Origin of the sequence: Kitasatospora sp. NPDC059577, assembly GCF_042735475.1 — a bacterium.
Classification (GTDB): Bacteria; Actinomycetota; Actinomycetes; order Streptomycetales; family Streptomycetaceae; genus Kitasatospora.
The window spans coordinates 47955-95486 of record NZ_JBHWBZ010000019.1 but is presented as its reverse complement, the minus strand read 5'-3'; the positions used below and the strand labels follow the sequence as shown (position 1 = coordinate 95486).

Annotated in this window: 34 protein-coding genes, 1 pseudogene and 2 riboswitches; of the genes and pseudogenes, 21 read left to right on the top strand and 14 right to left on the bottom strand. The window is 74.5% G+C overall.

Translation table 11 applies throughout. From position 1 onward, the window contains the following. Positions 1 to 201: 201 nt before the first annotated feature. On the bottom strand, positions 202 to 1203 hold the full coding sequence (locus ACFV0O_RS17650; RefSeq protein ID WP_380342333.1) for a class I SAM-dependent methyltransferase: 1002 nt from the start codon (positions 1201 to 1203) through the stop codon (positions 202 to 204). A 598-nt stretch (positions 1204 to 1801) separates the two neighbouring features. Between ACFV0O_RS17650 and ACFV0O_RS17645 the strand changes: the two genes are divergently transcribed. Beyond that, complete coding sequence (locus ACFV0O_RS17645) at positions 1802 to 3244, top strand: aldehyde dehydrogenase family protein (protein WP_380342330.1); 1443 nt, start codon at positions 1802 to 1804, stop codon at positions 3242 to 3244. Positions 3245 to 3336: 92 nt separating this feature from the next. Here the strand turns inward: ACFV0O_RS17645 and ACFV0O_RS17640 are convergent, their stop codons facing one another. Then, entirely contained in the window at positions 3337 to 4794 is a 1458-nt protein-coding gene (locus ACFV0O_RS17640) for a glycine hydroxymethyltransferase (RefSeq protein ID WP_380342328.1), read from the bottom strand. Positions 4795 to 4814: 20 nt separating this feature from the next. Further along, positions 4815 to 4911: riboswitch (ZMP/ZTP riboswitch) on the bottom strand. 303 nt (positions 4912 to 5214) lie between these two features. Here ACFV0O_RS17640 and ACFV0O_RS17635 point away from each other — a divergent pair. From ACFV0O_RS17635 to ACFV0O_RS17610, 6 genes are all read left to right on the top strand, one after another. After that, the gene (locus ACFV0O_RS17635; protein ID WP_380342325.1) at positions 5215 to 6192 is read left to right on the top strand and encodes an ABC transporter permease; all 978 of its coding nucleotides are present in this window, start codon (positions 5215 to 5217) and stop codon (positions 6190 to 6192) included. A gap of 200 nt (positions 6193 to 6392) precedes the next feature. Then, the gene (locus ACFV0O_RS17630; RefSeq protein ID WP_380342322.1) at positions 6393 to 8147 is read left to right on the top strand and encodes an ABC transporter substrate-binding protein; all 1755 of its coding nucleotides are present in this window, start codon (positions 6393 to 6395) and stop codon (positions 8145 to 8147) included. 159 nt (positions 8148 to 8306) lie between these two features. Beyond that, entirely contained in the window at positions 8307 to 9299 is a 993-nt protein-coding gene (locus tag ACFV0O_RS17625) for an ABC transporter permease (protein ID WP_380342320.1), read from the top strand. A 13-nt stretch (positions 9300 to 9312) separates the two neighbouring features. Next, the gene (locus tag ACFV0O_RS17620) at positions 9313 to 11019 is read left to right on the top strand and encodes a dipeptide ABC transporter ATP-binding protein (protein ID WP_380342317.1); all 1707 of its coding nucleotides are present in this window, start codon (positions 9313 to 9315) and stop codon (positions 11017 to 11019) included. Positions 11020 to 11177: 158 nt separating this feature from the next. Beyond that, positions 11178 to 11588, top strand: a complete 411-nt coding sequence (locus ACFV0O_RS17615) for a cytidine deaminase family protein (protein ID WP_380342314.1) — start codon at positions 11178 to 11180, stop codon at positions 11586 to 11588. A 131-nt stretch (positions 11589 to 11719) separates the two neighbouring features. Then, positions 11720 to 12283 (top strand): EF-hand domain-containing protein, encoded by a 564-nt coding sequence (locus ACFV0O_RS17610; protein WP_360249922.1) that lies wholly within the window; start codon positions 11720 to 11722, stop codon positions 12281 to 12283. Between the two features lie 118 nt (positions 12284 to 12401). Here the strand turns inward: ACFV0O_RS17610 and ACFV0O_RS17605 are convergent, their stop codons facing one another. Next, positions 12402 to 12977 (bottom strand): TetR/AcrR family transcriptional regulator, encoded by a 576-nt coding sequence (locus ACFV0O_RS17605; protein ID WP_380342311.1) that lies wholly within the window; start codon positions 12975 to 12977, stop codon positions 12402 to 12404. 234 nt (positions 12978 to 13211) lie between these two features. On the opposite strand from ACFV0O_RS17605, the gene ACFV0O_RS17600 reads away from it, so the two are divergent. Next, positions 13212 to 13853 (top strand): dihydrofolate reductase family protein, encoded by a 642-nt coding sequence (locus ACFV0O_RS17600; RefSeq protein ID WP_380342308.1) that lies wholly within the window; start codon positions 13212 to 13214, stop codon positions 13851 to 13853. Here ACFV0O_RS17600 and ACFV0O_RS17595 read toward each other — a convergent pair. Further along, complete coding sequence (locus ACFV0O_RS17595; RefSeq protein WP_380342305.1) at positions 13780 to 14910, bottom strand: EamA family transporter; 1131 nt, start codon at positions 14908 to 14910, stop codon at positions 13780 to 13782. The two genes, ACFV0O_RS17600 and ACFV0O_RS17595, sit on opposite strands and share 74 nt — an antisense overlap. Before the next feature lie 132 nt (positions 14911 to 15042). Here ACFV0O_RS17595 and ACFV0O_RS17590 point away from each other — a divergent pair, with 132 nt between their 5' ends. From ACFV0O_RS17590 to ACFV0O_RS17565, 6 genes are all read left to right on the top strand, one after another. Continuing rightward, positions 15043 to 15471, top strand: coding sequence for a gamma-glutamylcyclotransferase family protein (locus ACFV0O_RS17590; RefSeq protein WP_380342304.1), 429 nt, complete (start codon positions 15043 to 15045; stop codon positions 15469 to 15471). A gap of 383 nt (positions 15472 to 15854) precedes the next feature. Next, entirely contained in the window at positions 15855 to 17093 is a 1239-nt protein-coding gene (gene cbiE, locus ACFV0O_RS17585) for a precorrin-6y C5,15-methyltransferase (decarboxylating) subunit CbiE (RefSeq protein WP_380342301.1), read from the top strand. Beyond that, entirely contained in the window at positions 17090 to 17851 is a 762-nt protein-coding gene (cobM, locus tag ACFV0O_RS17580) for a precorrin-4 C(11)-methyltransferase (protein WP_380342299.1), read from the top strand. Before cbiE ends, cobM begins: the two co-directional genes overlap by 4 nt. Continuing rightward, positions 17851 to 18591, top strand: a complete 741-nt coding sequence (locus ACFV0O_RS17575) for a cobalt-precorrin-6A reductase (RefSeq protein WP_380342415.1) — start codon at positions 17851 to 17853, stop codon at positions 18589 to 18591. Before cobM ends, ACFV0O_RS17575 begins: the two co-directional genes overlap by 1 nt. Positions 18592 to 18669: 78 nt before the next feature. Next, on the top strand, positions 18670 to 19173 hold the full coding sequence (locus ACFV0O_RS17570) for a DinB family protein (RefSeq protein WP_380342412.1): 504 nt from the start codon (positions 18670 to 18672) through the stop codon (positions 19171 to 19173). A gap of 45 nt (positions 19174 to 19218) precedes the next feature. Then, the gene (locus ACFV0O_RS17565; protein ID WP_380342297.1) at positions 19219 to 19725 is read left to right on the top strand and encodes a protein phosphatase; all 507 of its coding nucleotides are present in this window, start codon (positions 19219 to 19221) and stop codon (positions 19723 to 19725) included. A 39-nt stretch (positions 19726 to 19764) separates the two neighbouring features. Here ACFV0O_RS17565 and ACFV0O_RS17560 read toward each other — a convergent pair whose 3' ends face one another. Both ACFV0O_RS17560 and ACFV0O_RS17555 read right to left on the bottom strand, forming a co-directional pair. Beyond that, on the bottom strand, positions 19765 to 21294 hold the full coding sequence (locus tag ACFV0O_RS17560; protein ID WP_360249946.1) for a UDP-N-acetylglucosamine 1-carboxyvinyltransferase: 1530 nt from the start codon (positions 21292 to 21294) through the stop codon (positions 19765 to 19767). A gap of 146 nt (positions 21295 to 21440) precedes the next feature. Further along, positions 21441 to 22604 carry a cobalt-precorrin-5B (C(1))-methyltransferase gene (locus ACFV0O_RS17555; RefSeq protein WP_380342295.1) on the bottom strand — a complete coding sequence of 388 codons (1164 nt, stop codon included), beginning with the start codon at positions 22602 to 22604 and terminating at the stop codon, positions 21441 to 21443. A 452-nt stretch (positions 22605 to 23056) separates the two neighbouring features. On the opposite strand from ACFV0O_RS17555, the gene ACFV0O_RS17550 reads away from it, so the two are divergent. After that, positions 23057 to 24796, top strand: a complete 1740-nt coding sequence (locus ACFV0O_RS17550; RefSeq protein WP_380342292.1) for a TIGR03767 family metallophosphoesterase — start codon at positions 23057 to 23059, stop codon at positions 24794 to 24796. Between the two features lie 98 nt (positions 24797 to 24894). On the opposite strand, the gene ACFV0O_RS17545 is transcribed toward ACFV0O_RS17550, so the two are convergent. Genes ACFV0O_RS17545 through ACFV0O_RS17535 form a run of 3 tightly spaced genes read right to left on the bottom strand, consistent with a single transcriptional unit; the run spans position 24895 to position 28318 of the window. Next, the gene (locus tag ACFV0O_RS17545) at positions 24895 to 26424 is read right to left on the bottom strand and encodes a precorrin-2 C(20)-methyltransferase (protein WP_380342289.1); all 1530 of its coding nucleotides are present in this window, start codon (positions 26422 to 26424) and stop codon (positions 24895 to 24897) included. After that, the gene (locus ACFV0O_RS17540) at positions 26421 to 27047 is read right to left on the bottom strand and encodes a precorrin-8X methylmutase (protein WP_359901678.1); all 627 of its coding nucleotides are present in this window, start codon (positions 27045 to 27047) and stop codon (positions 26421 to 26423) included. The genes ACFV0O_RS17545 and ACFV0O_RS17540 overlap by 4 nt, the downstream gene beginning before the upstream one ends. Continuing rightward, entirely contained in the window at positions 27044 to 28318 is a 1275-nt protein-coding gene (locus ACFV0O_RS17535; protein WP_380342286.1) for a hypothetical protein, read from the bottom strand. Before ACFV0O_RS17535 ends, ACFV0O_RS17540 begins: the two co-directional genes overlap by 4 nt. 314 nt (positions 28319 to 28632) lie before the next feature. Then, a riboswitch (cobalamin riboswitch) is annotated at positions 28633 to 28718 on the top strand. A gap of 47 nt (positions 28719 to 28765) precedes the next feature. Here ACFV0O_RS17535 and ACFV0O_RS17530 point away from each other — a divergent pair. The 3 genes from ACFV0O_RS17530 to lnt all read left to right on the top strand — a co-directional run bounded on the left by ACFV0O_RS17530 (position 28766) and on the right by lnt (position 34351). Next, positions 28766 to 28942 (top strand): hypothetical protein, encoded by a 177-nt coding sequence (locus ACFV0O_RS17530; RefSeq protein ID WP_360249964.1) that lies wholly within the window; start codon positions 28766 to 28768, stop codon positions 28940 to 28942. Then, the gene (gene cobN, locus ACFV0O_RS17525) at positions 28939 to 32568 is read left to right on the top strand and encodes a cobaltochelatase subunit CobN (protein ID WP_380342283.1); all 3630 of its coding nucleotides are present in this window, start codon (positions 28939 to 28941) and stop codon (positions 32566 to 32568) included. The genes ACFV0O_RS17530 and cobN overlap by 4 nt, the downstream gene beginning before the upstream one ends. Before the next feature lie 157 nt (positions 32569 to 32725). Continuing rightward, positions 32726 to 34351, top strand: a complete 1626-nt coding sequence (gene lnt, locus ACFV0O_RS17520) for an apolipoprotein N-acyltransferase (RefSeq protein ID WP_380342280.1) — start codon at positions 32726 to 32728, stop codon at positions 34349 to 34351. On the opposite strand, the gene ACFV0O_RS17515 is transcribed toward lnt, so the two are convergent. From ACFV0O_RS17515 to gdhA, 3 genes are all read right to left on the bottom strand, one after another. Then, the gene (locus ACFV0O_RS17515) at positions 34327 to 35091 is read right to left on the bottom strand and encodes a VOC family protein (protein WP_380342277.1); all 765 of its coding nucleotides are present in this window, start codon (positions 35089 to 35091) and stop codon (positions 34327 to 34329) included. The two genes, lnt and ACFV0O_RS17515, sit on opposite strands and share 25 nt — an antisense overlap. Positions 35092 to 35191: 100 nt before the next feature. Next, positions 35192 to 36067: a GyrI-like domain-containing protein gene (locus ACFV0O_RS17510; RefSeq protein WP_380342409.1), complete on the bottom strand. Its 876-nt coding sequence runs from the start codon at positions 36065 to 36067 to the stop codon at positions 35192 to 35194. A gap of 155 nt (positions 36068 to 36222) precedes the next feature. Further along, a complete protein-coding gene (gene gdhA / locus ACFV0O_RS17505) occupies positions 36223 to 37617 on the bottom strand; it encodes an NADP-specific glutamate dehydrogenase (protein WP_380342406.1) in 1395 nt (464 codons plus the stop codon). A 290-nt stretch (positions 37618 to 37907) separates the two neighbouring features. Here gdhA and ribA point away from each other — a divergent pair, with 290 nt between their 5' ends. After that, positions 37908 to 38537 carry a GTP cyclohydrolase II gene (gene ribA / locus ACFV0O_RS17500; RefSeq protein ID WP_380342275.1) on the top strand — a complete coding sequence of 210 codons (630 nt, stop codon included), beginning with the start codon at positions 37908 to 37910 and terminating at the stop codon, positions 38535 to 38537. Between the two features lie 102 nt (positions 38538 to 38639). On the opposite strand, the gene ACFV0O_RS17495 is transcribed toward ribA, so the two are convergent. Then, positions 38640 to 39704, bottom strand: coding sequence for a GNAT family N-acetyltransferase (locus tag ACFV0O_RS17495; protein WP_380342273.1), 1065 nt, complete (start codon positions 39702 to 39704; stop codon positions 38640 to 38642). Between the two features lie 206 nt (positions 39705 to 39910). Between ACFV0O_RS17495 and ACFV0O_RS17490 the strand changes: the two genes are divergently transcribed. Beyond that, complete coding sequence (locus ACFV0O_RS17490; protein ID WP_380342270.1) at positions 39911 to 41233, top strand: lipopolysaccharide biosynthesis protein; 1323 nt, start codon at positions 39911 to 39913, stop codon at positions 41231 to 41233. Between the two features lie 73 nt (positions 41234 to 41306). On the opposite strand, the gene ACFV0O_RS17485 is transcribed toward ACFV0O_RS17490, so the two are convergent. Then, complete coding sequence (locus ACFV0O_RS17485; protein WP_380342269.1) at positions 41307 to 44537, bottom strand: hypothetical protein; 3231 nt, start codon at positions 44535 to 44537, stop codon at positions 41307 to 41309. Between the two features lie 595 nt (positions 44538 to 45132). On the opposite strand from ACFV0O_RS17485, the pseudogene ACFV0O_RS17480 reads away from it, so the two are divergent. Then, positions 45133 to 47532: pseudogene (locus ACFV0O_RS17480) on the top strand (hypothetical protein); the annotation flags it as partial.

Sequence of the window (47532 nt, the reverse complement as noted above, 5' to 3'; positions counted from 1 at the left end):
TTTTTAAACTCACCTGGTGGGACCCGGCCCCCCGGGCCCCGGCCCGGGGGGGGGGGGCCCCGGGCGGAGGGGCGGTGGCTTTGTCCCCCCCGCCCCTGCGGCGTTCCCGCGGCGCGCGGCGTCGGCGGCAGTCCGCGACAGTCCGTGGCGGCCGCGGTGCGGTGCTCCCCGCGGTGCGGTGCTCCCGCGGACGGGGACCCGTCAGCCGCGGCGGGCCCGGCGGATGGCGGTGGTGACGACGGGCGGGAGGAGGTCCCGGGCCGCGCGCTTGGCGACGTTGACGGGGCGGCGCGCCTCCGCAGCCCGGGCCCGGCGGGCGGCCAGGTCGCCGGCGGCCTCGTCGCGGGCCGACCGGAGCGCCCGGTCGGCCTCCACCGCGGACTGCTCGGCCTCCCGGCGGGCCGACTCGGCGACCAGCCGGCCGTGGTGGCGCGAGCCGCGGAACCGCTCGATGCCCTCCGAGTCCCCGGTCATCCGCAGCACCGGGCGACCGTTGAGGGTCTCGGAACTCAGCTGACAGCCCGCCGCGAGGTCGATCCGGTCCAGCAGCTCGCGCTGGAACGGCTCCGGGTCGCCCCAGGTGCCGTAGAACTTGCACTCGGTGAGCAGGATCGGCTTCAACCCGTGGTTGAACACGGCCTCCCAGGTCGCGGCCGCCACTCCGGGGGTGTGCTGCGAGCGGTAGTCGTCCAGCACCACGACGCCCTGCTCCTGCAAGGCGACCCGGGCCACCTGGAGGTCCCCCACGACGTGCTCGTACAGGTGGGAGGCGTCGATGTGGATGAACCGGAACGCACCGACGGGGACCTTCCCGCCGGCCAGGACCGAGGTCGGCGCCTGGATGATCTCCGGCAGCTCGTCGTGGAAGGACAGGTAGTTGCTCTCGAAGGCCGAGCGGGTCAGCGTCTTCCGGTAGGAGAGGTCCATCTCGGCGGCGTTCTCGTCGTCGGGCGCGTCCGAATCGAAGAGGTCACAGACGGTGAACGTCTCGCCGGGCTGGAGGTGCTCGCCGATCACGATCGCGCTACGGCCGAGGTAGGCCCCCATCTCCATCAGGTCACCGGTGACGCCGGTCTTCTCCTGCCGCCCCAGGAACCATTCGAAGGAATGCCGGTCGTGGTCCCAGAACCACCCGGGGACGTCGTCCAGGCTCGCCGGCTCGGCAGTGTGCTGCGACTCGCCCGACAACGCGGCGTCGGTCATGGAAGCTCCTTCGGGGCACGGGTGGACCGGTGGATCTCTCACCGGACCTCAGCGGGAGGGGAGTTCCGGGGCGGTCGCGGTACGCGCCGGCCCCGACCGTGCGCAGCACGTCGAGACATCGTCAGCAGTATTCCCCCGCCGCTGAGTTCACAGCAATGTACCTGCGTACCGACCACTGTGTGGAGGTCTTCGCGCGGGGAGTTTCCGGAACCGTCACCGAACCACCGGAAGGTGAACACGGTGGTCGTCGGACGGGGATTCCTCATGTCCCGTTCAACGCCTCCGCATGACCGGTTCCGGGGACGACCCGGGTGTCGGCTCCGCACCCGGCGCCGACGTGCCGGCACCCCGGCGTGCCGGTCGCCACGCGCCACGGGGACAGGTTGCCGCGCGACACGGGGACCGGCAACTCGGAGGGCGCCGGGGGTGGCACCGGCCCGGGTGCCGATCCGTTCGACGCGTGCGCCGCGCGGTTCGGCCCGCGGTGACCGGCAAGTCTGCCGGGCCGGACCGGCTCTTGCGCGCGCCCGCCCGGGCCGTTTTGACTGGCCTCCGACGAGCGCCGTCGGTCAAACGGCTGAGCAGACGAGCTGAGCAGATGAGGGGACAATCGGTGCAGCAGTACGCGGAGTACAGCGACCAGTACATCGACGGGGCCTGGCGGCCCTCCGGAGACCCCGGCTCGACAGCAGTACTGAACCCTGCCACCGAGCAGGTGCTCGCCACGGTACCGGCCGGCGGGACGGCCGACGTCGACGCGGCGGTGACGGCAGCCCGCCGGGCCGCCCGGAGCTGGGCCGCGACCACCCGCGAGGAGCGGCTGGACCTGCTGACCAGGCTGCGGGACGGGCTCGACGCCGCACAGAACGAGATCACCGAGACGGTGGTCGCCGAACTCGGCGCCCCGGTCGGCTTCACCGCCGCCGTCCACGCCGGGCTGCCGCTGACCGTGGCGACCTCCTACCTGACCCTGCTCGCCGAGCACCCCTTCGAGGAGCGCATCGGCAACTCGGTGGTGCACGCCGAGCCGGCCGGCGTCGTCGCCGCGATCACCCCGTGGAACTACCCGCTGCACCAGATCGTCGCCAAGGTCGTCCCCGCGCTCGCGGCCGGCTGCCCGGTGGTCCTCAAGCCCGCCGAGGACACCCCGCTGGTGGCCCGGCTGTTCGCCCGGCTGGTGCACGAAGCCGGTTTCCCGGCCGGGGTGTTCAACCTGGTCACCGGCACCGGGGAGCTGGCGGGCGCGGCGCTCGTCGCCCACCCGCAGGTGGACGTGGTGTCCTTCACCGGCTCCACCGCCGTCGGCCGCCAGGTAGCCGAGACCGCCGGCCGGGGCCTCAAGCGGGTCGCGCTGGAACTCGGCGGCAAGTCGGCCAACGTGGTGCTGCCCGGCGCCAACATCACCCGCGCCGTCAAGAACAACGTCGCCGGCGTCTTCGCCAACTCCGGCCAGACCTGCAGCGCCCTGACCCGCCTCCTGGTGCACGAGGACCAGTACGAGGAGGCCGTCACGCGGGCCGCCAAGGCCGCCGCCCAGTACGTGCCCGGCGACCCGACCGACCCGCAGACCCGGATCGGGCCGGTGGTCAACGCCAAGCAGCTGGCCCGGGTGCGCGGCTACATCGACGGCGCGCTCGCCGAGGGCGCCCGGCTCGTCGTCGGCGGCTCGGAACCCGTCGCCGAACTGCCCACCGGCTTCTACGTCCGCCCGACCGTGCTCGCCGACGTGACGCCGGAGATGGCGGTCGCCCAGGAGGAGGTCTTCGGCCCGGTCCTGGTCATCCTCGCCTACCGCGACGAGGACCACGCCGTCGAGCTGGCCAACGGCACCCCGTACGGCCTGGCCGGCGGCGTCTGGGCCCGCGACACCGACACCGCCGCCGCCTTCGCCCGCCGCCTCGACACCGGCCAGGTCGACCTCAACGGCGGCCGCTTCAACCCCCTCGCCCCCTTCGGCGGCTACAAGAACTCCGGTCTCGGCCGCGAACTGGGCCGCCACGGGCTGGAAGAGTTCCTGCAGTACAAGTCACTGCAGTACTGACCGGACCGGCGCGGGATCGGGATCGTCACCCGGGGCGCCGGGACGGGCCCTGAGCCCGGGCTGCCGGGGATGCGGCAGCCCGGGGGTGTCGGTCAGGCGAGATCGATGCCCGGGTAGAGCGGGTAGGGGGCGAGGAGGTCGGCGGCGCGCTTGGCCGTGGCGTCGCGGAGGGCGGGGTCGAGGGCGTAACCGGCCTTGGACGGGGTGCCGTTGGCGGCGGTGGTGGGGGTGGTGGCGCGCAGGACGGTGTCGATCAGCTCGGCGATCTCGTCCATCTCGGCGGTGCCGAGGCCGCGGGTGGTGAGGGCCGGGGTGCCGAGGCGGACGCCGGAGGTGTACCAGGCGCCGTTCGGGTCCTGCGGGACGGAGTTGCGGTTGGTGACGATGCCCGAGTCGAGGAGTGCCGCCTCGGCCTGGCGGCCGGTCAGGCCGTAGCCGGAGACGTCGGCGAGGACGAGGTGGTTGTCGGTGCCGCCGGTGACCAGCGTGCCGCCGCGGCGCAGCAGGCCCTCGGCGAGGGCCCGGGCGTTGGCGACGACGGCGTGGGCGTAGGCCTGGAACTCGGGGCGGCGGGCCTCCGCGAGGGCGACGGCCTTGGCGGCCATGACGTGCGAGAGCGGGCCGCCGAGCACCAGCGGGCAGCCGCGGTCGACGTGTTCGGCCAGCTCCGCGGTGCAGAGCACCATGCCGCCGCGCGGGCCGCGCAGGGACTTGTGGGTGGTCGTGGTGACGATGTGGGCGTGCTGGACCGGGTCGTGGTCGCCGGTGAGCACCTTGCCCGCGACCAGGCCGGCGAAGTGCGCCATGTCGACCATGAGGGTGGCGCCGACCTCGTCGGCGATCTCGCGCATCGTGCGGAAGTTCACCAGGCGCGGGTAGGCGGAGTAGCCGGCCACGATGATCAGCGGGCGGAACTCGCGGGCGGTCTCGCGCAGCGCGTCGTAGTCGATCAGGCCGGTGGCCGGGTCGGTGCCGTAGCTGCGCTGCTCGAACATCTTGCCCGAGATGTTGGGGCGGAAGCCGTGGGTGAGGTGGCCGCCGGTGTCCAGGGACATGCCGAGCATGCGCTGGTTGCCGAGGTCCCGGCGCAGCTGCGCCCAGTCCTCCTCGGTGAGGTCGTTGACGTTGCGGACCCGGGCGCGTTCCAGGGCCGGGCTCTCGACCCGCTGGGAGAGGACGGCCCAGAAGGCGGTGAGGTTGGCGTCGATGCCGGAGTGCGGCTGGACGTAGGCGTGGTCGGCGCCGAAGAGTTCGCGGGCGTGCTCGGCGGCGATGGACTCGACGGTGTCGACGTTGCGGCAGCCGGCGTAGAAGCGGCGGCCGACGGTGCCCTCGGCGTACTTGTCGCTGAGCCAGTTGCCCATGGTGAGGAGGACGGCCGGGGAGGCGTAGTTCTCGCTGGCGATCAGCTTGAGCGAGGCGCGCTGGTCGGTGAGTTCCCGGCCGATGGCGGCGGCGATCCGCGGTTCGACGCCGGCGACCACGTCGAGGGCGCTGCGGAAGGCGGTGTCGGCGGCGGGGGTCGCGGCGGTGTGGGGCTGCTGGGCCAAGGCGGTCTCCTGGTGGGGATACGGATGGCCCAGGCGCTCGGCAACTTCACGTGAGGTTTCACGAGGCCGCTTCCCGATGGTTGATTCCATCCCTGCGCGCCAGTCGCAGCCCACCGGGAGCCTACCAACACCGGACGGACTGTGGCGGAGGTCTCAGAATGCGGGACGGCCGAACCGGTTTGCAGGCTTATGTCCGTTCTCCTGCAACGCCGGTGTTGCACCGAAATGAAGTCGCCACATTTCCCGAAACAGTTCTGCAGGAATTCCCGGAATGGGCCTCGACGGGATTTGCGGAACCTCGGACGCATCCGATCTGATGTCACTCGAACGGCCCACGGGAAACCCCTGCGGGCCGGACCGGAAATGCACACCAGCGCACCCCCACCCACGGGGCGGCGGAGAATTCGGGGGTTACTCCTCATGACAGTGGCCGACACGGTCCGAGCGCCCGCGGCCGGGCCCGCGCCCGCTGCGGCCCCGCACCTGCTCCGCCGGATCCTGCGGGACCGGGTCGGCGCCGCCGCCCTGGCCGTCGTGGTGCTGTTCCTGCTCCTCGCCGCCGCGGCCCCGCTGGTCGCCGCGCTGTACGGGAAGAACCCGGCCGAACACTACGGCCAGAACACCCCGGGCCTGCTCAGCGAGGGCGGCCTGCCGATGCTGCCGAACGGCGGGATCTCCGGCGACTTCTGGTTCGGCCTGGAGCCCGGCCTCGGCCGGGACGTGTTCACCCAGCTGCTGTACGGCATCCGCACCTCGCTGCTGGTCGCCTTCGCCGCCGCCACCGTGACCACCGCGCTGGGCGTGCCGGCGGGCGTCGCGGTCGGCTACCTCGGCGGAACCGCGGACCGGCTGTTCGGATTCCTCGCCAATGTGCTGCTGGCCTTTCCGGCTCTGCTCCTGCTGCTCGCGCTCAGTCCGGTCATCCAGTCCCGGCTGGTCGATCCGGGCACCGCGGAACCGGAGTGGATGCAATTCCTGGTCCTGGTCCTGGTCTTCTCCGCGTTCGGCTGGATTCCGCTCGCCCTTTCCCTGCGGGCCGGCGTGCGCTCGCTCCGGGAAAGGGATTTCGTGCAGTCCGCCCGGGCCCAGGGCGCGAGCCGATTCCACGTCGTCGTCCACGAACTCCTGCCGAACGTGCGCTCGCAACTGCTGGTGCACGCCACGATGGCCGTGCCGGCCTACGTCGCCTCCGAGGCCGCGCTGTCCTTCCTCGGCGTCGGCATCACCGAGCCGGTGCCGGACTGGGGGCGGATGATCTCGCGCGGCTCGGAGGTCTTCCGGGCCGATCCCACCTACATGGTCTTCCCCGGCGTCGCGCTGCTGCTGTTCGTGATCGCCTTCAACCTGCTCGGCGACGCCGTCCGGGACGCGCTGGACCCGTACTCCGGCGCCCGCTGAGCCCACCGAGCCCGCCCGCCGCACCCGGCGGTCCCGGTACACCCGCCGTTCCGGTCCGGCCGCCGTTCCGGTTCACGCACCGTTCCGGTTCACGCACCGTTCCCCGGCAACCCCGGCACGACGGCACACCCGCCACACCGTTCCCGTTCGTCAACCCGAGCCTCCCCGGCGCGATCCGCCGGGGCGAGGAGAGATTCCCCATGCGCTGGACCAGACCGTCCCTCGCCGTCGTCGCCACCGCCCTGCTGGCGACCTCCTGCTCGGCCGGCGCGGGCGGCCCCGGCCCCGCCGGTGCCGGGGCCTCCGCCGAGGAGACCGCCCCGCTGACCGCCGCACTCGGCACCGAGCAGGAGAGCGCCGGCCCCGCCCCGGCCGTCCCGGGTGCCCGTGCCGGCGGCACGCTGAACGTGTACAACAGTGTGGAGTTCCGCCACCTCGACCCGCAGAAGGTCTACGCGGGCGCCGCCTACAACGCCTCGCTGCTCTGGGGGCGGCAGCTGACGCAGTATCAGATCGTCGACGGCAAGGCCAAGTTGGTCGGCGACCTCGCCACCGACACCGGCACCCCGGCCGACGGCGGCCGCACCTGGACGTACCGGCTCAAGCAGGGCGTGGCCTGGGAGGACGGCCGGCCGATCACCGCCCAGGACGTCAAGTACGGCATCGAGCGGACCTTCGGCAAGGGCTACGAGGTCGGCCCGCCCTACTGGCCGCAGTGGCTCACCGGCGAGGCGAACTACGAAGCGGCGCGCGCCAAGTACGCGGGCCCGCAGGACGGCGACCTCGCCGCGATCGAGACACCGGACGAGCGAACCGTCGTCTTCCACTTCCCGCAGCCGCAGGCCGACGTCCCGTACATGGCCGCACAGTCCTCCTCCTCGCCGGTGCGCCGGGACAAGGACACCGGGACGGACTACGACCGGCTGCCGTTCGCCACCGGCCCCTACCGGATCGTCGAGCACGTCCAGAACACCCGGATGGTGCTGGAGCGCAACCCGGCGTGGAAGCCGGAGACGGACCCGATCCGCACCCAGTACCCGGACAAGTTCGTCTTCACGTACGGCAAGGAGGCACTCAACCTCAACCAGGAGATCCTCTCCGGGCGGGACGGCGGCGCCAACGCCACCACCGCCGCCGACCCCCTCTCCCCCGAGCTCTACCAGACGACCGACACCGACCCCGGGGCCGGCGAACTGGTCGTCACCGGCCGGCAGGGCGCCTTCGTCACCCAGCTGGTGATCAACAACGAGCGGGTGCCGGACCTGGCGGTCCGCAAGGCGCTGGACCTCGCGTACCCGCGCCGGCAGGCCCGCCAGGTCCAGGGCGGCGCCCGGACCGGCGAGCTCGCCACCACCCTCAGCTCCCCCGCCCTGATCGACTGGCAGAAGTACGACCTCCACCCGGCCGGGCCCGAGGGCGACCCGGCGGCCGCCAAGGCCGAACTCGCCAAGGCCGGGCAGGCGCCGGGCAGCCTGACCTACGCGTACAAGAACACGCCGAACGGGCAGCGCGTCGCCCAGGTGCTGGTGGACGGCTTCGCCAGGGCCGGGATCACCGTCGTGCCCAAGCCCGTCGACCCCAAGGCCTTCCTGGACGAGGTGCACCGCAGCGACTCCCCGTACGACCTGTTCGAGGAGACCTCCTCGGTCGACTGGCCGACCCCGTCCACGCTGATCCCGTTCTCCTTCGACGGGCGGGCCGGCAGCGACGTCAACTCCGCGCGCTACCGCAACCCCGAGGTGGACAAGGAGATCGACCGGATCAACCGGATCGGCGAGCCGCGCGCCAAGGCCAAGGAGTTGTACGCGCTGGAGCAGACCGTGATGAAGGACCTTCCGGTGCTGCCGTTCGCCTACCCGACCACCAGCCAACTGCGCGGCAGCAACGTCGGCGGGGCGTTCATCCACCCCATCTACGGGACGGTCTCGCTGTCCTGGCTGTACCTGAAGTCCTGACGCACCGAGGCCCGGGAGCGGTCGGGCCCACCTCCGCCCCCCCCGAACGGGGGTGGAGTGTGTCCGACGCTCCCGGCCTCGTCCCCTCGCTCCTTCCCCCCTCTCCCTCGCCCCCCTCGCGCCCCTCGTCTCCCCGCCACGTAGACCCCCGGATCGGCCATGCTCTCCTTCGTCCTGCGACGGACCGTCCAGGCCCTCGCCGTCCTGGTCGCGGTATCCGCCGCCGCCTTCGCCCTCTTCTACGCCGCGCCCGCCGACCCGGCCCGCGCCGCCTGCGGCCCGCGCTGCGACAGCGGACAGGTCGCGGCCGTGCGCCGGAGCATGGGCCTGGACCAGCCGCTCGTCGCCCAGTACACCGACTACCTCGTCGGGGTCGTCGCCGGGCGGGACATCAACGACGTGGACGGCTCGGCCCTCCACTGCGCCGCGCCCTGCCTCGGCTACTCCTACCGGCTGCACCAGCCCGTCAGTGAGGCACTGGCCGACCACCTGCCGGTCACCTTCTCCCTGACCGCCGGGGCACTGGCCGTCCTGCTGGTGCTCGGCCTCGGCAGCGGGTTCGTCTCCGCCCTGTTCCACGGACGGCGCACGGACCGGCTGCTGTCCGGCTTCACCCTGGTCGGCGCCAGCGTGCAGATCTACTTCCTCGGATACGTCGCCCAGTGGCTCCTGGTCTACTCCACCGGTCTGCTGCCGCTTCCCTCCTACACCCCGCCGGCCGAGGACGCGGCGGCCTGGGCGGGCGGGATGCTGCTCCCCTGGCTCGTCCTCGGATTCGTCAACTCGGCCGTTTTCGCCAGGCTTTCGCGCTCGCAGCTACTGGAGACGATGAACGAGGAGTACGTCCGCACGGCCCGCGCCAAGGGCCTCGGACGGCTGCGCACCCACCTCAAGTACACCTCGCGCGGCGCCGCCGGACCGCTGGTGCAGCTGCTCGGGCTGGAGGCCGGTGCGCTGCTCGGCGGAGCGGTGATCACCGAGACGGTGTTCGGGCTGAACGGGGTCGGGCGGTTCGCCGCGCAGGCCGTCGCCGGGCAGGACCTGCCCGCCGTGGTGGGCGCGGTGCTGTTCGCCGCCTGCTTCGTGGTGCTGTTCGTCGCGCTGGCCGACCTCGCGGTGGCCTGGCTCGACCCGCGTGTCCGACTGAGCTGACGGGAGTGTTCCGATGAAGTCCACTGATACGGGTGCGGGTTACGCCGCCGCGGGTGCCGGTGGGGACGGCGCCGAGCCGGTGCTGAGTGTCCGCGACCTGACCGTCACGTTCGCCGGCCCACGGGGCGGCGCGCCGGTGACCGTCGTGCGGGGGCTCTCGTTCGACCTCGCACCGGGTGAAGTCCTGGGCCTGGTCGGCGAGTCCGGCTCCGGAAAGTCGACGGTCGGCCTCGCCGTCCTCGGCCTGCACGACCCGCGCACCACCACCGTCACCGGCTCGATCCGTCTGGACGGGCAGGAGTTGGTGGGTGCCGGGGAGTCCGCGTTGCGCGGGGTGCGGGGCGGCCGGGCCGCGCTGGTCCTCCAGGACGCGCTCGCCTCGCTCAGCCCTTTCCACGGGGTCGGCGCCCAACTCGCCGAGACGTACCGGCTGCACCACCCCGGGACGGGCCGCGCCGAGGCCCGCCGGCGGGCGGCCGCGATGCTCGACCGGGTCGGCATCCCGACGGCCCGGGTGCGCGACTACCCGCACCAGTTCTCGGGCGGGATGCGGCAGCGCGTGATGATCGCGATGGCGCTGATGAACGACCCCCGGCTGCTGATCGCCGACGAGCCGACCACCGCCCTGGACGCCCGCGTCCAACGGCAGGTCCTCGACCTGCTGGGCGAGTTGCAGCGCGAGCACGGCACCGCGGTGCTGCTGGTCAGCCACGACCTGGGCGTGGTCGCCGGGACCACGGACCGCACCCTGGTGCTGCGCGACGGCGTCCCCGTCGAGTCCGCGCCGACGGCCGAGCTGCTGGCCACACCGCGCGAACCGTACACCCGTTCGCTCGTAGGGGCGGCGCTGCGCCTCGACTCCGTACCGGGCAGCCCACTGCCCACTGTCGACGAACCGTCACCGTCGTGGGCGTTCCGCCCGAGGGTCGTCGAGCGGCCCGAGCGGTGGCTGGCCGAGGTGGAGGACCTCACCGTGTACTTCCCCGGCCGGCGGCGCTTTCCCGGCCGGCGGGCCGAGCCGGTCCGGGCGGTCGAGGGCGTGGGCCTGCGGATCGCGCCCGGCGAGACGGTCGGCCTGGTCGGCGAGTCCGGCTCCGGCAAGTCCACCACCTCGCGCGTCCTGGCCGGCCTGCAACGGCCCACCGGCGGTCGGGTGTCGTACGACGGCCAGGACGTCACCCGCCCGGACCGGGAGTTGCGACGCCGGCTCAGCCGGGAGATCCAGCTGGTCTTCCAGGACCCGTACGCCTCGCTGAACCCGCGCCGCACCATCGCCCGGACCCTCGACACCCCGTTGCGCCTGCACACCGCGCTGACGGCGGCCGAACGGCGGGAGCGCTCGGCCGAGTTGCTGGAGCAGGTCGGGCTGAGCGCCGGGCACCTGGACCGCTACCCGCACGAGTTCTCCGGCGGGCAGCGCCAGCGGATCGGCATCGCCCGGGCACTGGCGCCGCAGCCGCGCCTGATCATCGCGGACGAACCGGTCTCGGCACTCGACGTCTCGGTGCAGGCACAGGTGCTCAACCTGCTGATGGAGCTGCGCGAACGCCTCGGCGTGGCCTTCCTGTTCGTCTCGCACGACCTCGCCGTGGTCCGGCACTTCTGCGACCGGGTCGCGGTGATGCACCGGGGCCGGCTCGTCGAGTCCACCGACCGGGACCGGCTGTTCGAGGCGCCGCACACCGAGTACACCAGGGAGCTGCTGGCGGCGGCGCGCTGAGGACGCCCGTCGGGTCGGGGCATCCGGGCGAGCGGCGCGGCAGGACCGGCGGCACGGGGTCATCGGCGGCGCCGTGACCCAGGAAAGCACTGGAACGTCCAGGGGCCGGTGGATCATGATCGGATCCCGTCGGATCCGATCGAGGAGGGGCAACCACCATGTCCACCCATGACCACCCGCTCGTGGACACGGAGCTCGTCGCGGCCGCCCGGGAGGTGGCCCGGCGGTACGCGCGGGGCGACAACCACACCGTGGCGGCCGCCGGGCGCAACGCCGACGGGCGGATCGTCACCGCCCTGAACGCCTACCACTTCACCGGCGGGCCGTGCGCCGAGCTGGTGCTCATCGGGGCGGCGGCCGGGCAGGGCGCGTACGAGCTCACCACCGTCGTGGCGGTCGGCGACCGGGAGCGCGGGGTGATCCCGCCGTGCGGTCGCTGCCGCCAGGCGCTGCTGGACTACTTTCCGGATCTGCGGATCATCGTCGGGCGGGGGTCCGCGCTGCGCACCGTCCCGGTGCGGGACCTGCTGCCGGAGACGTACGTCTGGGCCGACCACCAGGAGGACTGACGGGCGGGCGGCGCCGGGACGGACCGGCACGGCCGTTCGCCGTTCGTTCAGCTGCGCGAGCACGGCTCAAGGGGTTAGCGTGCAGGCGATGTGACGTAGGAGAGCCAGGAATCGCCAGCCGAGGGGGCACATTGTCGGACGACCTGCTCATCGCAAAGATCAACCACGGTTTCGATCACCTCGACGCCGACGGCGACGGACTCATCACCGAACGGGACCACGTCCTGATGGGCCACTCGGTGGCCCGCTCGCTCGGCCACCAGGAAGGCTCGGAGGCGGAGGCCGTCATCGTCCGCGCCTACCTGACGATCTGGCACGACCTGCACCTCGCCCGGCTGCCCGCCGGCACCGAGGCGATCACCCGCGACCAGTTCGTCGCCTCGACCGGGTCGCTCGCCGACGACCCCGAAGCCGCCCGGGACAGCCTCGGCGCACTCGCCGAGGCCTTCCTCGCCGTCGCCGACGCCGACCGCAGCGGAACCATCGACGCCGGCGAGTTCTTCGTCTTCCAACGCGGCCACTTCGCGGGCCTCTGCCGCGACGACGCCGACGAGGCCTTCCGCCACCTCGACACCGACGGCGACGGCGTCCTGTCCGCGGCCGAGTTCACCACCGCGATCATCGAGTACTGGACCAGCCGCGACCCCGACGCACCCGGCAACTGGTGGACGGGCAAGCCGCCGCACGCCCTCTGACCCGAAGGCTCCGCCCACCCCGAGGCGCCGACCCGGCGACCTGGTGACCCGGCGACCCGCCCCCGCGAACCGGACGCGCGAACCCGACGCGCGGGGGCGACCGCGGCCCCCGGAGCGGTCAGACCGCCGGGACGATCCGCTCGACGATGGTGTCGATCAGCGCCGCCAAGCCGTCGACGCCCAACACCTCGGGCAGGGTGAGGTGTTCGAGGATCAGGCCGGTCATGGCGAGGTAGAGCACGAGGACGGTCTCGCGGTCGCCGGGGAAGCCCTCGTCCAGGTGGTAGGCGACGTTGGCCTCCAGGTCGTCCCGGATGGTGCCGGTGAGCTGGGTCCTCAGGTCCGGGCGGCGGGTCGCCTCCAGTCGTAGTTCCAGCATCGCCAGGTAGCCGGCCCGGTCGGCGGTGATGCGGCGGATCAGCTCGTGCATCAGGGCGGTGACCAGGGCGCGGTCCCGGGGGGCGCGCATCAGTTCGTCGAGGATCGCCGGGTCCGGGATGAGCCGGTGGTGGATGTGCCGGGCGGTCTGGTGGAGCAGGTGGTCCCGGCTGGCGAAGTAGTTGGAGGCCGTGCCCTTGGGGACGCCGGCCTCGACGTCGACCGCGCGGAAGGTGAGGCCGCGGGCGCCGTCGCGGGCGAGGACCTCGATGGCGGCGTCGGCGAGGGCGGTGCGGCGGGCTGGGTTCTGGACCATGGGCCGATTCTCCCCCCTGTGACGTCGAGGCCTCGGGCCGGTACCGGATCGGGGCGGTACCGGATCGGGGCGGTACGGCATCGGGACCGCGTGAAATCGGACCGCGTGGGATTCGAGCGGCACACCCCTGGCAACCACTACATGTGGAGTACTATAGTTGTCGTGGTTCGCCGAGCAGGCCGGTCCCGGCCCGCACCGCGCCCCGAATCCCGTTCCTCGACCCCAAGGACCTGCATGCGCAAGCTCACCTACTTCATCGGCGCCAGCATCGACGGCTTCATCGCGGCCCCGGACGGCGACTTCGGCGTCTTCATGCCGTACGTGACCGAGGACTACGCCCCGACGCTCTACAGCGAGTACCCCGAGACCATCCCCACCTTCGGCCGGGCGGCGGTCGGCATCGCCGACGCCCCCAACGAGCGCTTCGACACCGTGCTCATGGGCCGCGGCACCTACGAGCCGGGGATCCGGCTCGGAATCGCCAACCCCTACGCCCACCTGCGGCAGATCGTCTTCTCCCGCACCCTCGACACCAGCCCGGACCCTGCGGTCGAGCTCACCGCCGAGGACCCGCTGAGCGTCGTCCGCCGCCTGAAGGCGGAGGACGGGCTCGGCATCTGGCTCTGCGGCGGTGCCGACCTGGCCGGTCAGCTGCTGCCCGAGATCGACGAGCTGATCGTCAAGCAGTACCCGGTGGTGATCGGCTCGGGCATCCCGCTGTTCGCCCCGGGCGCCGCCGGCTTCACGCCCCGCGCCTTCACCCTCACCGACAGCCGGGTCTTCGAGCGCGGCAACGTCGTGCTCACCTACGAGCGGACGGCTCCGACCCGAGACGCCCAGAACGACGCCCGGGACGACGCCCGGGACGCCGGCTGACGCTCACCACCAGGCAGACGCCCGCGACCACGATCCCCCCGCCCGCCAGGGTGGGGCCGGTCAGCGGCTCGGCCAGGACCAGCCAGCCCAGCAGCACCGCCACCACCGGATTCACGTACGCGTAGGTGGCGACCAGCGTCAGCGGTGCGGAGCGCAGCAGCCAGGCGTACGCGGTGAAGGCGAGCAGCGAGCCGAACAGCACCAGGTAGGCGAGGGCCAGCCAGGACCGGCCGGAGACGGCCGCCAGGTCCAGCCCCCGCTGCTCGCCGCGGACCAGTCCGATCAGCAGGTTGCAGAACCCGCCGGCCAGCATCTGGTAGGCGCTCGCGGCGAGCACGTTGCCCGGCATCGGGACCTTCTTGCTCGCGAACGAGCCGGCCGCCCACAACAGCGTGGCGCAGATGATCAGGACCACGCCGAGCGGCGCGACGGACCCGCCGATCGCCGGGGCCGACAGCACACCGAGGCCGACCAGGCCGAGCAGCACCCCGGCGAGCTCGGCGGCCTTCGGGCGCTCGCCGCCGAAGGCCGTCAGCACCACCATCCACAGCGGGACGGCCGCCACCAGCAGGGCGGCCAGGCCGGAGGGGACGGAGGTCTCGCCCAGGACCACCAGTCCGTTGCCGCCGGTCAGCAGCAGCAGGCCGACCAGAGCGGCGGAGGCCAGCTGCCGCCCGCTCACCTTCAGCCCGGCCGGGCCCTGACGCACCAGCAGGTAGCCGACCAACAGGAAGCCCGCGACGAGGAAGCGGGCGGCGGCGGAGAGGAAGGAGGGCATCGTCTCCACCGCGATCCGGATCGCGAGGTAGGTCGAGCCCCAGACGACGTAGACCACGGCGAGGGCCAGCCAGACCGCACCGCCGAGGCGGCCGGCCGGGCGGGCGTCGGCGGGCGGGGGCGGGCCGACGGTGGCGGTCTTCGTGAGGGCCACGGGGGGTGCGTCGGCAGGGGGTGCGTCGGCGGGACTCCCCGGGGTGGCGGGGGTGACGGGGGTGGCGGGGGTCGTGGGGGCGGCACCGGCGGTGGTGGCCGGCTGGGAGGAGGCGGGCGATGTCATGTGTGTCCCCCTTGGACGGTGCTGGCCGAACATCCGATATGACAGCGCATGACCGGCCCGGCGCGCCAGTCGGTATCACGAACCGGACCGGAGGACGTACCGTGGGCGCTCCCCAGCGAGGAGGTCGAACCCGTGTCCGCGTCCGAGGAGGAGCTGCCGTTCTTCGTCTACGGCACTCTGCGCAGCGGCGGCCGCAACCACGCCGCACACCTGGCCGGACGCTGCGCCGACGTCCGGCCGGCCGTGCTGGACGGCGCCGCACTGCACGAGGGCCCCGGCTTTCCGTACGCGGTGCTCGACGCGACGCCCGGGCGGCGGATCGTGGGCGAGCTGATCACCATTCGCCCGAGCGCCTACGCCGGAGCACTCGCCGCCCTCGACCTGCTGGAGGAGTGCCAGGCGGACGGGACAGGGCTGTACGTGCGGCGGCGGCTGGCGGTCCGGACGGCGGTGCCGGGCGGGCGGCGGGACGCGTGGGTCTACCTGGCCGGGCCGGACGCCGAAGCCCGACTGCGCGAGCGGCCGGCACTGATCGCTTCGGGGGACTGGGCGGACCGGTGACCGGGTGCGGCAGGTGAGCGGCGCAGGACGCGAGCGGCGCAGCGGGTGAGCGGGGACGGGCGACGGATCGCGTGTGACGGATCGCGGCTGACAGATCACAGCTGACAGCTTTCAGCGAACAGATGATGAAATCTGTCATCTGAAACCCGTCGATCGTCAGCCGCCCGAGCCCCCGCCCCCACCGGACCCGGTCCGGACGGACCGGCCACCAGGACCGCCCCGTTACCCCCTGGATACCGCCAGGTAGGCTGCCCCGGCCGGCAGGATCGCCGGCCCCAGGCCCCCGGGACTCCAGGGCCCCGGGACCCCGGGACCGCGAGACCCCGGGACCGCGGGACCACGAGTCGCGACAACCGCAGGATCGAACGACGAGGAGCCACCCGGTGCCCGAGCTGCCACCCCCGATCACCGTCGTCGGGATCGGGGCCGACGGCTGGCCCGGCCTCGCCGCCACCGCCCGGGCCGCGCTCCGGGAGGCCGACGTGGTCATCGGCGGCCCCCGCCAGCTGGACCTGCTCCCCCGGGAGGAGGTCACCGCCGAGCGCGTCCCCTGGCCCTCCCCGCTGCGCCCGGCCGTCCCCGGACTGCTCGCCGCCCACGCCGACCGCCGCGTCGCCGTCCTGGCCAGCGGCGACCCGATGTTCTTCGGCATCGGCCGCACCCTGGCCGAGACCGTCGGGGCCGAGCGGCTGCGCGTCCTGCCGCACCCCTCCTCCGTCTCCTACGCCTGTGCCCGGCTCGGCTGGCCGCTGGAGGCGACCGAGGTGGTCAGCCTGGTCGGCCGTCCGCCGGCCACCCTCGCGCTCGCCCTCCACCCCGGCCGCCGCCTGCTGGTGCTCAGCGCCGACGCCGCCACCCCGGCCGCCGTCGCCGCCCTGCTCACCGAGCGCGGCTACGGCACCGCCCGCTTGCGCGTGCTGGAAAAGCTCGGCCACGCGCGCGAACGGCAGCTCCACGGCCCCGCCGACGGCTGGCCGCACCCGCCGGGCGACCCGCTGAACCTGATCGCCGTCGAGCTCGGCGACGGCCCCCGCACCTCCCTCGTCCCCGGCCTGCCCGACACCGCGTACGAGAGCGACGGCCAGCTGACCAAGCGGCACGTCCGCGCCGCCACCCTCGCCACGCTCGCCCCCTCCCCCGGCGAGCTGCTCTGGGACGTCGGCGGCGGCTCGGGCTCGATCGCCGTCGAGTGGCTGCGCGCCCACCGCGACTGCCGGGCGGTCAGCGTCGAGCGCGACCCGGTGCGCGCCGGGCGGATCGCCCGCAACGCCGCCGCGCTCGGCGTGCCGAGGCTGCGCGTGGTGACCGGCCCCGCGCCCGCAGCCCTCGACGGACTCCCCACCCCGGACGCCGTGTTCGTCGGCGGCGGTCTCACCGCACCCGGTCTGCTGGAGGCTTGCTGGGCGGCGCTGCGCCCGGGAGGCCGGCTGGTCGCCAACACCGTGACCCTGGAGTCCGAGGCGCTGCTGACCGAGTGGTACCGGCGGCACGGCGGCGAGCTCGTGAAACTGGCCGTCTCCCACGCCGTCCCGGTGGGCGGCTTCACCGGGTGGCGCCAGGCCATGCCGGTCACCCAGTGGTCCGCCGTCAGGACCGACACCCCCCAGGAGGACGCCTCGTGACCGTCTACTTCATCGGAGCCGGCCCGGGTGCCGCCGACCTGATCACCCTGCGCGGCCAGCGCATCCTGGCCCGCAGCGAGGTCTGCCTGTTCGCCGGCAGCCTGGTTCCGCGCGAGCTGCTGGACGAGTGCCCGCCCGGCGCGCTGCTCGTCGACACCGCCCAGATGACCCTGGACCGCATCGTCGAGCGGATGGCGCGTGCCCACCACGAGGGCAAGGACGTCGCCCGGCTGCACTCCGGCGACCCGTCCGTGTTCTCCGCCGTCGCCGAGCAGATGCGCCGCCTCGACGCGGCCGGCATCCCCTACGAGGTCGTCCCCGGTGTGCCCGCCTTCGCCGCCGCCGCGGCCGCGCTGAAGCGGGAGTTGACGGTGCCGACCGTGGGCCAGACCGTCATCCTCACCCGGATCGCCAAGCGCGCCACCCCGATGCCCGAGGGCGAGGACCTCGACACCCTCGGCCGCAGCGGCGCCCTGCTGGTGCTGCACCTGGCCGCCGGGTACGTGGACGACGTGGTCGAGCAGCTGCTCCCGCGCTACGGCGCCGACTGCCCGGCCGCCGTCGTCGCGATGGCGAGCCGCCCGGACGAGCTGGTGCTGCGCGGCACGGTCGGCGACATCGCCGAGCAGGTCAAGGCGGCGGGCGTGGTCCGCACGGCCGTCATCATCGTCGGCCGGACGCTGGCCGCCGAGCACTTCCGGGACAGCCACCTCTACTCGGCGGACCGCGAACGCCCGCACGAGCCCTGCGGGGCGTGATGCGCCACCTGCTGATCCTCGGCGGGACGACCGAGGGGCGGACGCTGGCCGCGGCCCTCGACGGCCGCCCGTCCCTGCGGGTCACCAGCTCGCTGGCCGGCCGGGTCGCCCGGCCCCGGCTGCCCGCCGGGGAGGTGCGGATCGGCGGCTTCGGCGGCCCGGACGGCCTGGCCGACTGGCTGCGCGCCGAGCGGGTGGACGCCGTCGTCGACGCCACCCACCCGTTCGCCGCCGGCATCTCGCACAACGCCGCCCTGGCGTCCGCCGCCGCCGGCGTGCCGCTGCTGGTGCTGCGCCGCCCTGGCTTCACCCGCGTCGACGGGGACCACTGGCTCCCCGTGCCGTCGCTCGCCGCGGCGGCCGACCTGCTGCCGCGGCGCGGCGAGCGGGTCTTCCTGACCACCGGGCGGCAGAGCGTCGCCGCCTTCGCCCACCTCGACGGGGTCCACTTCCTCGCCCGCTCGGTCGACCCGCCCGAGCCGCCGCTGCCGCCGTCCTTCGAAGTCCTGCTGGACCGGGGCCCGTTCACGATCGAGGGCGAGCTGGCGCTGCTGCGCGCGCACGACATCGACGTCGTGGTCACCAAGGACAGCGGTGGCGCCGCGACCGCGCCCAAGCTCACCGCCGCCCGCGGGCTGCGGCTGCCCGTCATCGTCGTGGAGCGTCCGCCGGTGCCGGACGGCGTGCCGGTGGTCCCGGACGTCGAGGGGGCGCTGCGCTGGCTGGAGCGGTCGGGCTGAGCCCGGTCCGTGGAATGCCGGGCGAACCCGCCGACCGCCCGGCAGGATGACCCCGTGACCGACGCCCAGCGCACCGGAATGACGGCCGACCGGCGCACCGAGACCCCGCGGACCGCCGACGAACGCACCACCCTGGCAGGCTTCCTGGACTTCCAGCGCGACACCCTCGCGATGAAGTGCGCGGGCCTGACCACCGAGCAGCTCCGGGCCCGGGCGCTGGAGCCCTCCGCCCTGTCGCTGCTCGGTCTGGTCCGGTACCTCGCCGAGGTGGAGCGCGGCTGGTTCCGCAACGTCCTCGACGGCGAAGGGCTGCCCGGGTTCCGGAAGCACCCCGACGGCTCCTTCGTCGAGTTCGACGTGGAGGACGCCGACCCGGACGAGGCCTTCGCGAGCTGGCACCGCGAGTGCGACCGCGCCCGGGAACTCGTCGCCGCCGCAGAGTCGTTGGACGTCCTGGGCCACCACGGCGAGGAGGTCTTCCCGCTGCGCTGGATCCTCACCCACATGATCGAGGAGTACGCCCGCCACAACGGCCACGCCGACCTGCTGCGCGAGCACCTCGACGGCAGCACCGGCGAGTAGCACCCGGGCCGGGGGCCGGGCGGGCCGACGGAGAGGGAGCAGGTCGTGCGGACCCGCCAGAAGGAACGCGGCACCCCCGGGCCGTCGGAGCCCTGGAACGAGATCGCCCCCGGGCTCTGGATGGGCGGGCACTGCTTCACCCCGCCCGGCGGCGATCTGGAACCCGCCGTCGTCCGCGACGAGTTCGACCTGGTGGTCAGTCTGTTCACGCTCCCCGGGCACGGCCCGGCGCCGTGGGTGGAACACGTCGTCCGGGAGGTGCCCGACGCCCCGCTCTCCCCCGGTCAGCTGGAGGCCGTGCGGGAGGCGGCGGAGCTCACGGCGGAGGCCGTCCGCCGGGGCCGCCGGACGCTGGTGCGCTGCCACTCGGGCTACAACCGTTCGGGCCTGGTGGTGGCGCAGGCCCTGGTCGACCTGGGCCTGGACACCGGTGAGGCGGTCCGGCTGATCCGGGAACGGCGGTCGCCCTGGGCACTGAACAACCCGGTGTTCGTGGACTACCTGGACACCGGGTTGGACGTGGCCATCCTGCTGACCGGACTCACCGGTTGAGTCCGGACGGCAGGCGGCGGACAGTTCGCTGACGGACCGTCAGATGTCGCGGAAGGTCTCGATCCGGGCGCCGATGGAGTTGAGGCGCTCGGCGAGGTCCTCGTAGCCGCGGTTGATGACGTAGACGTTGCGCAGGACCGAGGTGCCCTGGGCGGCGAGCATGGCGAGGAGGATGACGACCGCCGGGCGCAGGGCCGGCGGGCACATCATCTCGGCGGCGCGCCAGCGGGTGGGGCCCTGGACCAGCACGCGGTGCGGGTCGAGGAGCTTGACGTCCGCGCCGAGACGGGTCAGCTCGGTGAGGTAGATCGCGCGGTTGTCGTACACCCAGTCGTGGATCATCGTGGTGCCGTGCGCGGCCGCGGCGATGGCGGCGAAGAACGGCACGTTGTCGATGTTGATGCCGGGGAAGGGCATCGGGTGGATGGTGTCGACCGGCGCGGTCAGCTTGGAGGGGCGCACGGTGAGGTCGACCAGGCGGGTGTGACCGTTGTGGGCCCGGTACTCGGGGGTCCGGTCGTAGTCGAGGCCCATGCCCTCCAGCACCGCGAGCTCGATCTCCAGGAACTCGATCGGCACCCGGCGGATCGTCAGCTCGGAGGAGGTGACGACCGCGGCGGCGAGCAGGCTCATCGCCTCCACCGGGTCCTCGGCCGGGGTGTAGTCGACGTCGCGGGTGATCTCCGGAACGCCGTGCACGGTGAGCGTGGTGGTGCCGATGCCCTCGATCCTGACGCCCAGCTCCTCCAGGAAGAAGCAGAGGTCCTGGACCATGTAGTTGGGCGAGGCGTTGCGGATGACGCTCACGCCGTCGTGCCGCGCGGCGGCCAGCAGGGCGTTCTCGGTGACGGTGTCCCCGCGCTCGGTCAGCACGATCGGGCGGTCCAGCGGGGCACCCGGCTCGACCGAGGCGTGGTAGGCGCCGCCGGTGGTGGCGACCTCCAGGCCGAAGCGGCGCAGCGCGGTCAGGTGCGGCTGGACGGTGCGGGTGCCGAGGTCGCAGCCGCCCGCGTACGGGATGGCGAAGCGCTGGGCGCGGTGCATCAGCGGGCCGAGGAACATCAGCACGCTGCGGGTCCGCCGGGCCGCCTCGACGTCCATCGCGTCGAGGTTCAGCTCGGCGGGCGGGGTGAGTTCGAGGTCGCGGCCCTCGTTGATCCAGCGGCTCTTGACGCCGATGCTGGTGAGCACTTCGAGGATGCGGTAGACCTCCTCGATCCGGGCGACGCTGCGGATCGTGGTGCGACCGGTGGTCAGCAGCGAGGCGCAGAGGATCGCGACGCACGCGTTCTTGCTGCTGCGGACGTCGATGGCGCCGGAGAGGCGGGTGCCGCCGGCGACGCGCAGGTGCATCGGGCCGGAGTAGCCGAGGGAGACGATCTCGCTGTCGAGGGCTTCGCCGATGCGGGCGATCATCTCAAGGCTGACGTTCTGCTTGCCCTGTTCGATGCGGTTGACCGCGCTCTGGCTGGTGCCGAGCGCTTCTCCGAGCTGCGCCTGGGACCAGCCGCGGTGCTGACGCGCGGTACGGATGAGGGTGCCGATACGGGTGAGGTAGTCGCCTGTCACTCGGCAGACCATATCTCATGGCTGAGATGGCGATAGAAGCGAGAGGCGGCGCGGCGCTCCTTTTGTCCGTTTCTTTCCCTGTATGGCCGTCAGATCTTCACATCACCAGGTGATGTTGTCGCGCTCCCGTGACAGTCGTGACATTGTCACGGCCCCAGCGGCTCGGCCCGGCCGACGACGGTGCCCGCGCGGTCGATGCAGATGACGTCCACCGCGACCGGCGAGCCCAGCAGGACGCCGAGCGCCGTCGCCCGGGCCGCCTCGGCGACCAGGTCCCCGAGCGGCACCCCGGCCGCCCCGCAGAGCTGCACCGCCTCCAGACCGGTGTTGGCCGCCGCCACCGCCTCCGTCAGCGCCTCGTCCGCCCCGCCCCGCCGGGCCAGTTCGGCCAGGTACCCCTTGTCCACCTGGGACCGCGCCGAGTGCAGGTCGAGATGACCGGCCGCGAGCTTGGACAGCTTGGCGAAGCCGCCCGCGATGGTCAGCCGGGGCACCGGGTGGCGCTTGAGGTACTTCAGCACGGCTCCGGCGAAGTCGCCCATGTCCAGCAGTGCGTCCTCGGGCAGGCCGTGCACCGCGACCGCGACCTTCTCCGACGTCGAACCGGTGCACCCGGCCACGTGCGTGCGGCCCGCCGCCCGGGCCACGTCGACACCGCGGCGGATCGAGTCGATCCAGGCCGAGCAGGAATAGGGGACGACGATCCCGGTGGTGCCGAGGATCGACAGGCCGCCGAGGATGCCCAGCCGCGGGTTCCAGGTCGAGCGGGCGATCTCCGCACCGTGGTCGACGGAGATCTCGACCACCACGTCCCCGCTGCCGCCGTGCTCGGCGGCCACCTCGGCGACCGCGTCCCGGATCATCTGCCGGGGCACCGGGTTGATCGCGGGCTCCCCGACGGGCAGCGGCAGGCCCGCCTTGGTGACCGTCCCCACCCCCGGTCCGGCCCGGAACACCACCCCGGCCCCGGGCTCTCCGGCCCGGACGGTCGAGCGGATCAGCGCGCCGTGGGTGACGTCGGGGTCGTCGCCGGCGTCCTTGACCACCCCGGCCATGGCGTACGGCCGCCCGTCCGCCGCAGGCCGCTCGGCGGCGAGCGCGAAGGCGGGCCGCTGCCCCTTGGGCAGGGTGATGACCACGGGGTCGGGGAACTCTCCGGTGAGCAGCGCGGTGTACGCGGCCTTGGTGGCCGCGGTGGCGCAGGCGCCCGTCGTCCAGCCGTGCCGCAGGCCGCTGCTCTTGAGCTGGCCGGCCCGGCCCCCCGCCCCGGACTGCGCCCGGGCTCCGCCTTCGGCTGCCGCTGCGGCCACCTGCGCCTCGCTTCCGACGGCGCCCGCGCCGTCCTGCTCTCTCCGGCGGCCGCACCGGCCGCCGCCGCCGATTTTCCCCCATTCGCCCGGCCGCGGCCCGACCGGGGTGGCCGACGACGACCCGGGGCGCCACCCGCCGGACCACCTGCGCGAGCCGCGCGGCAGCTCTCCGGGGAGCCGCACGGCGGGCCGTGCGCGAGCCGCAACGGCAGGCCCCGCGCGAGGCGTGCGGCCGGTCACGCGCGAGGCGTGCGGCGGGCCGTGCGCGAGCCGTGCGGAAACTGCGCGCAGCCGGCCTCCCGCGTTCCCGAAGTGTTCGCTGCACGGGCCTCGCCCCCATGCCCTACCAGTGAGTAATCTGGCGGTCCGCCAGAAGCGGGTTCATGACACGTGGGTCGGTGAACGGGTCGTCCGCCCGGCCGGCCATCAGTATGGGGGTTTTTGTGGCAGGGATGAGTCGGCGTACGTTCCTCACGGGTACGTCGGTGGCCGCCGCGTGGTCGGCCTTGTCGCTGGGCGGCGCGCAGTTCGCCTCGGCCGCGACGCGCGACCAGGCGCTGGCGACGACGGCCGCGAGAGCGGTCAAGGTCACCGGGACCACGCTGGAGCAGGTGGCCACCCCGGTCGGCACCGGCGGCTACAAGCGGCTGACGGCCGGTCCGGGCTGGCCGCTGGTGGTGCGCGGCGAACTGGCGGCGCCCGGCACCGGCCGGGACGACCGCCGCACCGGGCTGGCCAGCTTCGTCCAGTTCAGCGACCTGCACCTGGTCGACACCGAGTCCCCGGTGCGCTTCGAGTACCTGGCCCGGTTCAACGGCAGCGCGTACCGGCCGCAGGAGGCCCTGAACGCCCGCGGCGTGTCGGCCCTCGTCGAGCGGGTCAACTCGCTCGGCGGCGGCCCCTACACCGGCATGCCGTTCAGCATGGTGATGGCCACCGGCGACAACACCGACAACCACGAGCTCGCCGAACTCGACTGGTACCTCAAGGTCATGGGTGGCGGACGACTGGCCCAGAACACCGGCGACCCGAACCGCTACGAAGGGGTCCAGAACTCCGGCAACGCCGGCTACTGGAACCCCGAACTCTCGTACACCGACGGTTACAAGGCCAAGGGCTTCCCGCTGGTGCCCGGCTTCCTGTCCGCCGCCGGCCGCCCCTTCGACGCGCCGGGCCTGCGCACCCCCTGGTACACCACGGTCGGCAACCACGACGACAGCATCGAGGGCACCCTGCCGGACCTCGGGCTGCTCAACGACCTCTACACCGGCCAGTACAAGCTGGAGGGCTGCGACGACGCGACCGCCGCCCAGCTGATGGACTCCCTGCGCCGCGACCCGGCGGGCGCCGTGTTCCTGCTCGCCAAGCTGATAGCCAGCGGCGACGCAGTGCGCCGGATCACCCCGGACGAGCGCCGGAAGCCGTTCACGCTCAAGGAGTTCGCCAAGGCCCACCTGAACCCGGCGGTCACCGGCGCCGGCCCGTACGGCCACGGCTTCACCTCGGACATGGTGAGCAGCGGCAAGCTCTACTACACCTTCCGCATCTCGGAGAAGGTGGTCGGCATCAGCCTGGACACCACCAACCAGGCCGGGTTCGCCGACGGTTCGCTCGGCACCGCGCAGCTGCGCTGGCTGGAGCAGCAGCTGCAGGCGCACAGCGGGCACTGGTACGACGCCGACGGGCGCCGGGTGACGGGCGGCAGCACGGACGACGTGGTCCTGCTCTTCAGCCACCACACCAGCACCTCGATGGGCAACCTGCTGCCGGACCCGCGCAACATCTTCGAGAAGCGGCACGACGGCAACGAGCTGGTGACGCTGCTGCAGCGCTACCCGAACGTCGTCGCCTGGGTGAACGGCCACACCCACATGAACAAGATCACGCCGCACGGCCACTCGGTGCCGGAGCGGGCGTTCTGGGAGATCAACACCGCCTCGCACATCGACTACCCGCAGCACGGCCGGGTCATCGAGGTCGTGGACAACGGGGACGGCACGCTCTCCCTGTTCACCACGTTGATCGAGTCCTCCGCGCCGTACGGGACGGACTTCGGCAGTACCTCGGACGCCAACCTCGCGGCGCTCTACCGCGAGCTGTCGTACAACGACCCGAACGGGCGGCCGACGGCGCTGCTGGGCGCGGGCGAGGACCACAACACGGAGCTGCTGGTCGCCAAGCCGACCCGGTAACGGTCGGCGGGGACGAGAACAGAGGACGGCAGACACATGACAGCCGACAGATGATGAAATCTGTCGGCTGTCATGTGTCATCCGCCGTTCGCCGGCCGTCAGGCCTCCGGATACCGCCGGGGCGTCCAGACGACCTCCACGCCGCCGCCCCGCTCGACCGCCCGGGTCTGCGAGGAGCCGATCAGCAGGATCGTCCGCATGTCGACCAGCGCCGGGTCCAGCTCGCCCAGCCGGACGATCCGCACCCGCTCGGTCGGCCCGCCGACGTCGCGCGCCATGACCACCGGGGTCTCGGGCGCCCGGTACTCCAGCAGCAGGTCCCGGGCGAGGCCCACCTGGGTGGTGCGGGACTTCGAGCCCGGGTTGTAGAGGGCGAGCACCAGGTCCGCCTCGGCGGCGGCGCGCAGCCGCTTGGCCACCGCGTCCCAGGGCTTCAGCCGGTCCGAGAGCGACACCGTCGCGTAGTCGTGCCCGAGCGGGGCGCCGGCCCGGGAGGCGGCCGCGTGGGCGGCGGTCATCCCCGGCAGGACCCGCACCGGGACGTCCCGGTAGGCCTCCTCGCAGGCGACCTCCAGCACGGCGGTGGCCATCGCGAACACCCCCGGGTCGCCGGAGGAGACCACCGCGACCCGGTGGCCGCGCCGGGCGAGGTCGAGCGCGTACTCGGCGCGCTCCGACTCCACCTTGTTGTCCGAGCCGTGCCGCCGCTGCCCCGGGCGCTCCGGCACCCGGGCCAGGTAGGTGGTGTAGCCGACCAGGTCGGTGGCCTCGGCCAGCGCGCCGCGCGCCTCGGGGGTGAGCCAGAGCGGCCCGGCCGGCCCGGTGCCGACGACGGTCACGCTGCCCGTGCCCTCCGACAGCCGGACCTCGGGCTCCAGCGGCGCGACCTTGCTGGGCAGCACCGCGACCGAGAAGTACGGCACGGTCTCGCCGTCGACCTCCGCGAGCGGCGCGATGCGCTCGCCGGCCATGAAGGCCCGCTCGACGTACTGGGCGTCGGCCAGCCGCCCGGCCCGCTCCAGGGCGCGGCGGACGGTCGGGAAGGTGCGCCCGAGCTTCATGATCACGGCGGAGTCGGCGGACGCGATCCGCGCCGTCAGCTCCTCCTCGGGCAGCGTGCCGGGGATGACGGTGAGCGTCTCCTCGGCCTCGGTCAGCGGCTGTCCGAGCCGGGCCGCCGCGGCGCTGACCGAGGTCACGCCGGGCACCACCTCGGTCGGGTAGCGGTGGGCGAGCCGCTTGTGCATGTGCTGGTACGAGCCGTAGAAGAGCGGGTCCCCCTCGGCGAGCACGACGACGTCGCGCCCGGCGTCCAGGTGGGCGGCCAGCCGGTCGGCGGCCTCCTCGTAGAACTCGTCCAGCGCGCCCCGGTAGCCGCCGGGGTGGTCGGTGGTCTCCACGGTGAGCGGGTAGACCAGCTTCTCCTCGATCTGACCGGCCGTCAGGTACCGCTCCGCGATCGAGCGCGCGATGGACCGGCCGTGCCGGGCGCTGTGGTACGCCACCACGTCGGCCTTGCCGATGAGTTCGGCGGCGCGGACGGTCACCAGCGACGGGTCGCCGGGGCCGAGTCCGACGCCGTACAGCCGCCCGGTCGAAGACTCCTGACGTTCCTGATGTTCCGTCATTCTTCTTCGCTCGCAATCGCGTTGACGGCGGCGGCGGCCATCGCACTGCCGCCGCGCCGGCCCCGCACCACCAGGTGCTCCAGGCCGGACGGGTGCTCGGCCAGGGCCTGCTTGGACTCCGCGGCGCCGATGAAGCCGACCGGGACGCCGATCACCGCGGCCGGGCGCGGCGCGCCCGCCTCGATCATCTCCAGCAGCCGGAACAGCGAGGTCGGCGCGTTGCCGACGGCGACCACCGCGCCCTCCAGCCGGGGCAGCCAGAGCTCCATGGCGGCGGCGCTGCGGGTGTTGCCCATCTTTCGGGCGAGTTCGGGCACCGACGGGTCGGTGAGGGTGCAGATCACCTCGTTGTCGGCGGGCAGCCGCTTGCGGGTCACACCGCTCGCGACCATGTTGACGTCGCAGAGGATCGGCGCACCGGCGTGCAGCGCGGCGCGCGCGGAGGCGACCACGCCGGGCGAGTACACCAGGTCCTCGACCAGGTCGACCATCCCGCAGGCGTGGATCATCCGCACCGCGACCTGGGAGACGTCCGCCGGGAGGGCGGCCAGATCGGCCTCCGCGCGGATGGTGGCAAAGGACTGGCGGTAGATGGACGCGCCGTCCTTCTCGTACTCGATCACTTCGTGGTCCTCCTGGCCTCGGCGACCGCCTCGGCCATCTGCTCGTTCGTCACCTCGGCGGCCATGGGGGCGGCCGCCGGTCCGTTCACCGTCACCCGGTAGCCGTGCCCGGTGGCGAGCACGTCCACCCACCGCCCGGCCGGGTGGCCGCAGCGCCGTTCACAGCCCGACCAGTGGACGGGCAGCGCGCCGGGGCCCGGGTGCGCACCAGCGGGGCCGGCGTCCAGCGCCCCGGCCGCGTCCGAACGGACGTCGGCGAGCGACTTGGCGCAGCCCGGCAACCCGGTGCAGGCCGTGGCCCGCTCCCAGGCGGAGCCCGGCTCGGTGCGGAACCCGGCCGCGGCCAGCCCGGGCAGCAGATCGGCGGCCGCTCCGGGCACGACCGCGCCGCGCCAGGGCGTCAGCCGCAGTTCACCGGCGGAGGCCGCCGCGGCGGCGACCAGCGCCCGCCACTGCGCGGCGCTCGCCCGGCCGAAGCGCAGCCCCACCGAGAGCCCGCCGGGATGCGCGCCGACGGCGGGCGCCGCACCGGCGAAGGCGGGCAGCGGCACCGGGCCGGCGGGCAGCAGGTCGGGCACCTCGCGCAGGTGCCAGGCCCGGCGCCCGCTGGTGCGCAGCGCGTCCAGGAAGGAGCGGGCCGCGTCGAGCACGGCCGTCACCTCCTGCCCGGCCTCGACCGGGTGCCCGTGGCCCGAACGCCCGAGGCGCAGCAGCGCGGGCGTTCCCGGCGCGGCCCCCGAGGCTGCGATCAATGTCACATCGGCGTCGAGCGCGGCGACATCGCCCCGCCCGTCGTCCAGCGCGAAGAGGAACTTGCCGGAGAGCCCGGCCGCCCAGTCGCTCGCGCACAGCCGCGCGTCCAGTTCCCGCACCCAGGCCCGGACGTCGGCGCCCGGGCCGGAATCCAGCCCGGCCAGCGGAGAGGCGACGATGTTGCGGACCCGCTCGTGGGTCTCCGAGGGCAGCAGCGCGACGGCGCGCAGCCGCTCGGCGAGGTCCGCCCCGCACTGCGGAGCCAGGCCCCGCAGTTGGACGTTGCCGCGCGAGGTGGTCTCCACCTGCCCGTCACCCAGGGCCTCGGCGGCCTCGACCAGCGCGAGTGCCTGACGATCCGTCAGCAGGCCTCCGGGCAGCCGGATCCGGGCCAGGGCGCCGTCGTCGGCCGGGTGCAGGCGAAGCGCCCCGGGGCAGGCGTCCGCGCGCCCCCGGTCGGGCACCTCCCGGTCGGGCACGGCGGCGCCCGGCGCGGTGGCGTCGGGTGTCGGTGGCATGGCGGCGAGCATACAGATGATCCGATCGGTTGCCTCCGTCCGCTGCATCACACTCCGGCGCACCCGTCGCATGCGCCCGGCGCCGCCGTGCCCGACCGGCCCGGACGCCCGCACCGCACGGCCCCGAGCCGCCTGCCGGCCGGCCCGGACCAGCGCCCCGACCGGCCCGGACCCGTACGTCCACCGCCCCCGGGCCGCGCGCCGCCCCCTCCGGGGCCCGGCCGAAAGCTCACTCTCCCCCAGGTCAGCCGTACCCCGTACGATGCAGGGCGGACGGTCCGGCGGACCGTCCACACGCCAGCGACGGCGCAGGGGAGGAAACCGGTGCAAACCCGGTGCGGTCCCGCCACTGTGACCGCGGTTCACCGGGCAACCGGTCGGCCGCGGGAGCCAGGAACTCCTGCCGTCCTCCACCGGCCCGGGGCGCGGACCCCGAGGAAGGCAGAAATGCACCAGCGCTGTCGCATGCCCGCGCACGCGTCCACGGCCGCCAGCACGGCGGCCCCGGCCCGAGTCACGGCCGCCGCGGCCGACTCCACGGCCGACCCGGCCCGCGTCCGGGCCACCCCGACCGGCTCCACGGCCGGCCCGGCCACCGACGAGGCCGGGAGGGCCTTCGCATGATCCTGCTGCTGTCGACGTCCGACACCGACCTGCTCAGCGCCCGCGCATCCGAGGGCCCGGTGCCCTTCCGGCTCGGCAACCCGGCCCGGCTCACCCCCGACGACCTGCCCGCGCTGCTGGAGGGCACCGAACTCGTCGTGGTCCGCCTGCTCGGCGGACGCCGCGCCTGGCAGGAGGGCCTGGACGCGCTGCTGGCCGGCCCCCGCCCGGTGGTGGTGCTGACCGGTGAGCAGGCCCCCGACGCCCAGCTGATGGAGCTGTCCACCGTCCCGGCCGGCATCGCCGCCGAGGCACACGCCTACCTCGCCCACGGCGGCGCCGCCAACCTGGCCGAGCTGGGCTCCTTCCTCTCCGACACCGTGCTGCTCACCGGCCACGGCTTCGCCCCGCCCGCGTCCGCGCCGGCCTGGGGCCCGCTGGAGCGCGAAGCCCGCACCGGCGACGGCCCCGGCGCCGACCGGCCGACGGTCGCGGTGCTCTACTACCGCGCCCACCACATGAGCGGGAACACCGCCTTCGTGGAGACGCTCTGCCAGGCGATCGAGGACCGGGGCGCACGGGCGAAGGCCTACTACTGCGCCTCGCTGCGCGGCGCCGAGCCCGAGCTGCTGGCCGCGCTCGGCGAGGCCGACGCGATCGTCACCACCGTGCTCGCCGCCGGCGGCACCCGCCCCGCCGACGCCCAGGCCGGCGGCGACGAGGAGGCCTGGGACGCGGGCGCGCTCGCCGCCCTGGACCGCCCGATCCTCCAGGCGCTGTGCCTGACCTGGTCACGCGCCCAGTGGGAGAGCAGCGACGACGGCCTGTCCCCGCTGGACACCGCGACCCAGATCGCCGTGCCGGAGTTCGACGGCCGCCTGATCTCCGTCCCGTTCTCCTTCAAGGAGCTGGACGAGGACGGCCTGACCGTCTACGCCGCCGACCCGGAGCGCGCCGCCCGCGTCGCCGGCACCGCCGTCAGCCACGCCCGGCTGCGCTACGTCCCGGCCGCCGAGCGCCGCCTCGCGCTGGTGCTCTCCGCGTACCCGACCAAGCACGCCCGGGTCGGCAACGCCGTCGGCCTGGACACCCCGGCCAGCGCCGTCCGCCTGCTGCACCGGCTGCGCGAGGAGGGCATGGACCTCGGGAACGAGCTGCCCGGCCTGGACGACGGGGCCGAGGAGGGCCACGAGGGCGACGCGATCATCCACGCCCTGATCGCGGCCGGCGGCTACGACCAGGACTGGCTCACCGAGGACCAGCTGGCCCGCAACCCGGTGCGCATCCCCGCCGCCGACTACCGCCGCTGGTACGCCACCCTCCCGCAGGCGCTGCGCGAGCAGGTCGAGGAGCACTGGGGCCCGGCGCCCGGCGAGCTGTACGTCGACCGCTCGCAGAACCCGGACGGCGACATCGTGCTGGCCGCGATCCGCTCCGGGAACCTGCTCGTCCTGATCCAGCCGCCGCGCGGCTTCGGCGAGAACCCGGTCGCGATCTACCACGACCCCGACCTGCCGCCGAGCCACCACTACCTGGCCGCGTACCGCTGGATCGAGGCGGCGCAGGAGGACGGCGGCTTCGGCGCCCACGCCGTCATCCACCTCGGCAAGCACGGCAACCTGGAGTGGCTGCCCGGCAAGACCGCCGCGCTGTCCGCCGAGTGCGGCCCGGACGCCGTCCTCGGCAACCTCCCGCTGGTCTACCCCTTCCTGGTCAACGACCCGGGCGAGGGCACCCAGGCGAAGCGCCGCGCCCACGCCACCCTGGTCGACCACCTCGTCCCGCCGATGGCCCGCGCCGACTCCTACGGCGACATCGCGCGCCTGGAGCAGCTGCTGGACGAGCACTCCAACATCGCCGCGATGGACCCGGCCAAGCTGCCCGCCATCCGCGCCCAGATCTGGACCCTGATCCAGGCCGCCAAGCTCGACCACGACCTCGGCCTGGACGAGCGCCCCGAGGACGACGGCTTCGACGACTTCCTGCTGCACGTCGACGGCTGGCTCTGCGAGGTCAAGGACGCCCAGATCCGCGACGGCCTGCACGTCCTCGGCCAGGCGCCGGCCGGCACCGACCGGGTCAACATCGTGCTCGCCATCCTGCGCGCCCGGCAGATCTGGGGCGGCGTCAGCGCGCTGCCCGGCCTGCGCGAGGCGCTCGGCCTGGACGAGGCGGCGCTGACCCTCGGCGCCACCGACGCGGCCGAGGCCAGGGCCCGCGCCCTGGTCGAGGCGATGGAGGCCGAGGACTGGGCGCCGGAGGCGGTCGAGAAGGTCGCCGCCGGGCTGCCGGAGGCCGTCCACGACGTGCTGGCCTTCGCCGCCACCCAGGTGGTGCCGCGCCTGGCCGCCACCACCGACGAGCTGGACGCCGTGCTGCACGCGCTGCAGGGCGGCTTCGTCCCGGCCGGCCCGTCCGGCTCGCCGCTGCGCGGCCTGGTCAACGTCCTGCCGACCGGCCGCAACTTCTACTCCGTCGACCCGAAGGCCGTCCCCAGCAAGCTCGCCTGGGAGACCGGCCAGGCGCTCGCCGCCTCGCTGGTCGAGCGGTACACCGCCGACAACGACGGCGCCTACCCGCCGTCGGTCGGGCTCTCGCTCTGGGGCACCAGCGCGATGCGCACCGCCGGCGACGACATCGCCGAGGCGTTCGCCCTGCTCGGCGTCCGCCCGGTCTGGGACGACGCCTCCCGCCGGGTCACCGGCCTGGAGCCGATCCCGCTGGAGGAGCTGGGCCGCCCGCGCATCGACGTGACGCTGCGCATCTCCGGTTTCTTCCGCGACGCCTTCCCGCACGTGGTCGCCCTGCTGGACGACGCGGTGCGCCTGGCCGCCGCCCAGGAGGAAGCCGACTCGGACAACTTCGTCCGGGCTCACGTCCAGGCCGACGTGGCGGTCCACGGCGACGAGCGCAAGGCCACCGTCCGCGTCTTCGGCTCCCGCCCGGGCACCTACGGCGCGGGCCTGCTCCAGCTGATCGACAGCCGCGACTGGCGCACCGACGCCGACCTCGCCGAGGTGTACACGGTCTGGGGCGGCTACGCGTACGGACGCGGGCTGGACGGCCGGCCGGCCCGCGAGGAGATGGAGACCGCCTACAAGCGGATCACCGTCGCCGCGAAGAACACCGACACCCGCGAGCACGACATCGCCGACTCGGACGACTACTTCCAGTACCACGGCGGCATGGTGGCCACCGTCCGCGCCCTCACCGGCAAGGCACCCACCGCCTACATCGGCGACTCCACCCGCCCGGAGACGGTCCGCACCCGGACCCTCACCGAGGAGGCCGCCCGCGTCTTCCGCGCCCGGGTGGTCAACCCGCGCTGGATCGAGGCGATGCGCCGCCACGGCTACAAGGGCGCCTTCGAGATGGCCGCGACCGTCGACTACCTGTTCGGCTACGACGCCACCACGGGCGTGGTCGCGGACTGGATGTACGAGAAGCTGACCCAGGAGTACGTGCTCGACCCGGTCAACCGGGAGTTCCTCGCGGGCGCCAACCCGTGGGCGCTGCACGGGATCAGCGAGCGCCTGCTGGAGGCGGCGAGCCGCGGGCTGTGGGAGCAGCCGGACCCGGAGCTGATCGCGCAGCTGCAGGCCGCGTTCCTGGAGACGGAGGGTGACCTGGAGGGCGGCGAGGGCTAGGTCCGGGCCAGGTCCTGTCCTGCCGGACAGGGCCGAGGCCCGGCCTCCGGGCGGCCGCCCGACAGGTGGGTCGCCACCTCGCTGTCGGTGTTCCCGTCGTCCATCCGGGTGACGGGAACACTGGTGGTGTCCGCCGTCCGAGCGGACAATACGGGTCATGTCGCGGCGCATCGGTCCCACCAGCCCAGCACTGAGCACGACCCCCGCGGACGAAGCGGGGGAACCGGAGGAAACCGGGGAACGGGAGACGCACCCGCCGCACCGGTACCGGGCGCGGATCGGGGCGCTGGCCGCCGGGGCGGTGCCGGTGCTCGCGTTCCCGGCCCCCGGGCAGGCCTGGCTGGCGTGGATCGCCCTCGTCCCCGGGCTGCTGCTGATGCAGCGGGCGCCGTCGGGGCGGGAGGCGGCGGTGCGCGGCTGGTGGTTCGGGTCGGGGTTCATCCTGACCGCGATGTACTGGCTGGTGCCCTCCATCGGCCCCGCGCTCCCGGTGCTCGCGGTGCTGTTCGGTGCGCTGCAGGCTGCCGTCGGGTACACCGTGCACCGGCTGCTGCACCCGCCGTTGACCACCCGTCGGGCGCTGCTCGCGCTGGTGGTCGTCCCCGCGGTCTGGGTGTCCGCCGAGTACGCGCGGTCCTGGCCGGCGCTCGGCGGACCGTGGGCGCTGCTCGGCGCCACCCAGTGGCAGCACCCGGCGGTCCTCGGGCTGGCCTCGGCCGGCGGGATCTGGCTGGTCAGCGCGGCGGTGGCGGCGGTGAACACCGGGGTGCTGATCGCGCTGACCGCCGTGCACTGGCGGCCGCGGGCCGCCGCGGCGGCGGCGACCGTGCTCGTCCTGGCCTCCGGTCCGGCACTGTTCGCGCTGCGCGAGGCGCCCGTCGGAGCCGGGTCCGTCACGGTCGCGCTGGTCCAGCCCGGGATCGTGGAGGACCCGCAGGCCCGGTTCGACGCGAGCGCCCGGGCCACCGCCGCCCTGGTCGGGCAGCCGGTGGACCTGGTCGTGTGGGGCGAGAGCAGCACCACGGCCGACCTGGACCACGACCCGGCCGCCCTGGACGCGCTGCGCGGACTCGCCGCGACCACCGGCGCCCGGATCATCGCCGGGGAGGACGCGCGCAAGGCGGACGGGCGGATCTCCAAGGACGCGGTGCTGGTCTCCCCGGCGGGCGTGGCGGACCGCTACCGCAAGATCCGGCTGGTGCCGTTCGGCGAGTACATCCCGCTGCGGCCGGTGCTCGGCTGGATCGCCGGGGTCAGCCGGGCGGCGGGCGAGAACCGGGCACCCGGCAGCGCGTTCCACCTGCTGCCGGCCACCGACCGGACGGGCGCCGCGCTGCCGGTCGGGGCGCTGATCTGCTTCGAGTCCGCCTTTCCCGACATGGCCCGCACCGCCGCGCGGGACGGCGCCCGGGTGCTGGTCTACCAGTCCTCGACCTCGACGTTCCAACACACCTGGGCGCCCGAACAGCACGTCTCGCTGGCGGCGATCCGGGCGGCCGAGACGGGCCGGCCGGCCGTCCAGGCCGCGCTGACCGGCGTCTCGGCGGCCTTCGACGCGCAGGGCCGGGAGCTCGCCCGGCTCGGCACCGACGGCACCGGCTCGCTGACCGTCCGGCTGCCCCTCACCGCGCCCGGCACGCTGACCTGGTACGACCGCGTCGGCGACGTGGTACCGGCGGGGGCGCTGCTGATCACGGCGGGGGCCGCCGTGGCGGCGGTGGTGACGAACCGGCGCTCGCGCGCGTCGCGTCGCCCGGCTCAGCCCGCCGACGGGGCGTGGTAGACGCCGAAGGCCGCCCCCTGCGGGTCGCGCAGCACGGCGATCCGCCGGGCGCCCGGCGCACCGGACGCGGGCACCAGCACGTCCGCGCCCAGTGCGACCGCCCGGCCGACGGTGAGGTCGGCGTCGACGCACGAGAAGTACGGCTGCCAGTGCGGCGGCACCTCCGGCGCGAAGCCCTCGCCCATCACCGGCATGCCGCCGAAGTCCTGACCGGCCAGGCCCCACTGGGTGTAGTACTCGGAGGCCGCGACGGACCAGTCGAAGACGGCCGGGTAGAAGTCGGTCGCGCCCGCCGGGTCACGGGTGAGCAGCTCCACCCAGCCGAGCGAGCCGGGCTCGTTGAAGACGCCGGCGCCCGCGAAGGCGCGGGCCTGCCAGAGGAGGAAGACCGCGCCGGAGCGGTCGGCGGCGACCGCGAAACGGCCCTGGTCGCGCACGTCGGCGGGATCCTTCAGGAGGCTGCCGCCGGCGTCCCTGATCCTCGCCGCGGTGGCGTCGGCGTCGGCGACCGCGAAGCAGACCGACCAGGCCGTCGGCTGCCGCGGCCCGTAGCGCGGGGTGATCGCGGCGACCGGGACGTCCCCCAGGAGCATCCGGGCGTGGTCCCCGGCTCCGGGGCGCCCGCCGTCGTCCTCCCGCCAGCCGAACAGTTCCCGGTAGAAGGCCCCGGCGGCGGCCGGGTCGGAGGTGCCCAGTTCGACCCAGCAGGGGGCGCCGGTGGTCACGGAGGTCTGCTTCATGGCGTCGGTTCTCCAGCTCGTTGTCGCCCCCGGCCCTCCCCGCCCAGGATGCGGGGTGGGGAGGGCCGGGGGCGGGAGCTGGTGGGCCGAACGGGGGCGGTCAGCCCCGCAGGGCCCGCGCCACCGGGATCCAGAGCTCGGCCTCGGCGTCACCCGTCCCCGGGACGAAGCGGACCCGCAGGACCTCCGGGCCCGGCCGGGCCTCGTACGGGTTGGACGGGAACCACTGGGCGGCCACGTCCCCCCACATCTCCTGCAGGGCCTGCGGGAACGGCCCGCTGTTGGTGAACACCGCCCACGTCCCGGCCGGGACGTCGAGGACGTCCAGGTCCGCCGGGACGACGGCGTCCTCGCGCGCCACCACCGCGTGCCAGTAATCGAGTTCGGACCCCTCCTCGCGGTTGGGCGAGAAGTCGTCGCTCACCGACACGATCCCGGCCGGGTCCTCCCCGGCCAGGCCGGCGATCCGTTCGACGGTCTCCTCACCGAGTCCTCTGATGAACTCGGCGATCGCCGGGTTGATCCCCTGGTAGATCAGGGTGACCCGGGCCTTCCTGCCGACGATCCGGAAGTCCGGCCTGTCGACGATGCGGTACTCCATGCTGCTGCTCCCCTCCACGACGAGTCGGAAGGACATCCGGGGCTGGGAGATGAGCGTCGCACCGTCGCGCCGGGCCTCTCCCGGCCCGACCCCGTGCATCGCCCGGAACGCCCGGGCGAACGCCTCGCCCGAGGTGTACCCGTAGCGGACCGCGACGTCGAGCAACGTCCGCCCGCCGTCGAGGACCTCGGCCCCCGCGACGGTCAGCCGCCGGCGCCGCACGTACTCCGACAGCGGCATCCCGGCGAGCATCGAGAACAGCCGCCGGAAGTGGTACTCCGACGTCATCGCGATCCTCGCCAGCTCGGCCGCGTCGACCTCGCCGTCCAGGTGCCGTTCGATGTGGTCCATCGCCCGATTCAGGTGTTCCAGCACGTCCACCCCGTCCTTCCTTGCCGATCACCACCGTAGGAAGGACCCACCCTGCCGTACCCGACGATCGGTGCCCGCTGCGGTCGGGTGCCGATCGCCGGGTCCCCGGCGCCGGGGATCGGGCCGAGCCGCCGGGGATCGGGCCGGGCCGCCGGGGATCAGACCAGGCCCTGGGCCAGCATCGCGTCCGCGACCAGCTCGAAGCCCGCGATGTTGGCGCCCACCACGTAGTCGCCGGGCCGGCCGTAGCGCTCGGCGGTGGTGAAGCAGGAGTCGTGGATGTGCTTCATGATCCCGGCCAGCCGCTCCTCGGTGTGCCGGAAGGTCCAGGAGTCGCGGGAGGCGTTCTGCTGCATCTCCAGCGCACTGGTCGCGACACCGCCCGCGTTCGCCGCCTTGCCCGGCCCGAAGGCCACCCGGGCCTCCTGGAACACCCGCACCGCCTCCGGGGTGGTGGGCATGTTGGCGCCCTCGGCGACCGCGAGCACCCCGTTCCGCACCAGGGCGAGCGCGTCGGCCCCGGTCAGCTCGTTCTGGGTGGCGCAGGGCAGCGCGACCTCGCAGGGCACGCTCCACACCCCCGGCCCCTCGACGAACTTGACGTGACTGCCGCGCAGTTCGGCGTACTCGGAGATCCGGCCGCGCCGGACCTCCTTGACCTCCTTGAGCAGGGCGAGGTCGATGCCCTTCTCGTCCACCACGTAGCCGGAGGAGTCGGAGGCGGTGAGCACCGTCGCGCCGAGCTGCTGCGCCTTCTCGATCGCGTACAGCGCGACGTTGCCGGAGCCGGAGACGACCACCCGGCGGCCGTCCAGGCCGTCGCCGCGGCTGTGCAGCATCTCGGCGGTGAACAGCACGCAGCCGTAGCCGGTGGCCTCGGTCCTGACCTGAGCGCCGCCCCAGCCGAGGCCCTTGCCGGTGAGGACGCCGGCCTCGTAGCGGTTGGTGATCCGCTTGTACTGGCCGAAGAGGTAGCCGATCTCGCGGCCGCCGACGCCGATGTCCCCGGCCGGCACGTCGGTGTGCTCGCCGAGGTGGCGGTGGAGCTCGGTCATGAACGACTGACAGAACCTCATGACCTCGGCGTCCGAACGGCCCTTGGGGTCGAAGTCGGAGCCGCCCTTGCCGCCGCCGATCGACAGCCCGGTGAGCGCGTTCTTGAAGATCTGCTCGAAGCCGAGGAACTTGACGATGCCGAGGTCGACCGAGGGGTGGAAGCGCAGCCCGCCCTTGTAGGGGCCGAGGGCGCTGCTGAACTCCACCCGGAAGCCGCGGTTGACGTGGACGTCGCCGGCGTCGTCCGTCCACGGCACCCGGAACATCAACTGCCGCTCCGGCTCGCAGATCCGCTCGATGATCCGGGCGTCGAGGAGTTCGGGGCGGTGGGCGAGCACCGGGGCCAGGGTCTCCAGCACCTCGTGGACGGCCTGGTGGAACTCCGACTCGCCCTTGTTGCGGCGGACCACGTCCGCGAAGAGGGCCTCGACGGCGCGCTGTTCGGCGTCGAAGCGGGGCCCGGTCGAGCTCTCGGGAGTGGCGTCGGGGCGGCTCATGGGCATCTGATCAGGACCTTCCGTGGTCGTCGGTGGTCGTGCGCGGGGCGTTCCCGTGCCCAGGAAACGGGACGAAGTCCCGCAGTGTCGACACCCCGGACCGTTCCCCTTCCACATGCTGGTACATCGGGCGGGAACAGGCGGGACTGGCGGGGTGTTGTGCGCCACCGGGGTCGCGTCGGACATCGGGCGACCCAGTTGTTCAAATTGGAACAACCGAGTACGGTCGACACCCGGTCCACCCGGACCCGATCCGCCCCGGTCCACCCACGATCGACGAAGGCCCGCCCATGCCCCGACCCGGCCCCGCCACGGTGCGCTCCCGCGTGCGCATCCCGCTGACCTTCCCCGACGGCTACCGCGCCGAGGCGGAGGTCTTCACCTTCCACGGACTCACCGACGGCGCCGAGCACCTGGCCCTCGCACTCGGCACGGTCCCCGAAGGCGGGACGCCGCTCGTGCGGCTGCACTCCGAATGCCTCACCGGCGACGTCTTCGGCTCGGACCGCTGCGACTGCGGACCCCAGCTGCGCGAGTCGGTGGAGCGGATCAGCGAGGCCGGCGGGTACCTGCTCTACCTGCGGCAGGAGGGCCGGGGCATCGGGCTCTACAACAAGCTCGACGCGTACGCCCTGCAGGACTCCGGGCTGGACACGTACGACGCCAACACCGCGCTCGGCCTGCCCGAGGACGGCCGGGACTACACCGCCGCCGCCCAGATGCTCGCCGCCCTCGGCACCACCGGCATCGACCTGCTGAGCAACAACCCCGACAAGGCGGCGCAGTTGGCCGACCTCGGGATCACCGTGCGGCACCGGGTGCCGACGGGCGTGCACCTGTCGGCGAGCAACGTCCGCTACCTGACGGCGAAGGTGGAGCGGACGGGACACTCGATCGAGCTCTCCCGGCTGGTCGGCTGAGCGGCACCGGCCGCCGGGCGACCGGGCCCGGTCCGGCGGGTCGGTCAGGCGCGTTGGCCGGTCCTCAGGCGAGTCGGGGGGTCGGTCCAGCGAGTCGGCGGGTCAGGCGTCCCGGAACCCGATGACCCGTTTGACCGCACCGCGCAGCCGGCGGTCCGCCGCCGTCAGCGGCAACCGCTCGCGGTAGTACGCCGGGGACGCCACCGGCCGCGCCCCGAAGCTCTGCTTGAACCCCGCCAGCGAGGAATCGGGCCTGGCGTCACCCATGTCGTAGAGGCGGCTCCCGGCCGCGCACGCGTCCTCGACGGCGAGCCGGTGCAGCAGGTGGTTGGCATGGACCGGGTGCGCCAGGCGCCGGTCCATGGCCCCGCGCCAGTACTTGGTGTGGGTGCCGTGCCGCAGCACGACGATCGCGGCGGCCGGCTCCCCGCCGCACCTGGCCAGCCAGATCGCGCAGGACGTACCGAAGCGCTCCGCGACCGCCTCCAGCAGGCGCGGCGGCTCCTCCCGCCGACGGCGCCGGCGGGCCAGGGCCAGCGGCTCGTGCTGCTGCTCGGCCCAGCGGACCACCGACTCGTCGTAGAGGCGCTGGAACTGCGGCACCAGCCGCCCGCTCCGGTCCACCTCCACCTCGACCTCCTCGCGTTCGGCCCGCCGCACGCCCCGGCGCACCTGCTGGCGGAAGCGGTGGGCCCAGACCTCCTCGAACCCGCCCTCCAGGTCGAGCAGGTAGGTCGTGCGGTCGACCGGCGCGAAGGCGCCCGGCACGGCCTCGCCCCAGACCGGGGCCGCCCGGGGGCCGAACCGCACCGCCACCCGCAGGGCGGGCCGGGCCGCGAGGTCCTCCAGGACGATCCGGGCCTGCCGCGCGTCCGGTGCGCCGTCCGGCACGACGGGGCCCCCGACACCCCAACCGGGCCAGGACTCCTCCGTCAGCAGCCGGGTCGCCCGGCGGCGGTGCCGGACCAGCGGGACGAGGACCAGCCGGCCGTCGTCGAACCGGTACAGCCTGCTCGCGTCCTCCAACGGCCAGGCCGCACAGAGGCAGTCGAGCCAGGTCGGCGTCTGCGTGACCAACGCACCGCCGTCGCGGCCGATCAGCTCCCACCACAGCTCGCGCGGCGCCGGACTGGTCACCTCGACACCGGCGGGAAGCGTCCTGGGCATGGCGCGCCGTGCTCCTCTCCGGTCGGTCCGCCGGGGTCCCCGCCTCCCAGGCTAGGTTCGCCCCCCGGCGCCCGCCCGCCCGACGGGGGGGTGCCCGCCACCGTGGCCGGGCGGCGGGTCGTGGTCGGGTCATAGGATGGGCACGCCGGCCCGTACCGGCTGCGGGCCGCGTCCGGACCGGGGTGGGCCGGGGACGGGAGCTGCTGGTGGTGAACAACGGAGCCGGCACGTCCGCAGCCGTCCTCCGGTCGGTGCGGACGCGGGGCCGGGCACTCCTCGACTCCGCCAAGGGCTACGACCCGTTGCTGCGCAACGCGCACGTGCTGACCCTCAGTTCGCTCCTGACGTCGCTCTTCGGCGCCCTCTACTGGGCGCTGGCCGCCCACTGGTACGACCCGGCCACCGTCGGCCGGAACTTCGCCGCCGTCTCCGCGATGATGTTCCTCGGCGGGATCGGCCAACTGAACCTCGCCAACGCCATGGTGCGCTTCGTGCCCTCCGCCGGGAAGCGCACCGGACGGCTGGTGGGGCTGGCCTACCTCGCGGCCTCGACGCTCACCCTGGTGTTCGCCGCCGGGCTGGTGATGCTGATCCCCGTGCTCTCGCCGGGGCTGGACTTCCTGCACAGCTGGGTCCTGGGCCCGGCCTTCGTCCTGGCCACCGCCGGCTACGCCGTCTTCAACCTGCAGGACGGCGTCCTCACCGGCCTCCGGCGGGCGGACTGGGTGGCCCTGGAAAACGGACTCTTCTCGGTCGAGAAGATCGGGCTGCTGGTCCTGTTCGCCGCCGTCGGCGCGCAGAACGGGATCCTCGTCTCCTGGATGATCGGGATCGCGCTCGCCGTCGCCGTGACGAACACCTTCGTCTTCGGCCGCGCCGTGCCCCGGCACGAACGGACCCCGCCGAAGGCCCGCGCGGACACCTCGGCACCGACCTTCGGCTACCTCGCCGCGGACTACGCGGGCGCGATGTGCTGGCTGGCGGCGGTCAACCTGCCCCCCGTGATGGTGCTCAACCGCCTCGGCGCCGCCGAGAGCGCGTACTTCTCGCTGGCCTGGATGGTGCCGTTCGCGCTGTACTGCTTCAGCTCCAACATGGGCTACTCGCTGGTCGTGGAGTCCGCCCGGGACATCAGCAGACTGGACGACTACCGGCGGGTGCTGCGGCACTCCGGCCGCGTACTCGTCGCGGCGGTCGTGCTGCTGATCGCGGTCGCGCCGCTGGCGCTGCGCCTGTTCGGCCGCGACTACGCCGACCACGGGACGGTCGTCCTGTGGCTGCTCGCCCTGTCCGCGCTGCCGAACCTGCTGAACACCACCGTCGTCGCACTGTCCCGGGCCCGGCGCCGGATGGGCGTCGTGGTGGGCGTGCTCGCCGGGCTCTCGACCGTCGTGCTGGCGCTGACCGCGCTGCTGCTGCCGGTGCTCGGCATCACCGGCGCAGGCGCGGCCTGGCTCATCGGCCAGACCCTCGTGGCTGCCGTGCTGCTGTGGCGCCGGTCCTGGTGGCTGCCCGCCCCGCCGCGGTGACCGGGATGTCCGTCCGCGGCGACGACCGGGGTGCCGGGACCGGGGAGCGGTGCGGCCGCTCCCCGGTCGCGTGTCAGCGGCCGGCGCGCAGCACCGTGCGCTGGATACCGAGGCACACCAGGGGAAGGGCGATCAGGACGGCGGCCCAGAAGGCGCTGTGGCCCCAGAACCCGGCGATGCCGCGGTAGAGCGGCCCGGCCACCGGAATGCGCAACGCCTCCATCGGCCCGAGCGGCGGCGGCAGGGCGCCGAGCAGCATGGTGCCGAGCAGCCAGAGGGTGAACAGCCGGCGCGCCGTGCGGGGCCCTGCCAGCGTGCCGGCGAACGACACGGCGGCGAGCAGCACGGTGAAGCCGGTCTGGTAGTCGGCGCCGACCAGGCCGGTCCCCCAGGACTCCGGGGTCGGGTGGTGCCCGGTGGCGGCCAGCCGCACCTCGACGGTGGCCCCCAGCAGGACCACCAGCACGAAGGTGCAGCCGAGTGCGAAGCGGACGCGTTCGCGCGTGCCGGCGCCGCCCGGGCTCCAGGCCCGCGCGACCGGTGCCGGACCGCTCCGGCTGCTGCCGCCCTGGCCGGTTCCGCTGCGGCCGGTCGCGTTGCGGTCCGTCGCGTTGCGGCCGCCACCGCTGCGGCCGGTTCCGCCCCGGCCGGTCTCGCCGGCCCTGCCACCCGCGGCCCCGGCCCCGGCTCCGGCTCCGGCAGGCCGGGTCAGGCACCGCCACTGCTCGGCGGTCCGGATCCGGGCTTCGTGGACCGTCCCCGTCAACCGGGCGGCCCGCTCCGTCAACACCACGGCCACGACGACCCCGACGGCCGCCGCCACCCCGGCCCAGCTGCCCATGCCGCCCTCGAACACCACCACCCGGTCGACCACGGCGGGCGGCGGCTTGAGCACCGTCATCGGCGGCCCCAGGCGCAGGTACCCGATCGCCCCGGCCGCAGCCGCGGCCAGGGCCAGCGTCCCCCGGCCGACCCGGGCGGGGAACACCACCAGGATGACGGCGGCCGCCGCGGCCGCTCCCAGCTGCGGCGCCACCGACCGGGCCGCCCGCTCCCCGGCGGTGCGCAGCCGGTCACCGAACGCGCCGTTCGGCAGGACCGCGAGCGCGTTGCCGGCGTCGACGCTGATCCTCGCGAGCGTGCCGGCCCAGAGCACCAGCGCCAGGCCCACCAGCACCAGCAGGGCCGCGGCCGCCTGGCGGGGCAGGGCGGTCCTGGCGTTCGCCCACCAGATCCGGGCCCGGGGGGCCAGGTACGCCCGCAGGCGCCGCGCGGCCGGTCCCGGGCCGTCCCGGCCGTCCGTCCGCTCGGGCGCGTCCTCCGCGACGGCGGCGCACCTGGTCCGCAGCGCCTCGGCGGCGACCAGGGCGGCGCAGCCCGCCACCGTCCCGGGGGTGGCGCGCACCGCGCGGCGGCGCAGCGCCGACCAGCGGCGCCGCACCCCGTCCGCCGTCCCGCGCCCCGTCGCCGCCCTGGCCCTGGCCCAGGCCCAGGCGACCAGCGCGACGTCCGCCACGACCGCCGCCACCAGGGCCAGGACGGCGGACACCCGCACGGGCAGCGGCAGCCGGTGCAGTGCGGTGGGCAGCGGCGACAGGCGGCCCAGCAGCCGGGTGTGCTCCTCGGGCTGGACGGTCAGCCAGACCGCCAGCCGGTAGGACTCGGCCCGTTCCTCGACACTCAGCCCGTCCCCGGTCCGCCGGCCGCCGCCGAGTTCCCGGGCGACCCGGTCGGTGTCGGCCACCACCTCCGGCACGCGGGCGAGCGCCAGCAGCCGCCCGCAGTGCTCGCCGTGGCACTCCGGGTGGTCGCAGTCGTAGCGGGCGGCGACGGTGTGCACCGAGGCGGCGAGCAGTTCGTCGATGACGGCGACGGCGTCCGGCGCGGCGGCGATCCGGGTGAGGCCGGCCGAGTCGATCGGGCGCTCGCGGTGGACCGGGGTGGCCGAGGGTGCGAACGCGGCGCCGAAGGCGAGGACGGCGAGCGCGGCCGCGTCGGCCCGCCGGGTGCCCCGGGCGATGTCGACGGCCCGGAGGTAGTGCAGGTCGAACAGGGTGTCCCTGACCTCGTCGCGCAGCCAGGCCAGCAGCTGCTGCGCGCCGCCGTCGACGAGCCACTCCGCGGCCTCCCCGGAGCGGTTCAGCATGGTCCAGGCGAGCACGGAGGGGGCGTGGTACGGGTCCCCCAGGAAGGTGACGGGCCGGTGGGCGTAGCCGCCCACGGCGCCGGCGGCCGCGCCCTGGGGGCGCACGACGGCGGGGCTGGCGCCGTCCAGCCAGCCGGTGACCTGCTCGGCCTTCCAGCGGTGGGCGGGGTTCCTGGTCAGCAGGCCCTGGAGCAGCATGAGCCGGCGCGGGTCGGTGACGGCGGAGAGGTCCGCCTGCTCCCCGAAGACCAGGTCGTACTGCAGCACCTCGTCGCTGACCAGGAGGCCTTCCGCGTCCAGGTAGTGCGGGCGGCCGGAGAACAGCTCGTACAGCACGTTGCCCAGGCCCCACCACGGTCCGGCCGGATGGTTGGCCCCGGCGAGCTGCTCGGGGGCCATGTAGGCGATGGTGACCTGCATCTCGGGCGAGAAGCTCCGGCTGGCGGTGAGGCGGGCGACGCCGCCGAAGTCCGAGATCACGAACTCCCCGGGGCCGCCGCCGGGGCGCACCAGGACGTTGGAGGGCTTGAAGTCCACCGGGTTGCGCTGGATCCGCCGCTGCCAGAAGTCGAGCATGGCGACGAGCTCGCGGATGATCCGGTCGGTCTCGCGCGGGTCGGTGTGCCGGCCCTCGCGGTGCAGGGCGGCGATGTGGTCGGCGAGGGTGACCGGCAGGTACTCCATCGCCACCCAGGCGCACTCCGTCCCGGCGTGCTCGACCCGGCCGAAGTCGATGATCTCGGGGACGTGCCGCCGGTACGCCTCGGTACGCAGGTGCCGCAGCAGTTCGGCGTCCATGGCCTGACCCGCCCGCGCCACCTTCACGGCGGCGTCCCCGCCGCCGTCCGTGCGCCGGACGTGCCAGACGGTGCCCTCGGTGCCCGAACCGGCGACCTCGTAGGGCTCGTACCGGTTCAGCAGGGCGGCCGGGAAGGCGCCGCCGAAGTGGCCGCCGCGGGCGGGCGCCGGACGGCGGGTGACGGTGCTCGGGGTGGCGTCGCGCGGCGGCGGGACGACCCTGGTCGGCGCGTCCGGGTGGGCGCGGAACCGCTTGAGCCTGGAGGGCGGACCGCCGGTCGGGGTGTCCTCCGGGCGGCCCCAGGGCCGCCGGTCCACCCGCGTGCGCGGTTCCGAGCCCGTCGGCACCCCGTCGGCCATCCTGTCGCTCCCCTTCCAGCCGACACCTTGACGCATCATCATGTCGCAGGCGGCTGACGGAGGTCGCCGAGTTCGACCGGTTTCGGACCGGCCCGTGGCCAAGACGTTACCCACCCCGCCGCCCTGGGCCCGGGCCGCCCGCGGACACCGCGGCGCCGGCGCCCGGCGGTGCCGCGCGGCGCCGGGCGGGCACGCAGCGCGGCCGGGCGGACACGGATCAGGGCTGTCGTTCCCGGCCGGGCCGGTGCACGCTGGACGGAACGGGGGGCTCGACGAGGAGGCGCCCGATGCCCGTGCCGGTCCCCGGTCCCGCGGTCGCCGCGCCGACGGTCGCCGTCGCGGGTCCGGCCCGGTACGTCGCGGATCCGGCCCTGGCGAGCCGGGGCCGGTCCGGTCCCGCGGTCACCGCGCCGACGGCTCCGGGGCGCGCGGCCCGTCCCCGGTGCGGGTCTCCCCCGGCACGACGCGCCGTCGTACGCCCCGCGCGCGGCTGGGGAAGCAGGCGGGACGCCGGGTGCCTAGAGTGGGAAGGCACAGCGGCTGCTCGGCTCCGCGGGCGCTGTCCCCTCCTTCGGGAGCTCACGGGAGTCCACGAATGAACGATGCGCAGACCGCGGCGGCCGACGGTGAACGATCACCGGTGGACCTGCACCTGGCCGTGCCGGAACTGACCGACCGCCTGCTCGGACGCGCCGCCGGTGGACAGTGGCTGGACGCCTTCCTGCTGAGCGCCGGGCTGGTCCAGGTCGTCGAGGACGTGCTGGAGGGCACCGCATGGCGGCCCCGCCGACTGGTGGAGCACCTGGCGAAGGGCGGCCGGCCCGGCGCGGTCGGCGCGGCCCGGGCCGGGCTGCGGACCGCGACCGGACTGTGGCTGGCCGCGCCGCCCGCACGCCGGCTGCACGCGTGGTGCGGGCGGGCGGGAGCGCTGCGCGACCGCCTGGCCCTGCGGGCCCTCCTGGAGGCCGCACCGGCGGGGGATCCGGCACCGGACGACCCCGACGGCGCCGGCCCGGCCGCCGACCTGCTCGCCGAACTCGCCGCCGCGGTGGCCGGGTTGGCCCGGTTGCCCGGCGCCCGCATGCTGCTCGCCGGGGCGGTCCAGCGCCCCCCGGCCTGCTTCCGCAGCTTCGACCAGCACCCGCAGGACTGCGTCGCGCTGGCCCGGCTGGTCGACGCCCGCCACCCGGACCCCCACCGCCCGGTGCTGGTCCTCGGCGTGCGCACCTCCGGCAGCTACCTCGCGCCGCTGCTCGCGGCGCAGCTGCGCCGGCTCGGCCACCGGGCGGTGACGGTCGGCACCACGCGTCCGGGCGCGGCGCTGCTGCCGGGACGGATGTCGGTGGTGCACGACCTGCGGCGCCGGGGCGGCCTGCTGCTGCTCGTCGACGACCCGCCGGTGACCGGCGGGTCCCTGGCGGGCCTCGCCGCGCAGGCGGTCCGCGGCGGGTTCGACCCGGCGTCGGTCGTCCCGGTCCTCGCGACCCTCGACGACGCGGGCGCCCTGCCGCCGGCCCTGCACGGCCTGCCCTGCGTGGTCCTGCCGGGCCGCGACTGGCACGTGCGGAGGCTGCTCTCCCCCGGGGCGCTGACCACCCTGCTGCCCTCCGTGCTGCCGCCCGGCCGACAGCTGCTCGACCTGTCGGTCGGCCCGCAGGGGCCGCTCTCCCGCCGCTCACACCTGGCGGTCGTCTGCTCGGCCCGCACGGCCGGGCCGGACGGCGGGGTGGACGGCGGGGTGGAGGACGTGCCGCTGCTCGCCGAGTGGACCGGCGTCGGCTACTTCGGGGCGTACGCGCCCGCGGTCGCCGGGGCGCTGGCCGGGCTGGTCCCGCGTCCGCTCGGCTTCGCCGACGGCGTGCTCGTCCGGGCCCTCCCGACGGCCGTCCCGGGCGGCGGACCTGCGGACGGACCCGCCGACGGGCCGTCGGACCGGGCGGCGAACGGGTCGTCGGCCGGGTCGTCGGACCGGCGGGTCGTCCCGCCCGCCGAGGTCGCCCGGTACGTGGCCGCCCGGCAGCGCCTGCTGGCCGTCCCCGCCGACCGGAGCCTGCGGCTGGCCGGGCGCGACCCCGTCTGGGAGGCCGCCGCCCGCCAGCTCGCGCCCGCCTTCGGGCGCCTGCACACCGTGCTGCGCCCGGCCCTGCTCGACCCGCTGACCCGCGCCCTGCTGGCCTCCGACCGCCCCTGCGTGACCGACGGCCTGACCGCGCGTCACCGCTGGACGGCCGACGGCGCCGGCGGCTGGCACAAGACCGCGTACGCCGACGGTGCCTTCGGCCACCTCAACCTCGCCAGCTACGACGCCGCCTACGACCTCGCCGGCGCGGCCGGCGCCGCCGACGGCCCAGAGCGCGGCCCTGACGAGGGCCCAGAGCGCGGCCCCGACGACGGCCTGGTCCCGGCCCCGCCGGACGAGGACGCGGAGCTGCTCGCCGAGTACCGCCGCGCCACCGGCGAGGAGGTCTCCGCCGCGCGGTGGTGCCTGCTGCGGCTCGTCCAGGCCCGGCACACCGCCCTCCAGGACGGGCTGGAACCCACCGAACGCACCCGCGCCGAAGCCCGGCGGGCCCAGGCCCGGGCGGTGCAGCGCTTCCTCGCCGGCGTCTACCTCGCGGACCTGGTCGAGGAGCCCCACGGCCCCTGTTGCGTCCTCGACGTGGACGGCGTCCTGGAGTCCGACGTCCTCGGCTTCCCCGCCTCCTCCCCCGCCGGCATGCTGGCGCTGCGCGCCCTGCGCGCCCACGGCTACCGCACGGTGGTCGCCACCGGACGCTCCGCCCCCGAGGTCGCGGACCGCTGCGCCGCCTACCGGCTGCCCGGCGGGGTCGCCGAGTACGGGGCGGTCCTGGTCGACGCGGCGACCGGCGGCACCGAGGTCCTGCTGGACGACGGGCGCCGCCGGGCCGGGGGGGGGGGGGGGGGCGGGCCCCGGGCCCGCCGGGCGCCGCCCGCCGGCACCCACCCGCGGGCCCCCAGGGGGGTCCGCGCCACC

What these genes read in the sequence shown, in the direction of transcription:
- ACFV0O_RS17650 (WP_380342333.1), bottom strand. Translation starts at nt 1,203, where the DNA reads ATGACCGACGCCGCGTTGTCGGGCGAGTCGCAGCACACTGCCGAGCCG.
- ACFV0O_RS17645 (WP_380342330.1), top strand. Translation starts at nt 1,802, where the DNA reads ATGAGGGGACAATCGGTGCAGCAGTACGCGGAGTACAGCGACCAGTAC.
- ACFV0O_RS17635 (WP_380342325.1), top strand. Translation starts at nt 5,215, where the DNA reads ATGACAGTGGCCGACACGGTCCGAGCGCCCGCGGCCGGGCCCGCGCCC.
- ACFV0O_RS17630 (WP_380342322.1), top strand. Translation starts at nt 6,393, where the DNA reads ATGCGCTGGACCAGACCGTCCCTCGCCGTCGTCGCCACCGCCCTGCTG.
- ACFV0O_RS17625 (WP_380342320.1), top strand. Translation starts at nt 8,307, where the DNA reads ATGCTCTCCTTCGTCCTGCGACGGACCGTCCAGGCCCTCGCCGTCCTG.
- ACFV0O_RS17620 (WP_380342317.1), top strand. Translation starts at nt 9,313, where the DNA reads ATGAAGTCCACTGATACGGGTGCGGGTTACGCCGCCGCGGGTGCCGGT.
- ACFV0O_RS17615 (WP_380342314.1), top strand. Translation starts at nt 11,178, where the DNA reads ATGTCCACCCATGACCACCCGCTCGTGGACACGGAGCTCGTCGCGGCC.
- ACFV0O_RS17605 (WP_380342311.1), bottom strand. Translation starts at nt 12,977, where the DNA reads ATGGTCCAGAACCCAGCCCGCCGCACCGCCCTCGCCGACGCCGCCATC.
- ACFV0O_RS17600 (WP_380342308.1), top strand. Translation starts at nt 13,212, where the DNA reads ATGCGCAAGCTCACCTACTTCATCGGCGCCAGCATCGACGGCTTCATC.
- ACFV0O_RS17595 (WP_380342305.1), bottom strand. Translation starts at nt 14,910, where the DNA reads ATGACATCGCCCGCCTCCTCCCAGCCGGCCACCACCGCCGGTGCCGCC.
- ACFV0O_RS17575 (WP_380342415.1), top strand. Translation starts at nt 17,851, where the DNA reads ATGCGCCACCTGCTGATCCTCGGCGGGACGACCGAGGGGCGGACGCTG.
- ACFV0O_RS17570 (WP_380342412.1), top strand. Translation starts at nt 18,670, where the DNA reads ATGACGGCCGACCGGCGCACCGAGACCCCGCGGACCGCCGACGAACGC.
- ACFV0O_RS17550 (WP_380342292.1), top strand. Translation starts at nt 23,057, where the DNA reads ATGAGTCGGCGTACGTTCCTCACGGGTACGTCGGTGGCCGCCGCGTGG.
- ACFV0O_RS17545 (WP_380342289.1), bottom strand. Translation starts at nt 26,424, where the DNA reads ATGACGGAACATCAGGAACGTCAGGAGTCTTCGACCGGGCGGCTGTAC.
- ACFV0O_RS17535 (WP_380342286.1), bottom strand. Translation starts at nt 28,318, where the DNA reads ATGCCACCGACACCCGACGCCACCGCGCCGGGCGCCGCCGTGCCCGAC.
- ACFV0O_RS17530 (WP_360249964.1), top strand. Translation starts at nt 28,766, where the DNA reads ATGCACCAGCGCTGTCGCATGCCCGCGCACGCGTCCACGGCCGCCAGC.
- cobN (WP_380342283.1), top strand. Translation starts at nt 28,939, where the DNA reads ATGATCCTGCTGCTGTCGACGTCCGACACCGACCTGCTCAGCGCCCGC.
- lnt (WP_380342280.1), top strand. Translation starts at nt 32,726, where the DNA reads ATGTCGCGGCGCATCGGTCCCACCAGCCCAGCACTGAGCACGACCCCC.
- ACFV0O_RS17515 (WP_380342277.1), bottom strand. Translation starts at nt 35,091, where the DNA reads ATGAAGCAGACCTCCGTGACCACCGGCGCCCCCTGCTGGGTCGAACTG.
- gdhA (WP_380342406.1), bottom strand. Translation starts at nt 37,617, where the DNA reads ATGAGCCGCCCCGACGCCACTCCCGAGAGCTCGACCGGGCCCCGCTTC.
- ribA (WP_380342275.1), top strand. Translation starts at nt 37,908, where the DNA reads ATGCCCCGACCCGGCCCCGCCACGGTGCGCTCCCGCGTGCGCATCCCG.
- ACFV0O_RS17495 (WP_380342273.1), bottom strand. Translation starts at nt 39,704, where the DNA reads ATGCCCAGGACGCTTCCCGCCGGTGTCGAGGTGACCAGTCCGGCGCCG.
- ACFV0O_RS17485 (WP_380342269.1), bottom strand. Translation starts at nt 44,537, where the DNA reads ATGGCCGACGGGGTGCCGACGGGCTCGGAACCGCGCACGCGGGTGGAC.